Source organism: Shewanella yunxiaonensis (assembly GCF_018223345.1).
Classification (GTDB): Bacteria; Pseudomonadota; Gammaproteobacteria; order Enterobacterales; family Shewanellaceae; genus Shewanella; species Shewanella yunxiaonensis.
In genome coordinates, this window is record NZ_CP073587.1 from 3,484,383 (window position 1) to 3,530,000 (window position 45,618).

General features: G+C 49.4%; 38 protein-coding genes, 1 tRNA gene, 2 rRNA genes, 1 other RNA gene and 1 pseudogene (2 of these 43 running past the window's edge). 15 read left to right on the forward strand and 28 right to left on the reverse strand.

Annotated features, from left to right (window positions below; all coding sequences use genetic code 11):
- A protein-coding gene (locus tag KDN34_RS15905) for a hypothetical protein (RefSeq protein WP_212594676.1) crosses the window boundary here: on the forward strand, positions 1-365 show its 3' end. Its footprint begins 481 nt before the window's first position; only the last 365 of its 846 coding nucleotides appear in the window; its start codon lies off the left edge, out of view; it ends in the stop codon at positions 363-365.
- Positions 366-562: 197 nt separating this feature from the next.
- Entirely contained in the window at positions 563-1,141 is a 579-nt protein-coding gene (locus KDN34_RS15910) for a lipid-binding SYLF domain-containing protein (protein ID WP_212594677.1), read from the forward strand.
- 54 nt (positions 1,142-1,195) lie between these two features.
- Here the strand turns inward: KDN34_RS15910 and KDN34_RS15915 are convergent, their stop codons facing one another.
- Both KDN34_RS15915 and KDN34_RS15920 read right to left on the reverse strand, forming a co-directional pair.
- The gene (locus KDN34_RS15915; RefSeq protein ID WP_212594678.1) at positions 1,196-2,233 is read right to left on the reverse strand and encodes an acyltransferase family protein; all 1,038 of its coding nucleotides are present in this window, start codon (positions 2,231-2,233) and stop codon (positions 1,196-1,198) included.
- 207 nt (positions 2,234-2,440) lie between these two features.
- Positions 2,441-2,767 carry a YkvA family protein gene (locus KDN34_RS15920; RefSeq protein WP_212594679.1) on the reverse strand — a complete coding sequence of 109 codons (327 nt, stop codon included), beginning with the start codon at positions 2,765-2,767 and terminating at the stop codon, positions 2,441-2,443.
- Between the two features lie 227 nt (positions 2,768-2,994).
- Here KDN34_RS15920 and KDN34_RS15925 point away from each other — a divergent pair, with 227 nt between their 5' ends.
- On the forward strand, positions 2,995-3,510 hold the full coding sequence (locus KDN34_RS15925) for a GNAT family N-acetyltransferase (protein WP_212594680.1): 516 nt from the start codon (positions 2,995-2,997) through the stop codon (positions 3,508-3,510).
- A 214-nt stretch (positions 3,511-3,724) separates the two neighbouring features.
- Here KDN34_RS15925 and KDN34_RS15930 read toward each other — a convergent pair.
- Positions 3,725-5,977, reverse strand: a pseudogene (locus KDN34_RS15930) (YgiQ family radical SAM protein); the annotation flags it as partial.
- A 154-nt stretch (positions 5,978-6,131) separates the two neighbouring features.
- Positions 6,132-6,527 (reverse strand): MAPEG family protein, encoded by a 396-nt coding sequence (locus KDN34_RS15935; protein WP_212596693.1) that lies wholly within the window; start codon positions 6,525-6,527, stop codon positions 6,132-6,134.
- 166 nt (positions 6,528-6,693) lie between these two features.
- Here KDN34_RS15935 and KDN34_RS15940 point away from each other — a divergent pair, with 166 nt between their 5' ends.
- The 3 genes from KDN34_RS15940 (at position 6,694) to KDN34_RS15950 (ending at position 10,831) form a co-directional block, all read left to right on the forward strand.
- On the forward strand, positions 6,694-7,914 hold the full coding sequence (locus KDN34_RS15940; RefSeq protein ID WP_212594682.1) for a threonine/serine exporter family protein: 1,221 nt from the start codon (positions 6,694-6,696) through the stop codon (positions 7,912-7,914).
- A 101-nt stretch (positions 7,915-8,015) separates the two neighbouring features.
- Positions 8,016-9,629, forward strand: a complete 1,614-nt coding sequence (locus KDN34_RS15945) for a ShlB/FhaC/HecB family hemolysin secretion/activation protein (protein ID WP_228730369.1) — start codon at positions 8,016-8,018, stop codon at positions 9,627-9,629.
- A 104-nt stretch (positions 9,630-9,733) separates the two neighbouring features.
- Positions 9,734-10,831 carry an NADH:flavin oxidoreductase/NADH oxidase gene (locus tag KDN34_RS15950; RefSeq protein WP_212594683.1) on the forward strand — a complete coding sequence of 366 codons (1,098 nt, stop codon included), beginning with the start codon at positions 9,734-9,736 and terminating at the stop codon, positions 10,829-10,831.
- Between the two features lie 92 nt (positions 10,832-10,923).
- Here the strand turns inward: KDN34_RS15950 and rnpB are convergent.
- Together rnpB and rsmI are read right to left on the reverse strand one after the other, a co-directional pair.
- An RNA gene (rnpB, locus tag KDN34_RS15955) (RNase P RNA component class A) lies at positions 10,924-11,284 on the reverse strand.
- 44 nt (positions 11,285-11,328) lie between these two features.
- On the reverse strand, positions 11,329-12,174 hold the full coding sequence (rsmI, locus tag KDN34_RS15960) for a 16S rRNA (cytidine(1402)-2'-O)-methyltransferase (RefSeq protein ID WP_212594684.1): 846 nt from the start codon (positions 12,172-12,174) through the stop codon (positions 11,329-11,331).
- A gap of 88 nt (positions 12,175-12,262) precedes the next feature.
- Between rsmI and KDN34_RS15965 the strand changes: the two genes are divergently transcribed.
- From KDN34_RS15965 to dolP, 4 genes are all read left to right on the forward strand, one after another.
- Positions 12,263-14,155 carry a penicillin-binding protein activator gene (locus tag KDN34_RS15965; protein ID WP_212594685.1) on the forward strand — a complete coding sequence of 631 codons (1,893 nt, stop codon included), beginning with the start codon at positions 12,263-12,265 and terminating at the stop codon, positions 14,153-14,155.
- 16 nt (positions 14,156-14,171) lie between these two features.
- Entirely contained in the window at positions 14,172-14,498 is a 327-nt protein-coding gene (locus KDN34_RS15970; protein WP_212594686.1) for a YraN family protein, read from the forward strand.
- A gap of 96 nt (positions 14,499-14,594) precedes the next feature.
- Positions 14,595-15,188, forward strand: coding sequence for a phosphoheptose isomerase (locus tag KDN34_RS15975; RefSeq protein ID WP_212594687.1), 594 nt, complete (start codon positions 14,595-14,597; stop codon positions 15,186-15,188).
- Positions 15,185-15,760 carry a division/outer membrane stress-associated lipid-binding lipoprotein gene (gene dolP, locus KDN34_RS15980; protein WP_212594688.1) on the forward strand — a complete coding sequence of 192 codons (576 nt, stop codon included), beginning with the start codon at positions 15,185-15,187 and terminating at the stop codon, positions 15,758-15,760. The genes KDN34_RS15975 and dolP overlap by 4 nt, the downstream gene beginning before the upstream one ends.
- 73 nt (positions 15,761-15,833) lie before the next feature.
- Here dolP and trpS read toward each other — a convergent pair whose 3' ends face one another.
- From trpS to rpe, 3 genes are read right to left on the reverse strand one after another with little or no spacing between them, the layout of a single operon-like run.
- On the reverse strand, positions 15,834-16,841 hold the full coding sequence (trpS, locus tag KDN34_RS15985; protein ID WP_212594689.1) for a tryptophan--tRNA ligase: 1,008 nt from the start codon (positions 16,839-16,841) through the stop codon (positions 15,834-15,836).
- Positions 16,842-16,860: 19 nt separating this feature from the next.
- Entirely contained in the window at positions 16,861-17,541 is a 681-nt protein-coding gene (locus KDN34_RS15990) for a phosphoglycolate phosphatase (RefSeq protein WP_212594690.1), read from the reverse strand.
- A gap of 2 nt (positions 17,542-17,543) precedes the next feature.
- Positions 17,544-18,212, reverse strand: coding sequence for a ribulose-phosphate 3-epimerase (gene rpe / locus KDN34_RS15995; protein ID WP_212594691.1), 669 nt, complete (start codon positions 18,210-18,212; stop codon positions 17,544-17,546).
- Between the two features lie 190 nt (positions 18,213-18,402).
- On the opposite strand from rpe, the gene KDN34_RS16000 reads away from it, so the two are divergent.
- Positions 18,403-18,759: a hypothetical protein gene (locus KDN34_RS16000; RefSeq protein WP_212594692.1), complete on the forward strand. Its 357-nt coding sequence runs from the start codon at positions 18,403-18,405 to the stop codon at positions 18,757-18,759.
- A gap of 28 nt (positions 18,760-18,787) precedes the next feature.
- Here KDN34_RS16000 and KDN34_RS16005 read toward each other — a convergent pair whose 3' ends face one another.
- From KDN34_RS16005 to KDN34_RS16045, 9 genes are all read right to left on the reverse strand, one after another.
- Positions 18,788-19,627 (reverse strand): Dam family site-specific DNA-(adenine-N6)-methyltransferase, encoded by an 840-nt coding sequence (locus tag KDN34_RS16005; protein ID WP_212594693.1) that lies wholly within the window; start codon positions 19,625-19,627, stop codon positions 18,788-18,790.
- Between the two features lie 68 nt (positions 19,628-19,695).
- The gene (locus KDN34_RS16010; RefSeq protein ID WP_212594694.1) at positions 19,696-21,141 is read right to left on the reverse strand and encodes an ATP-binding protein; all 1,446 of its coding nucleotides are present in this window, start codon (positions 21,139-21,141) and stop codon (positions 19,696-19,698) included.
- 16 nt (positions 21,142-21,157) lie between these two features.
- On the reverse strand, positions 21,158-22,237 hold the full coding sequence (gene aroB, locus KDN34_RS16015) for a 3-dehydroquinate synthase (RefSeq protein ID WP_212594695.1): 1,080 nt from the start codon (positions 22,235-22,237) through the stop codon (positions 21,158-21,160).
- Positions 22,238-22,245: 8 nt separating this feature from the next.
- Positions 22,246-22,761: a shikimate kinase AroK gene (gene aroK, locus KDN34_RS16020; RefSeq protein ID WP_212594696.1), complete on the reverse strand. Its 516-nt coding sequence runs from the start codon at positions 22,759-22,761 to the stop codon at positions 22,246-22,248.
- 212 nt (positions 22,762-22,973) lie between these two features.
- The gene (locus KDN34_RS16025) at positions 22,974-25,031 is read right to left on the reverse strand and encodes a type IV pilus secretin PilQ (RefSeq protein WP_212594697.1); all 2,058 of its coding nucleotides are present in this window, start codon (positions 25,029-25,031) and stop codon (positions 22,974-22,976) included.
- An 18-nt stretch (positions 25,032-25,049) separates the two neighbouring features.
- Positions 25,050-25,568: a pilus assembly protein PilP gene (locus KDN34_RS16030; protein ID WP_212594698.1), complete on the reverse strand. Its 519-nt coding sequence runs from the start codon at positions 25,566-25,568 to the stop codon at positions 25,050-25,052.
- A complete protein-coding gene (locus tag KDN34_RS16035; protein ID WP_212594699.1) occupies positions 25,565-26,191 on the reverse strand; it encodes a type IV pilus inner membrane component PilO in 627 nt (208 codons plus the stop codon). The genes KDN34_RS16030 and KDN34_RS16035 overlap by 4 nt, the downstream gene beginning before the upstream one ends.
- Positions 26,188-26,781: a PilN domain-containing protein gene (locus tag KDN34_RS16040; protein WP_212594700.1), complete on the reverse strand. Its 594-nt coding sequence runs from the start codon at positions 26,779-26,781 to the stop codon at positions 26,188-26,190. The genes KDN34_RS16035 and KDN34_RS16040 overlap by 4 nt, the downstream gene beginning before the upstream one ends.
- Positions 26,769-27,848, reverse strand: a complete 1,080-nt coding sequence (locus tag KDN34_RS16045; RefSeq protein WP_212594701.1) for a pilus assembly protein PilM — start codon at positions 27,846-27,848, stop codon at positions 26,769-26,771. Before KDN34_RS16045 ends, KDN34_RS16040 begins: the two co-directional genes overlap by 13 nt.
- A 182-nt stretch (positions 27,849-28,030) precedes the next feature.
- Between KDN34_RS16045 and KDN34_RS16050 the strand changes: the two genes are divergently transcribed.
- On the forward strand, positions 28,031-30,604 hold the full coding sequence (locus KDN34_RS16050) for a penicillin-binding protein 1A (protein ID WP_212594702.1): 2,574 nt from the start codon (positions 28,031-28,033) through the stop codon (positions 30,602-30,604).
- 60 nt (positions 30,605-30,664) lie between these two features.
- On the opposite strand, the gene argH is transcribed toward KDN34_RS16050, so the two are convergent.
- The 5 genes from argH to argC form a co-directional block, all read right to left on the reverse strand.
- On the reverse strand, positions 30,665-32,029 hold the full coding sequence (gene argH, locus KDN34_RS16055; RefSeq protein WP_212594703.1) for an argininosuccinate lyase: 1,365 nt from the start codon (positions 32,027-32,029) through the stop codon (positions 30,665-30,667).
- Positions 32,030-32,092: 63 nt separating this feature from the next.
- Positions 32,093-33,319, reverse strand: a complete 1,227-nt coding sequence (locus KDN34_RS16060; RefSeq protein ID WP_212594704.1) for an argininosuccinate synthase — start codon at positions 33,317-33,319, stop codon at positions 32,093-32,095.
- A gap of 33 nt (positions 33,320-33,352) precedes the next feature.
- Complete coding sequence (locus KDN34_RS16065; RefSeq protein ID WP_212594705.1) at positions 33,353-34,258, reverse strand: ornithine carbamoyltransferase; 906 nt, start codon at positions 34,256-34,258, stop codon at positions 33,353-33,355.
- Positions 34,259-34,271: 13 nt separating this feature from the next.
- Positions 34,272-35,054, reverse strand: a complete 783-nt coding sequence (gene argB, locus KDN34_RS16070; protein WP_212594706.1) for an acetylglutamate kinase — start codon at positions 35,052-35,054, stop codon at positions 34,272-34,274.
- A 38-nt stretch (positions 35,055-35,092) separates the two neighbouring features.
- A complete protein-coding gene (gene argC / locus KDN34_RS16075) occupies positions 35,093-36,073 on the reverse strand; it encodes an N-acetyl-gamma-glutamyl-phosphate reductase (RefSeq protein WP_212594707.1) in 981 nt (326 codons plus the stop codon).
- Between the two features lie 255 nt (positions 36,074-36,328).
- Here argC and argE point away from each other — a divergent pair, with 255 nt between their 5' ends.
- From argE to KDN34_RS16090, 3 genes are all read left to right on the forward strand, one after another.
- Positions 36,329-37,480, forward strand: a complete 1,152-nt coding sequence (gene argE, locus KDN34_RS16080) for an acetylornithine deacetylase (RefSeq protein ID WP_212594708.1) — start codon at positions 36,329-36,331, stop codon at positions 37,478-37,480.
- Positions 37,481-37,589: 109 nt separating this feature from the next.
- A complete protein-coding gene (gene ppc, locus KDN34_RS16085) occupies positions 37,590-40,235 on the forward strand; it encodes a phosphoenolpyruvate carboxylase (protein WP_212594709.1) in 2,646 nt (881 codons plus the stop codon).
- The gene (locus tag KDN34_RS16090) at positions 40,235-40,765 is read left to right on the forward strand and encodes a DUF1439 domain-containing protein (protein ID WP_212594710.1); all 531 of its coding nucleotides are present in this window, start codon (positions 40,235-40,237) and stop codon (positions 40,763-40,765) included. Before ppc ends, KDN34_RS16090 begins: the two co-directional genes overlap by 1 nt.
- Before the next feature lie 40 nt (positions 40,766-40,805).
- Here KDN34_RS16090 and KDN34_RS16095 read toward each other — a convergent pair whose 3' ends face one another.
- The 5 genes from KDN34_RS16095 to KDN34_RS16115 all read right to left on the reverse strand — a co-directional run.
- Positions 40,806-42,080 (reverse strand): CinA family nicotinamide mononucleotide deamidase-related protein, encoded by a 1,275-nt coding sequence (locus KDN34_RS16095; protein WP_212594711.1) that lies wholly within the window; start codon positions 42,078-42,080, stop codon positions 40,806-40,808.
- A 150-nt stretch (positions 42,081-42,230) separates the two neighbouring features.
- Positions 42,231-44,204, reverse strand: a complete 1,974-nt coding sequence (aegA, locus tag KDN34_RS16100; RefSeq protein WP_228730493.1) for a formate-dependent uric acid utilization protein AegA — start codon at positions 44,202-44,204, stop codon at positions 42,231-42,233.
- Positions 44,205-44,592: 388 nt separating this feature from the next.
- A tRNA-Asp gene (locus tag KDN34_RS16105) sits at positions 44,593-44,669 on the reverse strand.
- A gap of 55 nt (positions 44,670-44,724) precedes the next feature.
- Positions 44,725-44,840, reverse strand: a 5S ribosomal RNA gene (gene rrf / locus KDN34_RS16110).
- A gap of 140 nt (positions 44,841-44,980) precedes the next feature.
- A 23S ribosomal RNA gene (locus KDN34_RS16115) occupies positions 44,981-45,618 on the reverse strand (it continues 2,251 nt past the right edge of the window).

A 45,618-nucleotide genomic window follows, 5' to 3' on the forward strand; every position in this document is an offset into this window, starting at 1 on the left:
TTTTGCGCTTACTATTGCGTCATCAAACACAAGTCACCCTTAGCCAAGATCCGCAACTACAACTGCGATTTCGTTGGCTGTTAATCCTGACAATCGCCTTAATGATTAATTGGCTGGTGCGCACTGTGGCGTTTGCCTTATTACTGTTATTTGGCGATCAAATATCGCCTATCACCCAAACTGTGCCTCATGTTGTACTGCTGCTAACAATCTATGCTCTAGCACTTTATGGTTTAAAACAACTGACTCATCTAGCCTATTTGCGCGGGCGAGCGGCCCGCCAAAAGCTAGGGCGTGACAATGTACTCACTGAAGAGGAGCGACAGTTTATTCGTCAGCTTATGCGCTCTGGTAAGCACCACTAATAACTGCCAAAGAAACATTAACTAAGCTCACAATTTTGACGTTTCAGCACGCTTTTTTACTGAACCTAAGCTGACAAGTAGCCAAAAAGAAACGCTTTTTTCTGCTGCCACACTGTTTTTTTGGATACTGGAAGGTAAGCTAGTGCCCAAACAACGGGAACACCTGCCGTTAAAACTCAAATGGATGGAGGTTCGAAATGAAAACCTTTAACAGTATTTTGCTAGCCACCATTGCGCTAGTTGCCAGTATTAGTTTTGTCGGTCGAGCGCATGCCGAGGATAGCTACAGTGATGCGCTGACAACATTCCAAAAGGCCACTGAAACCCATAAATTTTTTAATACTGCTTACGGCTATGCCATATTCCCTACCGTTGGCAAAGGAGGTATCGGGATTGGTGCAGCCTATGGTAAAGGTCGGGTATACCGTGGTGGCGTATACACTGGCGATTCATCGCTGACTCAGGTATCCATAGGTTTCCAGCTCGGTGGCCAAGCATACAGTGAAATCATCTTCTTTAAGGATGCCAAGGCTTATAACGATTTTACCAGTGGCAGTTTCGAGTTCGGTGCCCAAGCCTCCGCAGTTGCTATCAACGTGGGAGCCAATGCCCAGGCAGGCACTATCGGTAACTCTGCGGGAGCCGGTCAGCATGGCGGCAGTCAAACCGCAACCGCATCTTACATCAATGGCATGGCAGTATTTACTTCAGCTAAAGGCGGCTTGATGTTTGAAGCGGCACTGGCAGGGCAATCATTTACCTTTGATCAAAAATAGACTAGCCATAACCGCATCATCAATAAAACAGGCGACATTAGGTCGCCTTTTTTATTACCAGCCAATCCATTGCCGAGAGCGATCCCCCAGCCCTTTTTTAATACCCATGGCTGACCACATGCTGAAGAACAGTAACATCAGGAAAATGCCAATCGACAAAGCTACCGAAGTCAGAGCTGACCCTGGGGCGAGTTTAAAATGCAGCAACTGACAGGCATCACCAAATAACATGGAAAAGATCGGATGCAGGAAGAAAATGGCAAAACTCATATCTGCCACCCGTTCCAGCCATGGAAACTCGCCTATTCTAGTCAGCAATTCACAGCCTTTTAGCACCAGAATGCACAGACAGAATTTCTGCACGAATTGCCAATCTATGCCTCCGTATACCCACGCATCTTTATGATAGTTACCAACGTGCCCATCAATATTCGTCTGCACCCATAAGCTGAGGATTAATCCCAGCCAGGCTAATACATTCAGCGGGACTGACAACCGTTTTACCACTACCTCTTCTTGTGAATACAGTATTCCCAACAGATAGAATGGCGTGAAATACACTAGCGACTGTAGAACGTTAACATTGCCAATCGGCCGATGTAACAACATCGCTGTCACCATCAATAACAGTAACAATCCCGTACGCCACGAGCGAGCGAGCCGAATATAAGCGATAAATACCGGAGAAATGGCAAATACCGCCATGATGAAAGGTACATACCAATGAGGAAACAACACATAACCATTGCGCACGGTGTACCAGCAGTCCAACAATATCGCTTGTGGCGAATGCCCTTTTAACCAATACCATTCGGCTATCAACAACAACAGGCCAGCCAACGACACCCATAAAAATGGCAATGCCACGTTACGAATTTTATTACTCATAAACCCACGGTATTCAAATCGGGGATAAAACACCCGGTGAAAAAAATACCCCGAGATAAATACAAATAATGCGGTACCGCCTCGTACCAGGTTTTCCAGCATCGCGGGAAATCCCTCGCCCGAGTTATAAACACTATGGCCAGCGACAATCAGCAAAATAGCCATGCCACGCATATAGGTAAATTCTGTTTGTTTCTGGCGCATAAGGGCCTCACATGACTAACAAGAAGGAACGGGAGAAACGACATGTCCAGCGGCAGAAATGACCGGACCATACAATAGAAATGAATGTCTGGATGGAGAATCGCCGCCAGAATAGCGGCAATTACAGCAAAGCGGAATAGGTCTGCAAAAATATTTTTTACGCGTCTGGATAAACCAAAAATATCGATATTATTTATATAGTTATCGCTAATCTCCGAACCACCGCTTCAGCGTGGAACTCGCTTCTTCACGAACAGAATCATCAATGTACATACTGACCATGGCCATCGCCGCAGCAAGCGCACCGAGGTCATCACTAAAACCGACGATAGGCGTCAGATCCGGAATGGCATCGAGCGGTGAAATGAAGTAAGCCAAGGCACCAAAAATCGCCGTTTTAGCCCACTTCGGAGTGTCGTTACGTTGTGCGGCGTAATAAAGCAATAACGCATTTTCAACGACTTCCCGGCCAGCTTTAACAGCGAATCCCTTAAGCTTGTCCCAAAATCCCTGTTCACTGTATTGCTGCTGCATTGATTCCTCCGAGATACCTATGCTCAGCGCTATGTAGCCACATATCTCTAGCATTAAAGCATGGTGATATGCTTTTTCTTAGGACTGCACCGGCTTTAGCATAATATCGCAAAGATCAATTTGAATTGGTATTTCTTAGCTATCTTCAACGAATTTCAGGTATAAACATCACCTATAACAGATCAACCGTGTGATTGTTTAACAACTGAGAGTTAAGCGATTCAATCATGAAAATAAGAGCCGTCACTCACAAAGATGCACAAGCGTTATCCGATTATTTTATTCGTAATCAACAACATTTTGCGCGCTGGGAACCGTTACCCCCAAAGGGTCATCACGCGCTGAGCAACTGGCAACACAGATTGGATGCACTGTTTGCAGCACCGATTAATGAATATTGGTTTGTGCTGGATAGCGGCCTGCAAATCGTTGGACATTGCACCCTAAGTAACATTATTCGTGGGCCCTTGCAGGCATGTTATATGGGCTATGGCATTGATAGTACGTTACAGGGAAAGGGGCAAATGCTCCCCTTGTGCCAGGCAGCGCTTAACTTTGCCTTTGACGAACTGCGGTTGAACCGGGTAATGGCGAACTATATGCCGACCAATCAACGCTCGGGGAAGTTGCTGGAACGTCTGGGCTTTGAGCGTGAAGGCTTGGCCAAACGATACCTTAAAATCAATGGCCGTTGGGAAGATCATATTTTGACCGCTAAACTCGCACCCCATGCGGCAGATTAACGCGGATAGAAAAAGAGCTAACCTACGCCAAATCTAGGCACTCTCGGCGACATCGAACTATTCGGCTTACAGCGTGCTCGACCTAAAACCCAACACAGATAAAATCGACATTAGATGTTGATTTGCAATAGGTTAATCGCGCCAACTAACATGTTATGAAGACTAAAAATCCGGCTATTGGCCGGACTTTTGGTCGATAAGCGTCGGAGAGTTATCTGGCTTTATGCTGGACTGGTTTGTTACGGCCACGCGGCGAGTTGGGCTTAGCCGTTTCTGCCTGAGCTCGTGGCGCAGATGTTGCTGCGGGTTTTGCCTGTTTACCTTCACTCTTGCTGACATTGTTGGCAAACTGATTACTGCTAAAACGGGTCAGCCCCTGTTTGCCCTTTGCCGCAGGTTTGTTGCTCTGTTTACGCGCAAATTGCTCAGCGCGACCAGCTGGTGGCACCAAATGTTGTGGACCAGTACCGATCAAATCTTCGCGTTTCATGCTGATCAGCGCTTCGCGGATCAACGGCCAGCCTTCCGGATCATGATAACGCAGCAGCGCTTTATGCAATCGGCGCTGACGCCCTTTTTTCGGAATAAACACCGCTTCACTGTCATGCTTGACGTTACGCAGTGAATTCAACCCGGTGTGATACATAGTGGTAGCGTTAGCCATGGGTGAAGGGTAGAAATTCTGCACCTGATCCAATTTGAATTTACGCGCTTTCAACCACAATGCCAGATTGAGCATATCCTCGTCAGTGGTGCCGGGATGCGCTGAAATAAAGTAGGGGATTAAGAACTGTTCTTTACCGGCCTCTTTTGAATACTGGTCGAACATCTCTTTGAACTTGTCATAGGTGCCCATGCCGGGCTTCATCATCTTCGACAGCGGCCCATCTTCCGTATGCTCCGGCGCAATTTTCAGATACCCGCCCACATGATGCTTTACCAGCTCTTTTACATAACGCGGATCTTCAATCGCCAGGTCATAACGCACCCCGGAGGCGATCAGTACCTTTTTGATACCCGGGACATCACGGGCTGCCCGATACAGGTCTATTGTATGTTGATGATCCGTGTCCAGATGGCCACAGATTGCCGGATAAACACAGGACAAGCGGCGGCAGGTTTTCTCCGCTTTTTCACTTTTACAGCCGAGCCGGTACATATTGGCTGTCGGGCCGCCAAGATCGGAGATCACCCCGGTAAAGCCCGGCACCTTCTGCTGGATATCTTTGATTTCGCGGATAATCGAATCCTGCGAACGGCTCTGGATAATGCGTCCTTCATGCTCAGTGATGGAGCAGAATGAACAGCCACCAAAACACCCTCGCATGATGTTGATCGAGGTTTTGATCATGTCATACGCCGGGATCTTCTGCTGGCCATACGCGGGATGCTGTACCCGCTGATATGGCAGGTCGAACACCGCGTCCATCTCATCAGTATTGAGCGGAAACGCTGGCGGATTGACCCAGACACCGCGATCGCCGTGCATTTGAAACAGCGCGCGGGCACAACCGGGATTAGTTTCCTGATGCAACACCCGTGAAGCATGAGCATACAGAAAACGATCATCACTCACCCGCTCAAATGCTGGCAACAGTACATAGGTTTTCTCCCAGGGCTTAGGACGGGGCGGCTGCACAGTGATGGCTTGTGGCGCGTCATTATCAAACACTTTCACATCACTGGGGCCAGAGAGATTCTGGCAACCCACATCATCGGCGCCATAGGGATTGGGAATAGGATCGATTTTATGTAGCTGGTCGATTTTACGGGAGTCGACACCTTTCCATTCCGGCAATGCGGTTTTACGCAGCACCGCCGTACCGCGAATATCCTGCATATCACCAATGTCATCGCCTTTTGCCAGACGATGTGCCACTTCGGCCAAAGGCCGTTCGGCGTTGCCGTAAATCAGCAGGTCGGCTTTACTGTCAAACAGTACACTGCGGCGCACTTTATCTTGCCAGTAATCATAATGGGCGATGCGGCGCAGACTGGCCTCGATGCCGCCGATAATCACCGGCACCTCTTTATAAGCTTCTTTGCAGCGCTGGGTGTAAACCGTTACCGCCCGATCGGGTCGCTTACCGCCCACATTACCCGGCGTATAAGCATCGTCGGTGCGCAATCGGCGATCGGCAGTGTAACGGTTGATCATTGAGTCCATATTGCCAGCGGTGACGCCAAAGAACAGATTGGGGCGACCGAGGCGCATAAAATCGTCTTTGCTCTGCCAGTCTGGCTGATCGATGATCCCGACACGGAACCCTTGCGCTTCCAGCATGCGGCCAATCACCGCCATACCGAAGCTAGGATGATCCACATAGGCATCGCCGGTCACCACGATCACATCACAACTGTCCCAGCCAAGCTGTTCCATCTCTTTACGAGACATTGGCAGAAACGGCGCAGGTTTCAGATCGGCGCGATAACGAGGATAACGAAATAAACTGGACTCAACGTGCATGTGTATCCAACCAACTGGCTTAAACAAACTCTGGCAACACGGCCTTCAGGGGCGCGGAGTATAACAGGGCACCCTGATTAAGTGTGAACAATTTTTCAGCAATAAGTGCCTTTTTCTGCACTCTTTCGTAATACCCTTAAGTAGCTTGCGGGCTTTAAGCTTCAAGGAACATCACAATATCAACGACAGCCAATGCCACCATCACCCCCCAGGTTCCCAACATGCCCAACATACGGCCCATGTGCGGACCACCTTTCCCCTGCGTCAACCCGATGGCATGTAGCAAGCGAGACACCAGCATCACCGTACCAAACAGATGTAACCATCCTGCATGCAAGCCATCTAACTCAGCGATTGCCAGCAGTAGCAACCCCAACGGCGCATTTTCCAGCAGATTCCCGTGCGCCCGCCGTGCGAGATAAATCTCAGGATGTTCGCCATTGCCTACCCCGACTTTAAAACGCACTCGAAGTTGCACGACTCGGGCACTCAAAAACAGCGCCAAGAAGGTTGTTAACGCGCAATAAAAACCAGAAACATACAGTGTCATCATTTTCTCCGCTGACAGCGTTTATCACTGCCGATATGGTTAAATAACCTTAGGAAATTTAATTTTTTATGTCATTATTCCCTTGAGATAAAATTCCTTTAAAATGCGCGCAAAATTGGCATGTTGCCTTGCCGGCCACCTTGATACACAAGTACGAGGCTCCCCAGTGGACAATCAGGAATTTCTGGAAAAACGCCGCTTTATAATAAAGCTGGGCAAGGCTTTGCACAAATTTGGTACACCAGCTTATCGTCTGGAAACCCATCTGCAAACTGTCGCCAAAACGCTGGGGCTGGACGGTTACTTTCTGATCTCCCCAACGTCCATGACCTTCGTGTTACAGCACGATACCGATCAGGAATACAACCACGTTGCCCGAGTAAAACCTGGAGAGCTGGATTTGGGCGCGCTGGCACGCACTGATGCGCTGGTGGAAGAACTGCGCAGTGGACAGCGCACCTTGTCAGAGGCGTTGCAACGTCTTGATCAAATTGCTGAAATGCCCAATCCATACGGACCGCTACTAACCCTCTGCGCGTATGGTTGTGCTGGTGCCGCGTTTGCCATGCTGATGGCCACCAGCTGGAATGACGTGTTCTGGTCTGGCATTGTCGGGCTGATAGTGTACGGGTTGGTGTTCGCTGCTGAGCACTCCAAACGTATGGCCGAATTGCTGGAGCCACTAGCAGCCACGGTCGCCGGAATCGTCAGTTGTGGCTTTGCCTTGCTGGACCCATCCATCAATATCCCGGTAGTGATCCTCTCCGGCATCATTGTGTTTATTCCCGGCTTGGGACTGACCCTCGGGCTGGCAGAATTGTCTGCCCGCGATCTGATGTCTGGCACCATGCGCATCATGGATGCCGTCATGGTATTGTTCAAACTCTATTTTGGCGCAGTGCTTGGAGTTGCTATTGGCAGCGCGATATTTGGTCAGGATCTGTTTATTGAGCCAACATCATTACCGCGCTGGGCCAGTTGGCTGGCAGTCCCATTATTATCTTCAGCACTAGTATTCATTTTCAAAGCCCGCCTGAAAGATGCACCTTGGGGAATCTTTGCCGGAGTCTTGGCGTTTGTCGCGGCGATGTTCGGCGGTATCTATCTTGGCGATTCCATCGGTATATTCTTTGGCGCGCTGGCAGTAGGCATCTATGCCAATCTGTTTTCTCGCTGGACCAGAGCCCCGGCCTCTATCGCGTTATTACAGGGCATCGTGATCCTGGTTCCCGGCAGCAAGACCTATCTTGGGCTCAATGCATTCGTGTCCGGAGATACCATGCTGGCACAGCCACATTTGGGGGCGCAGCTGTTCCTGATTTTTATGTCACTGGTCGCTGGGCTAATCTTTTCCAATGTTGTAATCACCCCGCGCTCCACGCTGTAACAGGATCGTCAAAAACCGTCGTGACATTCCGCCACATTTCCAAAAAACGACTATGATTCAAATAGTCCGGTTCAACACTGTGTTGTTTTGGGGAGCGCTGAATGCATTATCACCAGGTACTGTGGTTACTGGCGACGGCCGCTGTCAGTATATCGGGATATGCGACACCTGTAGCCAAACCAGCCGCTGACGACAATAGTTTCGTCGTCGGCCATATTCAGGTGATGACCAACCCTATCTTTGATGAATCAGCCGATAACGCCATTTTTTTGCACCGCTGGGCCAATGCCGTTCACATCAATACCCGAGATTCAGTTGTACTGGAGCGCCTGAGTTTTAAAGAAGGGGATGTTATCACCCAGAAACAGTTAGAAGAGGCACAGCGTATCCTCAGAAAAGAACCTTACCTGCGCGATGCCAAAATTCTTAAAGTTCCCGCCAGCAAAAGCAGCCCGAATCAGCCAGTAAATCTATTGGTAGAGACGTGGGATCAGTGGTCATTATTGCCGACGGTGGATTGGGGCCGCAGCGGCGGTAAAAATCGCTACTCATTTGGCATTAAGGACGACAATATTCTCGGCTTGGGGATGCAAACCCAACTGGAATATCAATCAGATGAAAACCGCACTGGCTACAAATTTGATTTCGAAACTCCGCTCACGATTATCAAAAATGCCCGGGTAGCGGCCAGCTTTGCCGATAATGATGATGGCAAATCCACGTGGCTAAAGTTCGACAAGCCGTTTTACACACTGATGGATACCCGAGCTTATGGGGGAGAATACTTAAGTGTCGATCGCATCAACACTTTTCGGCAGAACGGTGAAGATCTGCAAGAATACAAGGAGGGGATGGATTTCGCAGAATTTTACTGGGGGAAGCTGCTCAGCAGTGATGGCGCCGTTCGCCAACGACTACGCTTTGGTATCACACGTGACCGCCACGCATTTGCGCCGGTGCCGGGCCAACCACTACTGCCGCTGCCACAGGATCGCGATTTCATTTACCCATGGACAGAATGGGAATATCTGCAAGATGATTATCGGGTCATGACCAATGTGCATCTGATTAATTTTAATGAGGATATTAACCTTGGCTGGCACCACAAACTGCGTTTGGGCCTAGAAACCAATGATGGCGATCACCTCGGTTACCACCTTAATTGGCGGATGAATCGCGGCTATGCCGACGATAACGAGTTGTTATTACTGGCAATGAATGCCGAAGGCGTTTTTGCGACAGCCCAGCCGGACTATTACCGGGTAAGTGCTACCGCCGAATACTTTTACCGTTTCAATCAAAAGTGGTCAGCCTACTCACGTGTGCGGATGACAACTTCTCGCCACAATTTTCGGGATTTGCCATTAACGCTTGGGGATGAAACCGGCATGCGAGGCTACCCTAACGAGTTTCAATATGGAGACCAGCTGTGGCTGCTCACCACCGAACTACGTAACTATCCCAATATCAATCTGTACCAACTCGCAGAATTAGGTTGGGCGGCATTCATCGACGTGGGGCAGGCGTTTGGTGGCCCGTTATCGGACGATAACGAAATCTCACATCCCATCGGCGCCATCGGTGTTGGCGCACGTATCTATTCATCCCGCTCCAGTTATGGCAACGTGGTACACATTGACTTCAGCTTGCCGATGAGTAACGGGGAAAACGTCAACGGCTGGGAATGGCGCTTTGAAGTAAAAAGTCATTTCTGATCCACGCCCACTTGCCAACCACAGCCCATCAAAGCATACAATGGTCTCCTAGTGTCGTGCTTTTAACTGCCACGGCAACAAAAGTCTTGCAAAGGAGGCATCTCGTGGCAAAGCTGTTCAGTCCCCTGACCGTGGGGTCACTCACGCTGAAAAATCGCATTATCATCGCCCCTATGTGTATGTATTCCGCCGACAACGGTGTCATACAGCCGTGGCATTGGCAACATTATGGCAATCTGGCGCAGTCTGCAGCTGGGATGTTGATCGTTGAAGCCTCGGCCGTAGCGCCGGAGGGCCGAATTTCTTACGCCGATGTGGGGTTATGGAACGATCAATGTCAGCATGCCTTACAGCAGCTAGTACGCGATATTCGGCGGGATTCAGATATGCCTTTGTTGGTACAGCTAGGCCATGCCGGACGTAAAGCTTCTTGCCACAAACCGTGGGATGGCGGCCAGCAACTCCCTGAAACGGATGAGCGCAGTTGGCAAACCATCGCGCCAAGTGCGGTGCCGTTTACCGAAGGACAACGACTGCCACTGGCGATGACCGACGCCCAGATAGACGACTGCATCAACCAGTTTGTTGCCGCCGCAAAACGGGCGCACGCTGCGGGGATGAATGGCGTAGAACTGCATGCAGCTCATGGTTATCTGCTGCATCAATTTCTATCACCACTCAGCAATCAACGAAATGATGACTTTGGCGGTTCCCTCAGCAACCGCATGCGACTGCCACTGGCAGTATTTGATGCGGTTCGTGCTGCGCTGCCCCGCCATTTTGTGGTGGGCGTGCGCATCAGCGCTACCGATTGGGTGGATGGCGGCTGGGATCTGCCACAAAGTATTGCTTTTGCACGGGAATTGGATCATCGCGGTTGCGATTATATTCATGTCTCCAGCGGCGGCTTATCAGACCAACAACAAATTGCTATCGGCGCTGGCTACCAAGTGCCATTTGCCGCCGCGATTACCGCTCAGGTAAAGATGCCGGTGATTGCGGTAGGACTGATCACCGATGCGCAGCAGGCCGAAAAAATTCTACTGCAAGATCAGGCTGATGCCATCGCCCTGGCTCGCGGCATCCTTTATGACCCGCGCTGGCCTTGGCATGCGGCTGCCGCGCTTGGCGCTGAAGTGCAAGCAGCACCGCAGTATCTACGCTGCCAACCACATGGATTGAAGTCGCTGCTACATAAGTAGTCTTTCACTTTTCATGCGACCGCTCGAGAACGTCGTAAACTTGTTTGTCTACCAAAAGAAAAAGCCCAGCGAATCAGCTGGGCTTTATAAATTAGGTGAGTTGGCACTATATAAGCCGGGTTCTGTTCTCCCCGAAGGGAGCGGCAGCCATTCCTCTAGGCCTGCAATCGCTCGCAGGCTCAAGCAATCTACCCGGTTCCGACGCGAGCCACGCCATAAGGAACCCTATTTGATCTTGCTCCGGGTGGAGTTTACCGTGCCACGGACTGTTACCAGCCGCGCGGTGCGCTCTTACCGCACCCTTTCACCCTTACCGGCCCGAAGGCAGGCGGTCTACTCTCTGTTGCACTGGTCGTCGGCTCACGCCGCCCAGACGTTATCTGGCACCCTGCTCTGTGGAGCCCGGACTTTCCTCCCCGTTCTTGCGAACGCAGCGACTGCCTGGCCAACTCGGCGCGGATTATAGCCCAGCCAGCCCCACTGGCAAACTATTTCTGTTACCAGCCAAGTTCCAATCCCTGTTTATAAAGGGCATTTTTCTTCAGGCCGTAGATTTCAGCGGTAATTGCAGCTGCCTTTTTAAGTGGCAATTCGCCACATAGCAGTTTCAGTGTATCCAGCGCTTTTGCGGGTATCGCATCTTCATCGGCAGCACCGACATAACCGTGGCACATCAGTATCATTTCGCCCTTTTGCTGATTGGGGTCTGCCTCAACCCGGGCGCGAACCTCGCTGATACTCCCCACCAGAAAGGTTTCAAAGGTCTTGGTAAGTTCGCGCGCCATCACCATCGGCCGCTCGCTGCCGAATACCTGTTCCAGAGCCTCTAGGCTTGGCAGAATTCGGTGAGGCGATTCATAGAATATCAGCGTGCGACTATCTTCCTTGAGCGACGCCAATTTATCCAGACGTGCTTTATCTTTGGCCGGCAGGAAGCCCTCAAACGAGAAGCGATCGGACGGCAGTCCTGACGCCGACAGGGCTGTAATTGCGGCACAAGCCCCCGGTAACGGACTGACCTGAAATCCGGCGTCACGCACCTGTGACACCAAATGATAGCCGGGATCGGAAATCAACGGAGTCCCGGCGTCGCTGATCAATGCCACCGACTCCCCGGCCTGCAGCTTTTCGATAAACCATTGCGCCCTGGCGCGTTCATTGTGATCATGCAGTGCCATCGTACGAGTGGTAATATTAAAGTGACTCAGTAATTTACCGCTATGACGGGTATCTTCGCAGGCAATCAGGCTGACTGCAGACAACACCTCTACCGCCCGTGGGGTGAGGTCCCCTAGATTACCAATCGGAGTTGGAACAATATAAAGCGCAACGGGCATGGTCATAACCACCTCGGATAACAGATTGTCCGGTCTTTCGCTGGACAACATAGAAGGTTAAACTAAGGCCAGCATATTACCAGAGTACAGCCTTGTGTTGAAAAGCCAGAATTTGATCAAGCCTACAATTGCCATTGTGCTGTTGGCCAGCCTCTGGGGTTGTGGCAGCCGACCGCAACAACCAACAGAAAATATTCAAAGCCAGGTCATCTCGTTGGCAACGGCTAATGCCACACCTGCCAGCTATATAGCACAAGCCACTAAAGCGGCTGAACCAGCCACTCGCCAGCGCTTGTTGCTATTGGCGGCAAAGGGTTACCTGAACAGCAATCAGCCTGAGTCCGCGGCTGAAATTCTGACCGCGCTGAAAAAAAACCTGTTAGCTGATCCCGAATTGATGGCGGAATATCGCATTCTCAACGCCCGAGTGCTTGAACAACAAGGACATTTAGGTGATGCCTTGACGCAACTGCAGTTCCAATCCACCTGGCAACTCCCTCAGTGGCAATGGAACAATTATCACCAAATGCGGGTGCGTCTTTATGAAAAAACCAAGCAACCGGTATTACAAGCACGAGAGTTGAGCGACTGGAGCCAGCATTTACCTGCGGATGAAGCCAAACCGCTGTATCAGCAAATCTGGACACTACTCAAATCCGTACCTGAGGAAACGTTAGAAGCTCAGGCAAATAAAGGCGGCGATACTGCGTACCTTGGCTGGCTGCAATTAGCTTATCTGGCAAAACACTACGCGGTGGATCCGGCAAGTCTGGTCAGTCATCTGGATGGCTGGCAACGAGCGAATCCGTCGCATCCCGCCGCGTTACAATTACCCCAGGATTTGCAGCGGGCGTTAAATACCAAACCTTACCATCCGCAACATATTGCAGTGTTACTGCCATTGAGCGGGGAGCGCGCCAATATTGCTGAACCCATACGGCAGGGCATAGTCGCTGCCTATCTGGCAGAACCAGATGATTCGGTCAGCATTAATTTCTATGACACTGCCACCGGTGCGGCTAAAGCCTATCAGCAAGCGCTGCAGAACAACGCGGATTTTATCATCGGTCCATTGTTGCCTAATGAAGTCGAACAGATTCTCTCATTAGGGCAACAACCGTCAGCACCAATAGTGCCATCAACCACCACCGGGAGTGCACAACCGACCCCAGCACAAGCAGTGTCGCCACGCGCTGCACCACCAGAGTTGTTTTTGAACCATACAAGCAAGCTATTGGTTAATAAAGACAAATACTATTTCGCCTTGTCACCGACGCAGGAATCCGAGGATGCGGCTCAACGCATGTATCAGGATGGTATTGAACGTCCGCTGTTGCTGGCCAGCGACGATAATATTGGCCATCGCATGGCCGAAAGTTTTAATGTCAGCTGGCAAGCCTTAACCAATGAACCCGCTGAAATTCATTATTTTTCAGCGGATAAGATGCGGGATACGGTTCAGGATGCGCTTAATGTCAGCGACAGTCAGGACCGGATTAAGCAGATTAAGAGCATTCTTGGCAATCAGATTAAGGCAGATTTCCGTTCACGGCGAGATATTGATGCTATCTATATGATCTGTAGTAACCAGGCATTACCGCTGCTGAAACCGTACATTGACGTTAACTTCAGTGTTTTCGCGGAGCCGGTCCCCATTTATACCAGTAGTCGGGCCCGACAGGATGACAGCCGCCAAACGGTGCAAGAACTGAATAATATCACGCTCAGCGATATCCCCTGGCTGTTACAAAACAGCAGTGACAGTAATGTTTCGAGTTTATGGCCCTCGTGGGGCAATACTCAAAAACGGCTTTATGCGATGGGCTTTGACTCGCTGCAGTTGGTAAATAAGTTGGCGCAGATGCGTGCCTTCCCCGGCTACCAGTTCAACGGCCGCACCGGACTGTTATCGGTCGACAGTGATGGTGTACTGAACCGGCAGCTGAAGTGGGGGAAATACTGGCATGGGGTGCTGCGACCTCAATAATCGAGGATAGGGTTAGATGATGACAGGCAAGGATGCTGAACAGCTCGCCCGAAAATTTCTCGAACAACGGGGGCTGATATTTGTCGAACAGAATGTTCGATATCCCTTTGGAGAGCTGGATCTGGTCATGAAACAGCACTCTGAATGGGTTTTCGTAGAAGTAAAATATCGCGCCACCAACGGGTTTGGCGGCGCGTTGCAGGCGCTGACGGCCGCGCAACGGGAACGCATCCGCAAGGCGGCCAGTTTATATCTGCAGCAACATAACATCAGGGAAAGCTGCCGGTTTGATGTCATTGCCATCGACGGCAGCGAAGTGAACTGGCTAGCGGGAGCATTTTAGCAAGCCATTGATTAACGTATTTATTACACTTTCAATGCCTGAAATAACGCTGATATTGTGGCATGATAGTGACTCTGGTCAGTGAAGGATTAACGGATGTTAGAACGTATTAAAGACTGTTTTACCGAGTCGATTCAAACCAAAATCGACGCAGCAGAAGCCTTGCCTGACGACATCGAGAAGGCCGCTACCATGATGGTGAACTGCTTATTAGGCGGTCACAAAATTCTTGCCTGTGGTAATGGTGGCAGTGCCGGTGATGCCCAACATTTTTCTGCTGAGCTGTTGAACCGCTTTGAGATTGAACGGCCCCCTTTGCCAGCCATCGCACTGACAACTGACAGCTCCACCCTCACCGCTATTGCTAACGATTACAGTTATGACGAAGTGTTTTCTAAGCAGGTGCTGGCACTGGGGCAACCAGGTGATATTTTACTGGCCATTTCTACCAGCGGTAATTCACGTAATGTTATTAAAGCCATGGAAGCGGCATTGAGCCGTGACATGACCATTGTAGCAATGACCGGTAAAGATGGCGGTGCCATGGCCGGCTTACTGAGTGCCAATGATGTGGAAGTGCGAGTGCCATCCAATGTCACTGCGCGCATCCAAGAAGTGCACCTGCTAGTCATTCACTGCCTCTGCGACAGTATTGACCGGACGCTGTTTCCACAGGACGACAATCAATGAGATTCCTGCTCCTGCTGGGGATGACGGTGTGGATACTCACCGGCTGTGCTGGTGCCATGATGGCGGGCACGGTAGGTGGAGCCGTAGTGCTCAATGATGAACGACCGATCACTACCCAGTTGGATGATACCAATACGGAGTTTCGCATCACCAGCGTATTGTCTGGTGATGAAGAACTGAAATCTCAAGCCAATATCAGCGGCCTGAGTATGAATGGAAATGTACTGCTGATTGGGCAGGCACCCAATTCCCACCTGAGGGATAAAGCCGTGCAATTAGTGCAAGGACTCCAGCTCGGTGGCAAAATTCACAACCAGATCCGTATCGGCAACCCCGTCTCCTTTACAACTCGCAGCAATGACAGCTGGATCACCACTAAAGTGAAGGGCCGGATGTTGAATGATAAAAACTTGGATATGACCCGGATTAAGGTAGTGACTGAAAACGGGGAAGTGTTCTTACTTGGGGTTATCAGCCGTGAACAGGCGGATATAGCCACCGATATCGCCCGCAATACTTCCGGTGTTCGCAAAGTCATCCGAATGTTTGACTATATAGAACCAAAGCAATAAGCCCAGCGTATCACCCATGAACAAAAACGCCGACGTTGGAAATCCGCGTCGGCGTTTTTTGGTTAATTCGCGATTACAGTGGAAAGCCCACCTTTTCATAAGTCTTTTTAAGGGTAGCGGCTGCACGTGCACGTGCTTTTTCAGCCCCTTCATGCAGAACCTTATTCAAAAAACTAGTATCTTCACGATACTCACGATAACGCTGTTGTAACGGCTCCAGCATGGCCACAACAGCTTCACCCGCAGCAGTTTTAAGATGGCCATACATTTTCCCTTCAAACTGTGCTTCCAAAGTCTGTACACTTTCACCGGTCACACCAGACATCAGACTCAGCAGGTTTGACACCCCTGGCTTATTATCGATATCGAAGCGCACCACAGGCGGCTCTTCACTGTCAGTCATCGCCTTTTTCAGCTTTTTCATGACGGCTTTTGGATCTTCCAACAGACCAATCACGTTATTGCGGTTATCGTCCGACTTCGACATCTTCTTCGTCGGTTCCTGCAATGCCATCACCTTGGCACCGAGTTCTGGAATAAAGGGTTCTGGAACGGTAAAGGTATCGCCATAAGCATTATTAAAACGGATAGCGATATCGCGGGTCAGTTCCAAATGCTGCTTTTGGTCCTGTCCAACCGGTACCTGATTGGCCTGATACAACAAGATGTCCGCCGCCATCAGCACTGGATAGTCAAACAGGCCAACGTTCACGTTATTCGCATGGCGCTGCGCTTTGTCTTTAAACTGAGTCATACGGCTCAGTTCACCCATCTGGGTATAGCAATTGAGCACCCAGGCCAACTGGGTATGCTCTGGCACCTGAGACTGCACAAATACCGTACTCTTTTGTGGATCAACGCCACAGGCCAGATACAAGGCCAGGGTGTCAAGACATGCCTTACGTAACTGTTCTGGTTCCTGACGCACCGTTATCGCATGTAAATCCACCACACAGTAAATGCAATCATGACTATCCTGCATGTTCACCCACTGCCGCAGTGCTCCTATGTAGTTACCGATGGTTAATTCACCGGAAGGCTGGGCACCGCTGAATACAATAGGTTTACTGTTACTGCTCATGATGTTTCATACGCTCCGTTTATTTAGACGCCAATAACGCCAGAATTTGCTCAAAATGTTCACAGACAGCATCCGGGCCGCTGAGACTGATATCTTCACCGTAGTTATAACCATAGGTCAAGCCGATGCTCGCAATTGCTGCGGCTTTCGCAGCACGAATATCATTACGGGAATCACCAACCATCAACAATTCGTCATTCGACAATTGCCATTGCTGCATCACGTGCTGTAATGGCAATGGATCGGGTTTCATTTTATCCAGGCTATCACCGCCAAGGATCAACGAAAATAGCGGGGCGATCCCAAATGATTGCAACAGCGGCACCGTAAAACGATAGGGCTTATTGGTCACCACAGCTAAACGATAGCCTTGTTGATGGAATTGCTGTAAAACAGCAGCGACGCCAGGATATAACTGACTGAACTTTTCAAGACACGCTTCATAATGCTTGAAAAATAACGGCATTATTTCATCCATTTGCGCATCAGTCGGCTCTTGCCCCAGGCTGTTTTGCAATGCGCGGCGCATCAGCATAGTCGTACCATTACCGACCCAATTACGCACTTCTGCATCAGTGCAACCGCTCAGCGACCAATCGCGTAATGTCGCGCGACAAGCCTCAGCCAAATCCGGCACGCTGTCCACCAGTGTACCATCCAAATCAAACGCAATACCTTTGATATTTCTAAAATCTGTCATCCTTACAATCCCGCCAGTGCTTGCCGCATCCTATCGATTACTGCCTTATAATCCGCTTGGCCAAAGATAGCGGAACCAGCAACAAACATATCGGCGCCAGCACACGCAATCTCAGCAATATTGTCCTCCTTGACGCCGCCGTCGACTTCAAGGCGAATGTCGTAGCCACTGTCATCGATCAACTTACGTACTTGCGCCAATTTAGTCATGGTGGTCGGGATAAAAGACTGACCGCCAAAACCTGGGTTGACCGACATCAACATAATGACATCCAGTTTATCCATCACGTAATCAAGATAGCTCAGTGGCGTTGCCGGATTAAATACCAACCCGGCTTTACAGCCGTGGTCACGGATCAGTTGCAGTGAACGATCCACGTGGTCAGTAGCTTCCGGATGGAAAGTAATAATCGACGCCCCCGCCTTGGCAAAATCAGGAATCAGGCTGTCGACAGGCTTGACCATTAAATGCACATCGATATCGGCGGTCACACCATATTTACGCAATGCCTTACAAATCATGGGCCCGAAAGTAAGGTTAGGCACATAGTGATTGTCCATGACATCAAAGTGGATAACATCAGCACCGGCAGCCAGCACTGCGTCAACCTCTTCACCAAGCCGGGCAAAATCGGCAGATAATATTGAGGGGGCAATCAAAAAAGGTCGCATAATGTACTCACGGGATGTTTAAGAAGTCGCCTATTTTACCCGCCAGGGCCATTAGTCTCTATAGACTCAGGGATTTTTCTGCCAGTTATGGGCAATAAAAAAGGGATTTCCCCGCCTTTCTAAAAAGCTGTTTAAATTAACAGCGCTTTTGTTATACTCCTAACGTCATACAGTATCGAGTGACGGGAAAATGGCCTTCAAGAATGAGCATTGTGCTTCCAGCTTAAAATCTGCTGCGATACTGGCGAGTGTTGCCGGTACTGTAGGGATTGCTGCGCTGGTATTTCAGTCGCTCACCGCCGCCGATGATAGTTTGGCGCAGAACTGCGCACAGGTAACAGAATACAATTCCAATCTCCCGAGTAGCCATCCCAATAACCGCTGCGCTGTACAGGATGATGATCTGAGCTGGACCAGTTGGTTAAGTGGAAAAAGCCGTTCAGGGCAGTTCCACTTTATTGATCTGCTGGAACTACTGCATGGTCATGAACGTAAACCATTAGATGATATGACACCGACCAATACTGGACGCTCTTCTGTTTTTTAACACCTATTTGAGTGTTATGAGCATTGGGTTAATCGGGTTGGCACTCACAGGTGTGATCATAAAGCGCGATTAATTCATCGACCTTATTCCTGGCGCTGCCTTTCTGACTGATATTACGTTGTACGCTAACCCTTTCCTTCTTGGCTCCACGATATAACTCCTGAGTTAACGCAATATCGTGATTACTTATTACCACCGGGATCCCTTTTTCCAAAGCTGTTTGGCGGGAACAACGAGCGAGAATCGCTTGGTCATCCAGACTGAAACCCGCCCCAACATAAGTAGTAAAACTAGCGGTGGTTGATAACGGTGCATATGGCGGGTCGCAATACACGACATCGCCAGCCTTCAATAGCGCAAATGCCTGCTCATAACCAATACACATGAATTCTGCACGGGAGGATTTAGCGGCAAATGCGCGGATCTCCCGCTCTGGGAAATAGGGCTTTTTATAAGAGCCAAATGGCACATTGAACGCTCCGCGCCGATTATAGCGACATAAGCCATTAAAGCCGTGGCGATTGAGATATAAAAAACTAACGGCGCGGTCAAAGGCATTACGACTACGATTAAACCGGTCTCGTACGTCATAGAATGCGTCACTATCGTTCATCGACGGAACAAACAATTCTGCGGCCGCGCCTATGTATCGCTCTGGCTCCCGCTGGATAATCTGGTACAGGTCGATAAGATCCTGATTAATATCGCACAGAAGGTAACTCGGGAAATCTGTATTCAGAAATACCGAACCCGCCCCAACAAACGGTTCAACCAGTCGTTGACCTGGAGGCAGATGACGAGTAATAGCATCAACCAGCTTGAATTTACCGCCAGCCCATTTAAGAAAGGCGCGTTGTTTTTTATTCATTTATTATGATTGATGCCAACTTCATACAAAGGCCTGGATTGTAACCTGTTTGCCAATAAATATCACGGCTATGGCTGTGCTTGTGGTTGGTAATTCTGAATATCTTTCCACGCCCGGATCCAAGGAGCGGCACCATGTTGATGCTGCCATTTTGCCGCTGCTTGTTGTGCTTGTTTATAGGTAGAGAAATGTCCCAATAACACCACCCACCATTGACCAGAACGACATAGCCAGAATGGCTCATTTTTGGGTAGCACTGACAACTGCCCAGCGACTGATTGTTGTTGCTTCATACTGGTGATCTGCAGTGTATAACCGTCCGTGGGTAAAGTGAGCACTAAGGCTGCCGCAATAGCGGCAGTTTCAATTTTTTGGGAAGGCACATTAGCAGCAATGACTGCAGAGGCTGCCGAAGACTCTGAGATAGGCGCGGCTGAATCAGAAGCAACATGGGCAACGCTTGTGACCTCTACAGTGGCGGCATCAGAAGTCACAACTTCGGCAGTGGTAACATCTGCCGTAGCAGCCGCATCCTGCAGTAATTCACTCACCGCTGCGGATGGAGTCTCATCGACGTTGACGCGGGTATTAACCTCAGCCAGCCAGGGCCATTGACCAACGGATGTTGCTGCAATTGTCGCTGCAGGTCTTAGTGTGGGTGGGAGCCAGTCTAGTAAAAATTCAGGCAACGACAACGTTGACGAAGCGGTTATCGCGAGAGACGGCAGCGCTTGCTTGGGAAGTGGCACCCTCATCTTCCCCATATACCACACACCCATTGCTAATATAGGTAAAACCACCAACGCAGTTTGTATTAACTTTCGCCAGGGGAATTCTTTTGGTGTTTCTGCTTCGCCATGTAACGCCAAATCTAGTAACTGCAACACCTCTGCTGGCGTACCGGATTGCTGTTCCAGTTGATTCACGACAATGCTTCTTGGGGTGAATGTTTTTTGCCGAGAGCGAGTTAACAGCGTCTGATATAACCCTTCCCGTTCTGCCATCGACAATGGCTCAATCCCCAATTGCAGCAACCACTGTCGCTGCTGTTGCGGTAATTGTTGCAGTAACTGCCCAACGAACTCAGGCTTGGCCGTCAGCGTCAGCGTCACCGCCGCCCCACCACAGATGACCTGAGTCAGCATCAGACATTCTGCCCAAACTGCCAAAGGAAGATTGTCGGCATCATCCAATAAGATATGGATCGGTTTTAACAATTTCGGGGTAAATCTTAGCAGGGTATCAACCAGTGAAGTGTCATCATCAAACAGCGGATCGGGTAACAACTGCATGACGATCTTACGGCGGATTTCTGCGGCAGAAGCATACTGAGGACAGGCGACTAACGCTAGATTATAGTCTTCCAACTCATTCGCTAAGGCCGTCAATATGACGGTCTTGCCAGCACCTTGAGAGCCTGCCAGCAACACCAATTGCTCGCCATAACAGGCAAGATGCTGTAATCGATGAAGAAGCGCTTCCTGAGAAGGCAGTAGAAGTTGTTCGCCAGCCACCTGTACACCACAGTGATTAATGTTGGCGGATAACCTGCTCCAGCAGAGCGTCACTCACCTGGCCAAAAACGTCGGCGCGTCCCAACGCAGTGGGTAACACTAATCGAATTTGCCCTGCAAGAACCTTCTTATCACGCCGCATATGTTTGATAAAGCTTTCAAATCCCATGGATGCTGGAGCCTTTACCGGTAACTCGAAGGTTTCCAGTAACTGACGGATGCGACAAACAATTGACTCATCCAATAAATCCATAGCTTTGGCTGTTTCTGCAGCAAGGACTGTGCCAGCGGCGACGGCTTCACCATGTAACCAGTTACCGTACCCCATCTCAGCCTCGATCGCATGACCAAACGTATGGCCGAGATTAAGCAATGCTCTAACGCCATGCTCAGTCTCATCTTCAGCGACAACTTCTGCTTTAATTTCACAACAACGACGAATAGCGTATGACAACGCCGCTGGCTGCAATGCTTTTAACTCGGAGACATGTGCTTCAAGCCATGTAAAAAATTCAGCATCCCAAATGATGCCGTATTTAATGACTTCGGCCATTCCTGCCGCAAACTCCCTCGCGGGAAGAGTACGCAGACAATGTGTATCAATGACTACCGCTTTGGGCTGGTAAAATGCACCGATCATATTTTTGCCCAATGGATGATTCACGGCAGTTTTGCCCCCAACAGAGGAATCAACTTGAGCCAGTAATGTCGTCGGTAGCTGCACAAAATCGACACCACGTTGGTAACTTGCAGCAGCAAACCCGGCCATGTCACCAATAACACCACCGCCGAGCGCCACGATGATTACATCGCGACTGCAGTTATGTTCAAGTAATGCGGTATAAATATTATTCAGCTGTTCAAGCGTTTTGAATTGTTCACCATCAGGCAACACCACTGCATGCACTTGAGTGGCAATTGCAGATAACACGTCAGTCACCTGTTGCAAGTACAGGGGACCAACAGTGTCATTCGTAACAATAAACAACGTTTTATTGGTCAGTAAAGCCAATAATTTATCAGCCTGCTGTAACAGATCCTGGCCGATCAATATAGGATAACTACGATCTCCCAACGCTACCTGGATCTGTTCCATAACTGGCCTTAAAAACCTAACTGTTCAATGATTTGGTTTGCAACAACCTTGGCACTTTGCTCATCAGTCTTGACAACGATATCAGCAATTTCTTCGTAAAGTGGGTTACGAATCTCCGCCAAATTTTCCAATACTTCACGCGGATTATCCACTTGAAGTAATGGCCGACGTTTGTCACGCTGAGTACGGGCAACTTGTTTATCAATGGTTGTTTCCAGATATACGACGATACCTCTTGCGGAAAGAAAATTACGGATATCCTTGCTCTGAACCGAACCACCACCTGTGGCCAATACGATACCCTGCTTTTCGGTTAAATCGGCTATCACCTGCGCTTCACGACGACGAAACCCCTCTTCGCCTTCAACATCGAATACCCACGTTATATCAGCGCCGGTACGACTTTCAATTTCCTGATCTGAATCGTGAAACTCTAAGTGCAGCATTTGTGCTAAGTGACGGCCTATCGTGCTTTTACCAGCACCCATAGGGCCTACTAGAAATATATTACGTTTTTCAGCCATTTCTTATACGTCTGAATCTTATGAAAAGTTTGCCGAAAGTCGATTTAGGGTCAAACCGACATGATCATCTTACCTTGCTCTAAAGAGACTTGACCCGGGATTATCTCAGCTAAAGGCCGCTTTAGGCAAGCGTGCCACTTCATTAAAGCCAAAATTCTTCCCTGAAAGTAAAGCCAGTGACATGCACTGGCTTTATCTAATCAGCCGGAATGTTAGAACTTATCGGTAACGATCTTAGGTGTTACGAAGATCAATAACTCATGCCGTTCATTGGAATCAGAGGTGTTACGGAACAGCGCACCTAACACCGGGATATCACCCAGTACTGGCACTTTGTTGACACTGTTGATCAACTGCTGCTGATAAATACCACCAAGAACGATGGTTTCACCATTGTTAACCAACACCTGAGTACCCACTTTCTGAGTATTGATAGAAACGGCTTCACCTAACGGTGTTGTCACCACTTCGCCTTTAGAATCCTGAGTGATTTCCAGATCAAGAATCACTTTGTTATCCGGAGTGATCTGCGGGGTCACCCGTAGGGACAATACCGCCTTCTTAAATTTAACCGTTGCGGCACCACTAGATGCAGATTCTACGTAGGGAATTTCAACCCCCTGCTCAATATACGCCGCTTTCTGATTAGATGTGGTAATGCGCGGGCTGGCGATAATCTCACCTTTATTTTCCTGTTCCAACGCACTCAATTCCAAATCCAAAATGGTGCCATCTGCCAACTTGGCAACGTTGAAAGCGATACTCGCAGCACTTGTCGCTGAGGCAGGCAAATTGACGTTCAACCGATTATCGATTGAAGGTGTGCTCCCCGATACCAAATCAGAGACCCCTTCGAGAGTTCCTGACGTGCCATAATCTCCTTGAAGATCGGTAATCCCCCAACGAACCCCCAAGTCTTGAGCCACGGTGTCACTCACCGTCACCATACGTGATTCAATCAATACCTGCTTAATTGGGATATCAAGTACTTTGATCAGGCGATGCACGTTTTCTAACGAATCCGCAGTGTCTTTTACTAACAAAGTATTGGTACGTTCATCAACGGTGACCGAACCACGGTCAGTTAACAGGCTCGCTTGAGCTTCACCTTTTAGCAATTTGGCGATGTCGGTCGCTTTCGCGTAATTGACTTGCAGATATTCCGAGTACAAAGGCGCCAGCTTTTGTACTTCCTGCTTGTTTTTCAGATCCTGGCTCTCGCGAATCGCTATCTCTTCGGCTGGAGCCACCATCAGAATATTACCTTCAATCCGCTTATCGAGTCCCTTGGTCTTGAGGATCAGGTCCAACGCTTGATCCCAAGGCACATCTTCCAGTCGCAGCGTAATGCTGCCGTCGACGGTATCACTGGTCACCAAATTGAAATTATTATAATCGGCCAGAATCTGCAGCACGGTGCGTACTGAAATGTTCTGGAAATCCAAAGACAATTTTTTACCGGTATATTTTTTCTCAGGCTCAACAGCTGAAGTCGCTTTTTCATCCTGAGTCATGGTCAGATGGAAGGCGTTACCCTCTTCTTTATAGCTATATTTGTACGGGCCTTTAATATCGATCAGGAACCGCGTGGTCATATCGTCACGGAACGTTTCAAAACTACGCACTGGGGTCGAAAAGTCCTGAACATCCATTACATACAATTTATCATCTGGAATTTCTGTGTTGTAAAACTTCACTTCCAGTTTGGTGCCTTTTTGTTCAACGTTAGCGGCCACTGAAGCATTATTGAGGTTGACAACCAACTCCCCGCCTTTGTCACCAGCCCGATGAAAATCGATATTTTCGATCTTATTAACGAACGGGCTGGCAGCTTTATCGGCCGCACTCATCGCTTCATCATTAACGGTCAGTCGGTAAGTGTTGCCGATAGCCTTACCTTGATAAGGTCGTACTTTGTCAAGTTTCAAAGCAACTTGCAGTACACCATCTTGCTGTTCAGTTGTTAACTGCTCTACCCCGACCTGTTTGATCGGCAGCACGGCTTTTTCCAGTGTGGACGTTGCATCACTGAAATTCAGTTTAATACCTGCAGGCTCGGCACTGAGCTTCACTTCTGGATCGGCCACCGGACTATCAAAGACCAGTTCCAACTCCAACTGATGGTCAATGATGGTGTGATATTTCACATCGACAAGTTTGTTCGCAGCCAAAGCACAAGGAACAAGACTCACCATCAACACGCAGCCCAATGCAACTTGCCACCAGTTGCCTGCTGTCTCATGGGTTTTATGCACCAAAGAAAATCTCATTATTCCCTCTTCCTTTGCCTATTTTCCGCCGGTCAAATCCAGACTGCTGCTGCGCTCGGTCCAACAACCGGAACCGTCCGGAACCAATTCAGTAATTTCGATACTGTTCTGATTTATCTTTGTTATATGGCCGTTAAATAGACCAATGTAATTTCCAACACCAATTCGATAAACGTTGCTGTCAGGGGTCTCAATCAATGCCCAGATAACACCGTTGTTACTGAGCGTGCCGCGCATTCTTAGGTTATCCAGCGCGTATGTTTCCAAGCGTTCCTTGCGACGTTTCAGGTCGGGCTGTCGACAATCCTTGGTTGTATCTATCGCTTCAGCGGTCAGCTCTCGGGATGGTGGTACAAAAGGACTGCGAAGCAGATCTGCATCATACTGAAAATGCTCAAATTTAGGCGGTTCCTTTAACGGAGGAATATGCGCCACATGCGTTTTCTTCACACTCTCCACATATTGCTGTAAATCTTCGTGGTTGCCAATACAACCACTCAGCAGCACTATCAGCGGCAGGGGCAATATCCATCTCATTTGCTTTTCCCCTTAGCCTTTTTGGCATTTGCCGGTAACTCTGCACCTTCTTTAAAACGATAAGTTTTAGCTAAAATGTCCATCGACAAATTGCCATCAGCTTCTCGCTTAATCACAAAATCATGCAGACTGACAATCCGCGGTAATTTAGCGACACCACTGACCATGTGTCCCATTTGATGATAATCACCGGTTACAGACATCCGGATTGGGTATTCAATATAAAAATCACGTTGGACTTCTGCATCCCAATCAATGCTGTTGATACGCAAACCAGCGTCCGTCGCAACATAGGTCAAGTCATCCAGCAATCCGGGCATTTCGTTCTGAGATGGCAACATTTTCAGCAATTCTGCGAACTGCGCTTCCATCTGCTTTAATTGTTCTCGGTAGAGATCCAGATTAGCCGCTAATTGATATTTATTGCGAAAATCGTCGCGTAATTGCTGCTCTTTACCCTGCTCTACCTTGTAGATATCAATCGCATCAGAAACAAACAGAAAATAACCACCGACAAATACCAGAATGGCTAAAATCCCGGCAAAAACCGCTTTGACCTGGGTTGGCCAGCCACCGATATTTTCCATGTCCAGATCATTAAACTGGCTCAAATCAAACTTCATTTAGCGGTTCCCCCCTTAGCAGTCTGGACTGAGCCCGCAGGTGGTTGTTCCCCACCTTTGATAGTGACTTTAAGACTGAACCGCTGCAGTTCCCGGATATCATCTTTCTGAGATACGATGGATTGCATTGTCGGGTCTTGCAGCCACGCTGATGCCTTAATCTTGCGCATCATGTTGGCTACGTTGTTGTTAGATTCGCTACGACCTTCAATCCAGATAATACTGCCTTTCTTTTCTACGCTTGAAAGGTAAACGCCGGGAGGTATCACCCGTACCAGCTCATCCAATATATGCGTCGGCAGATTACGTGACTGCTGCAAATCCAGAATGATTTCAGTACGTTTTTCAATATCAGCTTTTCGTTGCTTAATCTTGGTGATCTCAGCAATCTGCTTATCAAGTTGCTGAATTTCATGCTGCAGATAAGCATTACGTTCTCGCTGATCATCCGTCATCCAGCCAATAAATTGCAGCGCCAGATAAACCAGCACCGCGGCACCGATAAATACAGCGGCCAGAATCCCGATATAGTCACGTTTCTGTTTTTCCCTCGCCTCTTCACGCCAGGGCAGCAGGTTTATGTTCGCCATTGCCCATAACTCCTTAATGCGAGACCGCAAGCAATCATGTATTTGCTGATATTTGGCGCCAGTTTTTGCTGAACACTGCCGTCAGCCTGCAAACACCCTTTAAAAGGATCCGCAGTGATCGTTGGTACCCCGAGTTCATTCGTCAGCAGGTTGGCCATTCCTTCCAGCTTCGAAGTTCCTCCACACAAGACCAGTTGATCAACCTTATCTTTACCGCTGGAAGTACAGTAAATTTGTAGTGTGCGCTTAATTTGCTGCAACAACTGATTCTGAAATGGCGATAACACTTCAAACATATAGTTACGTGGCAAGTCGCCTTCGACCTTGGCTTTTTCTGCCTGGTCATACGCCATTCCGTAGAAAGAGAGAATTGACTGGGTGAAGATTTCACCACCAAAGGCTTGCTCGCGGATAAATGTGGTTTCACCATTTTCCACCACGGCGAATGTGGTCATATTGGCACCGATATCGATCAGTACTACGACACCTTTCGCTGTCTCTGGCGGCAGTTGCGCGGCAATCAGTTCATAGGCTCGACCCAGCGCATAACCTTCTACATCAACAACTTTGGTCTCAAGGCCAATTTCATCTAAAACATCGACCCGGGAATCAATGTTTTCGGTACGACTTGCACTGAGCAGCACATCAACCTTGGAAGGATCAGCTTTGTTGACGTTAAGGGTTTCAAAATCGATGGACACTTCATCAAGGGAATACGGAATCAGGTTATCTGCTTCAATCTCGATCTGAGCTTCCATTTCAGCTTCCGTCAATGACGCATCCATATAAATCACTTTGGTCATGACTGCTGAGCCAGAAACCGCGACGGCTGCAAATTTGATAGATTTAGGCAATTGCCGTTTGATCTGGCGTAATGCCTCAATAACAGCGTCTTTATCCCTGATGTCATGGTCGCTCACTGCGCCCTTTTTTAAGGGAACCACCGCATGAGCCTGTATTTTATAACCTTCAGCTGTCTTACCCAACATAATAGCCTTGACTTCGTGTGAACCGATGTCAATTCCGACCATTTGAGGGGCTTGACGCTTCCATAGATTAGAAAGCATTGTCCCGGTGCCTTATTGTTATTGTTGAATCGAAGCGTAGCACAAACATAGTTTGATTGTGATCTTTATATAATATTCTATTAACATTTTTGCACTGTTTATTTTTATAATTGTAATTCACTTCACCCCAGCGATTGTGCCTTATATACTATTTACCCCTCAACAGGTTATGGAATAATCCGGTGAAGTGGTTTAAACGCATACTTATCGCTGTATTCAGTCTCGCGCTATTGGGAATCATTGCCATTATCTGCGCGTATTTTTACGTTTTGCCGGATCTGCCAGACGTCAATACATTGAAAACCGTCAAACTTCAGACGCCACTTAAAATATATTCAAGTGATGGCAAACTTATTTCTCAATTTGGGGAAAAGCGTCGTATTCCATTGCAATTGAGTGATGTTCCCAAACCTTTGTTACAAGCATTTATTGCTACCGAAGATTCACGCTTTTATGAGCACAACGGTGTCGATCCCATTGGGGTGCTGCGCGCGGCATTAGTGATGATTACTACCGGCCAAAAGCGCCAGGGTGCAAGTACCATTACCATGCAGGTAGCCCGTAACTTCTTTTTGACTCGAGATAAGAAGTTTATCCGAAAAATCAAAGAAATCTTTATTGCACTTCACATTGAACAGCTTTTAACTAAAGACGAGATTCTGGAACTATATGTCAACCGGATCTACCTCGGGCAACGCGCCTATGGCGTCGGGGCGGCAGCACAAGTGTATTACGGCAAGGATGTAAAAGACCTGACGCTTGCAGAAATGGCCGTGATTGCAGGGCTCCCCAAAGCGCCGTCAACCGTTAACCCCATCACCTCTCCGGAAAGAGCCAAGGCTCGTCGTAACGTAGTCCTGCGGCGAATGCTGGATGTGGGATACATCAATCAAAACGACTATCAAGTGGCTGCTGCTGCGCCGATCACCGCCAAGTACCATGGTGCGGAAATCGACCTATATGCACCTTATATCTCAGAGATGGCGAGAGATTATATGGTGCAGAAATACGGTGAAGAAGAAGCCTACACCGGTGGTTACAACGTCTACACCACTATCAATTCTGATCTGCAACAAAAAGCGCAAAAAGCGTTACGCAACAACGTCTATGCCTATGACGAACGTCATGGTTACCGGGGGCCGGTGTCAGTCTTATGGACAGATTCTGAGCCGGCGCCGGATAAGTTGGTTGAAACACTAAAACAGACAGCACCTGTGCAGGAGTTACAGCCAGCTGCCGTCATCAAAGTGGAAGACAAGCAGGCCGAAGTATTACTTGGAAATGGTCACACCGTAACCATTCCTTGGGAAGGTTTAAACTGGGCACGCAGCTTTATTAACGACAGACGCCAGGGGCCATCACCCAAATCAGCGGCGGATGTTGTCAAAGTTGGCGAACAGATCTGGGTCCGCCCGATGGGCGATAGTTGGCAATTATCGCAACTTCCACAAGTTGCCAGCGCGATGGTCTCTCTCGATCCTCATGACGGCGCCATCCGTACCTTGGTAGGTGGATTTAGCTTCACTCAAAGCCAATACAACCGGGTGGTGCAGGCCAAACGTCAGTTAGGCTCTAACATCAAGCCATTCCTGTATGCTACTGCATTGGAAAAAGGTTACACCCTGGCGACATTGATTAATAACGCCCCTATTAATAAGCCTGATTTAAGTCAGGGTACCGCCTGGCGCCCTAAAAATTCGCCTGATGTCTACGGCGGTCCAACTAGACTGCGCGTCGGATTGGCGCAATCCATCAACGTCATGGCGGTCAGAACACTGCGATATATTGGACTGGATGCGGCAATTGATAAACTCAGTCAGTTTGGATTTGATCCGGCCGATCTGAACCGTAACGAATCACTGGCATTAGGCTCTCCGTCAGTGACTCCCTTGCAGGTTGTTACCGCGTTCTCAAGTTTCGCGAATGGCGGTCAATTGTTGGAACCCTACTTCATTGCACGCGTCGATGATGCCTATGGCAGGACGATTGAGCGCGCTGATCCTGCACTGGCTTGCGATACAATGCCAGCAGCAACAGTAGCTAACGTGCAAACTACAGCAATGGCACCTGAATCGACCATTACCAGCTTAGACCGTCCAGAGGATAATCCCGTAGCGGTTACCGTTGCCGCCAGTGATCTGCCATATACCTGTGACAACCCTCAGGCACGTCATGCTAAACGAGTTATCTCCAAACAGATTGCGTTCCTGATAACCGATGCGCTTAAGAGCGTGATTTGGGGGGGTGGCGACTGGAATCATGGTACCGCATGGAACGGTACCGCTTGGCGTGCTGCTCGCGTGGTAAAACGGCATGATATTGCCGGTAAAACCGGTACCACCAATGAATCTAGAGATACCTGGTTCAGTGGGTTTAACCCGAGTCTGGTCACCACCGCCTGGGTAGGTTTTGATGATCATAGTCGCGAGTTAGGTCGTGTGGCCTGGAATCCTAACGGTGCAAAAGATCAGATTTCTGGAGCAGAATCCGGGGCTAAGACTGCCGGGCCGGCCTGGAACGAGTTTATGCACGATGCCTTAGAAGGCACGCCAGAAATCCCGATGACACCACCAGCGGGTATCGTCTCGGTAAGGATTGATTTAGCAACTGGCAAGTTATCCCGTAAGAACGACTATACCAGTGATTTTGAATACTTTATTCAAGGCACTGAGCCCAAGGAATACGCCAGCGATGCTACCGAGGACAGTAACTTGTTCCTTGATTCCGGCAAAACATCGGAAAACTTGTTTAACTAACTCAATGTTATTCAATAAAAAACGCGCCAGCTGGCGCGTTTTTTATCAGTGGCTCACTGATCAGTATTTCTTTGCGTCCAGTGCGGCTTGCACCTGCACTAATGCGGTGCCACCAAGCACATTACGCTTCTCAAGACATGCTTCAATGGTCAGATTTGGGTAAACATCTTCGGCAATGATCGCGGCATAAGTCTGTAAAGTGGCTAATGGCAACGCTTCAATCGGCTTACCTTCAGCAATTGCTTTTAACACCACTTCACCCACGACATGGTGCGCTTCACGAAATGGCATGCCTTTAGAAACCAAGTAATCGGCCAGTTCTGTCGCATTGGCATAGCCTTGCTGGGCAGCCTGCAAGGCTCGATTACGATTCACCTTCACGCCTTCCAATACCAAAGCGGCCATTTTAAGACACAGACTCCAGCTGTCCATCACATCGAACAGGCCTTCTTTGTCTTCCTGCATGTCCTTGTTATAGGCCAGCGGCAGTGCTTTCATCGTGGTCAGAATACCAGTCAAAGAACCATAAACCCGGCCAGTTTTACCGCGGATCAATTCCAGTGCATCTGGGTTTTTCTTCTGTGGCATCAACGATGAACCAGAAGTGACGTTATCAGCCAGTTCAATGAAATTGGCTTCACCAGAGTTGAAGAAAATCATATCTTCCGCCATGCGGCTAAGATGCATCATGCTGATGGCTGCGTCACTGCATAACTCCACCACATGGTCACGATCAGAGACACTATCAAGGCTGTTCAGTGTAGGAGCTGCAAACCCCAGGCTCAATGCCAACGCTTTACGATCCACCGGATAAGCAGTACCTGCCAGCGCACCACTGCCCAACGGACAGGTATTCAGACGGGTTACGGTATCTTGCAGACGGCTGAGGTCACGCTCAAACATTTCCACGTAAGCTAAGGCCCAATGCCCCATAGTCACTGGTTGAGCCCGTTGCAAATGAGTATATCCTGGCATCACCGCATCCAGCTCGCGCTCTGCCAGCGCTAACATCGCCTGCTTTAACTGCGTCAGCAAAGTCAGCAAGTGCTCAGCTTCTTCTTTACACCAAAGCTTAAGGTCAGTTGCCACCTGATCGTTACGCGAACGCCCGGTATGCAATTTTTTGCCAAGGTCACCGACTTTATCGATCAGTTTCTGTTCGACAAAACTGTGAATATCTTCAGCGCCAGAACTCAGGATCTGTTGTGGCTGATCTTTAACTTCAACGAGCAATTCCTGAAGTGCCTGTTGCAAAGACGCCAATTCTGCCTCAGTCAACACACCAGCTTTGGCAATTGCGGCAGCCCAGGCAACCGAGCCCTGAATGTCCTGTTCCACCAGCCGATAATCTACTGGCAACGAGTCATTGAAGAGTTGGAAAAGTTCGCTGCTCGGGCCACTGAAGCGGCCGCCCCATAATGCCATGTTGAAATTCCTCTGTTACGAATAAACAAAAAGGGGCGCCAGGGCGCCCCATAAATCACAGTCTTACTTGTTGCTATTGATGGCGCGGATACGGCTTGCCAGAGAATACAAACGGATAAAGCCTTCCGCATGTTTCTGGTCGTATACAGTATCTTCACCGAAGGTAGCAAATGCTTCAGAGTACAGGCTGTTAGGTGAACGTTTTTTCACTGGGGTCGCCTGACCTTTGTAAAGCTTGATCACCACTTCACCATTAACATCTTTGGCAAGCGCTTCAGACGCCGCAATCAAAGAGTTGCATAGCGGAGTGAACCAGCGACCGTCATACACCAGATGCGCCATCTGGGCAGCGACCTGTTCACGCCATGAGCGACTGGTTTTATCCAGCACCAGTTCTTCCACTGCACGCAGTGCAGCCATCATTACGGTGCCCCCAGGAGTTTCGTAACAGCCACGAGACTTCATCCCTACCAGACGGTTTTCGGTAATGTCTACGCGACCAACACCATGCGCCGCGGCGATTTCGTTGAGTTTCACCAACGCAGCATAAGGCTCCAGCTGTTCACCATTAACGGCAGTCACACGGCAATCTTTCACTTCTACAGTGACATACTCAGGAGCATCTGGTGCATCTTCTGGATCAACGGTCCAAGTCCAAACCGCTTTGCTGGGTTCGTTCCATGGGCTTTCCAACTCACCGCCTTCAGTAGAGATGTGCCAGGCATTGGCGTCACGGCTGTAAATTTTGGTTGCTGATGCTGTGGTCTTGATATGACGTTCAGCCAGGTAGGCCAGCAGATCTTCACGGCTCTGCATGGTCCATTCACGCCATGGCGCAATCACTTTCAGATCGGGCGCCAATGCAGCAAAACAGCCTTCAAAACGCACCTGGTCATTACCTTTACCAGTACAACCATGAGCCAAGGCATCAGCCCCGACTTTACGGGCCACTTCTACCTGAGCTTTGGCAATGATTGGGCGAGCCATTGAGGTACCCAACAGGTAAGTACCTTCATAAACTGCACCTGTCGCAATAGTCGGGTAGATGTAGTCTTTAACAAATTCTTCTTTCAAATCGACGATATGGCACTCAGAAGCACCAGAAGCCAAGGCTTTTTCAGTCAAGCCCACCAGCTCTGCTGGATCCTGACCGATATCCGCACAAAAGGCGACGATTTCGCAGTTGTTATAGTTTTCTTTCAGCCATGGGATGATGGCCGAGGTGTCCAAACCACCGGAGTAAGCCAGCACCACCTTTTTCACTTGTGTGTTTTTCTGTGCAATAGACATCTTATATTTCCTGGATTAAAAGGCCTTTGGCCATCAACTTAACAGAGTGACAAGTACCGCGTTTTGGGCGTGCATCCGGTTCTGCGCCTGCTGTAATATCAGCGAACCTTCACCGTCCATTACTTCATCCGTCACTTCTACCCCTCTGTGCGCGGGCAAGCAATGCATGAAATACTTGACCTTGTATTTTTCCATCAGTTCTTTTGAAACCTGATATTGAGCAAATTTAACGGCAATATCCGAAAGTTTGGTACTGTCTCCCATGGAAATCCATGTATCAGTGTAGACTGCATCCACACCTTCGAGCGCACTAACATCTGGAGTCAGTAGTAAACTACCGCCGTGAACTGCGGCTAACTGCTGCGCTTGAGTTACCGCAAAACCATCAGGGAAATGTCCCTCAGGGCAAATCACCGTCATTTGTGCCCCCAGAATGGCGGCACCAACCATCAGCGAGTTGGTAACGTTATTACCATCTCCGATATACGCAAGTTTCAGGCCTTTCAGACTTCCCAAGACTTCCTTCAAGGTCAGGAAATCAGCCAATGCCTGACAAGGATGGTAAAGATCCGACAATGCATTGATAACAGGGACGCTGCCGTATTCTGCCAAGCCTTCTACGGTGACATGGCTAAAGGTACGCGCCACAATGGCATCCGCCCACTGCGAAATATTACCGGCGAAATCGCGCACTGACTCTCGTTTGCCCAAAGCACCATTTTGCTGATCCATATAGACACAGTGACCACCGAGCTTATTGATACCTATATCAAAGCTCACTCGGGTACGCAATGAGGGCTTTTCGAACAGCATCACTACGCTCTTCCCATCGAGCGCATGACGATATTCGGCTGGGTTGGCTTTGATCTTGACCGCCAAGTCCAGCAATGCCAACAGTTGCGATTGGCTCAGGTCTTTAAGGGACAACAGGTGCTTCATAACTAATCCTTACTTACGGTTGAATTTGTGTTCCGATGTTCTCTCCCCGGGCAAGGGCAGCCAACTGGGCTGCATCCCGCCATGAGGCTACCTGTACTGGCTGCCCCATCTGCTCCGCCACATCCAGCGCAGCCTCTACTTTAACTTTCATGCCTTTTTCGATAACGCCCTGTTTCACCAGTTGCTGGATCTGGTCGCGGTTCAGTTGTGGGATCAACTGGCCTTTTCCATCCAGTACACCAGAAACATCTGACAGCAATACCAGCTTACCGCCAACCAATTTGGCGAGTACGGTGGCCGCTTCATCAGCATTGACATTCAGTAAGTCTCCATCGCTTGACACTGCAATGGAACTGACAATTGGCATCCAGCCCTGGGCTAACAGGAAATTAATGTAGGTACCATCTTTTGGAGTAACTTCACCCACAAAGCCCAGACGTTCATCTTTAATGCTGGCGTCGACGAGGTTACCGTCTGCCAGACTCATACCTACAGCAACAACGCCCGCTTTTACTGCGGCGGCCTGCAGGATTTTGTTAGAGGTACCAGCCAATGCCCCAACCACTATTGGCATCTGCTCGGCAGGTGTCACCCGCAAGCCTTCCAACTTAACGGTTTCCATGCCATTGACTTTCAACTGTTCATCAACCAGATAACCGCCGCCGTGCACCAGTACCACTTTCTGTCCCTGGGACAACATCTTGGCTGCCGTTTCCATCAATCGCGCCATGCCCATCTCACACTGCATTAATGCGCCACCGACTTTCAGAACCAACACACTGTCATTTGTGCTCATAAAGGAAACTCTCAAAAATGCCGCTAGGGCTGGTTAATTCAAAGATTAAAATGAATCTTTATGCATTGCAGTGCTTGACTGGCCGCACCTTTCATCAAATTGTCGATAGCGCTGGCTACCACCAGATAGCCACTGGCTTCATCAAACTTCCAACCGATATGGCAATTTGGCGTCAGCACCACATCATCCACTTTCGGAAAACGCTGCTGACTTACCTTCACCAAAGGTGAGTTATCATAAACGCTATAGGCTTCTGCAACCTGCGCAGTAGTCGTGCCCGACTTCAGTTGTGCGGTAATGGTTGCCAAAATACCACGCTTAAAGTTACCCAGATGCGGTGTAAAAATAACCTGCTGTCCCAGATGAGTGGCAATTTCTGGTTGGTGGCGATGTCCGAGCACGCCATAGGGCGTCAAACTGACTTCGCAAAAACTGGTATGCAGTTGTGCTTTTCGACCGGCACCGGTGACACCACTGACGGCATTAATCACTGGCAACGTTTCGGTAAGCAGCGGCTTAACTGGCTTAAGTGCTAACAATGAAGCGGTGGGATAACATCCTGGAACGGCAATCATGCGGGTTGCGGCAATCTTGTCAGCATTCCATTCAGCCAAGCCATAAATCGCCTGCGCTAGCACTTTTGGCTGTGTATGTTCAAAACCATACCATTTGGGATACTGTGCGGCATCGGCAAAACGATAAGCGCCGCTAAGATCGAACACTCGCAGTCCTTTTTCATAAAACCAGGCAGCGAGTTCCAGACTGACAACGTGTTCTGTGGCCAGCACTACGGCATCTGATTCTGCCGCAATGGTATCTTTGGCTTCAGCAGTTAATGGTTGCAATACATAAGGAACCTGTTGATATACAGGATAGAGGTCAGCGAGGGCTTTGCCTTTGTCGAGACTATTCTCAGACACATACAACCCCTGCACACTGAGCCCGGGTTCATTTTCAATCAACGCGGTTATCTGGGCTCCGGTGTAGCCACTGGCACCGATAATGGCAATATTTTTCATGATCTCAAATCTATATCTAGTCAAAAGGAAGGGCTAAAGTTGTGCCCGGGCAGAATGCCTGATGACAAGTTTAACGCTGCAGGGATTATATGCAGCTTTTATCTGTATTAAGCTCAATAATAAGCTCAAACAGGGTATTTTATGCAGGTGACAGCGTTTCGCTGATGACACCTGTCTCAGCTGTTTGCTAGACTACCATACAAGTTTATTTATGCAATATATGTGAATAGTTATTTTACTATTTTTGGCGGAATTATGACCAAATTGCCGGAACTCAAACACAGCTTCAGTGCGCTTATCGCTTCTCCCTCTATCAGCGCCATAGAAGCCGAACAGGATCAGACCAATAAAGGGGTGCTCGATCTTCTCAGTAACTGGTTCTCGGAACTGGGCTTTCATTGCCAGCAACAGCCAGTGAAGGACAGTCGCAATAAATATAATCTGTTGGCTTCGCTCGGCAGTGGTAAAGGTGGGTTGTTATTAGCCGGTCACACCGACACCGTACCGTTTGATGAAGGTCGTTGGCACCAAGATCCGTTTGTGCTGACAGAAAAGGACGACCGTTGGTATGGCCTTGGTACCTGCGATATGAAAGGCTTTTTTGCGCTGGTATTAGAAGCCGTGAAAGATATGCCACTGCAGCAATTCAAACGGCCGCTGTATATCCTTGCCAGCGCTGATGAAGAAACCACCATGAGTGGCGCGAAGACTTTTGCCGCCAACGCAGCTATCCGTCCGGAGTACGCCATCATTGGCGAACCCACGAGCCTGCGTCCGGTGTATATGCATAAAGGGCATCTGGCACAAGGGATCAGAATTACTGGCCGCAGCGGTCATTCGTCTGACCCAGCCAAGGGACTTAACGCCATCGATATCATGTATCAGGTGATTGGGCAGTTGCTGAAGTTAAAACAGCATCTGGCAGATAACTATCGAGAAAATGCCTTCAGTGTGCCATATCCTACGATGAACTTTGGTCATATTCATGGTGGTGATGCCGCTAACCGTATTTGTGGGTGTTGCGACTTGCATATGGACATCAGGCCCTTGCCCGGCATCGCCATTGCCGATCTGCAGTTGATGACGCAGCAATACCTGTTACCCATTTCTGAAAAATATCCGGGTGCCATCAGCATTAGCACCTTGTACCCAGGGGCAGAACCCTTTGCCGATACCGCAGATTCTGCCTGGAGCCAACTGGTGGCCAAATTGGCCGGGAACGCACCGGAGGTGGTGAATTATGCTACTGAAGCTCCATATATTCGCAGCATTGGTTGCCATACACTGGTACTCGGACCTGGCAGCATCGATCAGGCACATCAGCCAGATGAATTTATCGATTTGGCGCAGCTAAAGCCGACAATATCACTACTTAAGCAACTGATTTATCACGCTTGTATTGAATAGCATTAACGCAATGTCATCTACACTTCATTGACCTTAATGGCCTCGGCTAGGTATTGTGACGGGTAGGTGCTGAGGCACAGCAACACATTTTGGGGAAATGGGAGCCACAATGGAACAAACGACAGATATGTATGCCTCACTACGGGCGAACGTCAGTATGTTAGGGCAGATCCTCGGTGAGACGATGCGCGATCACTTAGGGGATTCATTTCTGGAAAAGGTGGAACAGATCCGCCAGTTAGCCAAAAGTTCGCGTAAAGGCGACAGTGCTGCACGTGAGCAGATGTTGCAGCTACTTAATGCATTACCAGATGACGAGTTAGTCCCCGTCGCTAAAGCGTTTAACCAGTTTCTCAATTTGGCGAACATTGCCGAGCAGTTCCATACCATCAGTCGCAATTGTGATGAGCTGGTGTGTGTCCCCGATCCCGTTGAGCTGTTGCTAAGCAGGATGCTCAATGGCCCGATAGATCAGCAGCAGATGCTGGACTGTTTGAAAACGATGGATATCGACCTGGTGCTGACCGCACATCCGACTGAGATATCGCGACGAACGTTAATCCAGAAATATGCTGCGGTAGTCGATTGCCTGGCAGCGTTGGAAAACGACAAACTCAGCCAACGCGAGACCAAGCAGCTGAATCTGCGGTTACGGCAATTGGTATCGCAGATTTGGCATACCAATGAAATTCGCAGTGAACGCCCGACCCCGGTTGACGAAGCGCGTTGGGGCCTCGCCACCATTGAAGCCTCACTGTGGCAGGCAGTGCCCGATTTTCTAAGACAGCTTAACGATCAGATTGAAGAACGTACGGGTCTGCAATTGCCTATTGATATTGCGCCGGTACGATTTTCCAGCTGGATGGGCGGTGACCGTGACGGCAACCCGTTTGTCACCGCTAAAGTGACCCAGGAAGTGCTCGATCGCAATCGTCACGCGGCGGCCAGATTGCACCTCAAAGATATCGTTGAGCTCCTGGCAGAGCTGTCAATGGAAGATGCCAATGAAGCACTGATGGCCTACACCAACAACAGTCGTGAACCCTACCGTGATGTGCTGCGAGATTTACGGCAAAAGTTGCGAAACACCATCGACTTTCTTAATGCCCGGATTGAAGGACATCAGCCAGAGGTCGATTACAGCACCATTATCTGGCACGAAGACGATTTAAAAACGCCGTTGATGTTGCTGTATCACAGTCTGTGCGATTGCGGTATGCGCCTCATTGCCAACGGTTTACTGTTAAATATGCTGCGGCGGCTCGCCTGTTTCGGGATTCACATGGTGCGTCTGGATATCCGTCAGGATGCCGCCAGACACGCGGAAGTGTTGGCAGAACTCACCCGTTATCTCGGTATAGGCGATTATGCGCATTGGGGGGAATCAGAGAAGCAAGCGTTTCTCCTGAAAGAACTGACTAACCGCCGACCTCTGCTTCCTGGCACCTGGCAACCCTCAGACAATGTTGCCGAAGTGCTTGCCACTTGTCGCTTGATTGCCAAACAACCGGCAAGAGCGTTGGGGTCTTATGTGATCTCGATGGCAGGTAAGCCATCCGATGTGCTGGCTGTGTTATTACTGTTGAAAGAAACCGGCTGTCCGCACCCGATGCGGGTAGTGCCACTGTTTGAAACCCTAGAAGACCTTAACAATGCTGCCAGCTGTATGACCGCACTGCTCAATCTTGACTGGTACCGAGGCTACACTAAGGGCACCCAAGAGGTGATGATTGGTTACTCGGACTCCGCCAAAGACGCCGGTGTGATGGCCGCGGCCTGGGCGCAGTATCGGGCACAAGAACAGTTAGTCGCGGTATGCCGTAATGCTGGCGTAAAACTTATTCTGTTTCATGGTCGCGGCGGCACCGTTGGCCGCGGTGGTGCACCAGCGCACGATGCCATTCTGTCACAACCGCCAGGTTCCGTTGATGGCCGAATCCGGGTGACGGAACAAGGCGAGATGATCCGTTTCAAATTCGGCCTGCCGAAACAGGCAATACAATCGCTGGCGTTATATACCTCGGCAGTGATGGAAGCGACCTTACTGCCACCGCCGGAGCCCAAACCGGAGTGGCGCGAATGTATGGAGCACATTGCCTCGGATTCGGTCACCGCCTATCGTAAAGTTGTGCGCGAAGAGCCTGATTTTGTGCCATATTTCCGCGCGGCAACGCCAGAAATAGAGTTGGGGAAACTGCCCCTTGGTAGCCGTCCGGCCAAGCGACGCGTGGATGGTGGTATTGAGAGCTTACGAGCGATCCCATGGATCTTCGCCTGGTCGCAAAACCGCCTAATGTTGCCTGCATGGCTGGGCGCCGGAGAATCATTGCAAGCCGCCATAGATCGAGGTGAAAAAGTGCTACTACAAGAAATGGAGCAGCACTGGCCATTTTTCCGCACCCGCATTTCCATGATGGAGATGGTCTATGCCAAAGCCGAACCAAATCTGGCACGCTATTATGAAACCTGCCTGGTACCGGTCGAACTGCATCATCTTGGCGACGAGCTGATAGCCAGACTGCAACTGGGGATGAAGGTGGTGTTGGAACTCACCGATAGCGATACGCTAATGGCGCATACTCCATGGAATCGTGAGTCGATTAAATTGCGCAATCCATATATTGACCCGCTTAACTTCCTACAGGCTGAACTATTGAGGCGTACCCGTCGGGAACAGCAAGCATCGGAAACACTGGAATTAGCATTGATGTTAACTATCGCCGGTGTCGCTGCTGGTATGAGGAACACCGGTTGATGAAATTCATCTTTTTGCTGCTGGCGATGCTGTATTTGGGTGGTTGTGTCAGCCAATACAGCATTAGTGAACAGCAGGTAACAAATTACCTAAATGACAAGCTTGCCAAGCAGCATCAAGCTAAGGACTCATCGGCATTATCCATGGGATTTCGCAGTGTCACTGTAACATTGGGGAGTAAACCAGGCGTAATGGCGGTGACCGCGGCGGCGGAAATAAAGGTGGCGACACCCATTTTGCCGCTACGCGCCGATCTGCAAGCCGAATTCGAGGCGAAACCTGTTTACGACAAATCGAGTCACAGCATTTTTCTGCGGGATTTGCAGTTAGTCCAATTCAAAGCGACGCCCGCGAAATTGCAAAAACTGTTGGGCAACGTATCACCGCAGTTGGTTGACCTGGCCAGAACACTGCTTGAGAACCAACCAGTGTATGAGTTAAACACCCACAACAGCGTGCAGGCGAAGCTGGCAGAAATGACCCGAGCTATTAAGGTGGAACCTGGAAAGCTGGTATTGGAATTTGAGTAGCCACTATTACGCTAACGAGTAGTGACTACTCACTTTGATATTACTTCGGATAGCGCTGAATGAAGGAGTAATCAACAACGACGCCTTCGTTCAGCAACTCTCGGCGTAACATGTCATAAGCTACCGCCGCACTGATACTGCGTACCAATTCGCGTGAACGGCCAGAGAGCAGGATCATCTGGCTGTACACCGCGTTACGGGTAGCCAGCGCTATGGCGACAGTTCCTACGGGCTTTTCCGGCGTACCACCATCGGGTCCGGCAATGCCACTGGTCGCCAAGGCAAAATCACTGTCTAATAGTTCACGGGCTCCACGTGCCATCGCTTCCACCACGGGAATTGAAACCGCACCATAGTCGTCAAGTGTCTGAGGTTTTACGCCTAACACTCGCACCTTGCTCTCATTGGAGTAAGTCACCAGCCCCTGATGCAGATAGGAAGAACTACCCGGGAAAGCCACTAGTTGACTGGTGATCATGCCGCCAGTGCAGGACTCCGCAACGCTGAGACTGAGACCTGACTTAAACAGCCGATGGTGGATCTCTTCTGCCAACGAGGTACGATTTTCCGCAACGACAGCGGTCCCCAGCGCAGCCTTCACTTTTGCAGTCACTTCAGCAAGCTGTGCAATCGCCGATGCGCCACGTGCAAAAATCTTGATCTCAATATGCGGCATATATGAACGGTAACCCAGAGTGATACCGTCTGGCATCGCCAGTGGCTCAAGCTTTTCGGCTAAAGAGGATTCTCCGTGACCTATGGTTAGCAATTTTTCGACCGCCACCTCAGAGTGAATATCAAACTCTTGGCGGATAAACGGTAAAAACTGTTCCCGCACCATATGTTTCAATTCAAAAGGTACGCCCGGCGTAAAAAACAGCCATGCTCGATTGAGTTTTACCCGAAAGCCGCAAGCCGTTCCTACCGGATTGTCAACCATGACAGCTGAGGCCGGTAACAGTGCTTGCTTGAGATTGTTGGCAGGCATTGGCCGGTTATTACGAGCAAACCAGTCAGTGATATGCTCGCGCCACACCGGATTTTCCACCAACGGTTCTGCTTTCGCTTTGGCCATCGCTTCAGCCGATAAATCATCGGAAGTGGGACCTAAACCGCCATTGACCAGAATCACGTCAGCATGCAGGCTCCGTTCACGAAACACTGCCACAAGATCTTCTATCCGATCTCCCACCGTGACCCGTCGTTGTACTTCAATGCCATTTTCCATCATCAGATTAGCAAACCAGGCGGCATTGGTGTCCACTATCTGTCCGGAAAGCACCTCTTCACCGGTACAAATCATCTCGAGCTTCATTAAAAACACCCGTTTGTTTTAATGTTGATCCAACGCACACCAGATTACGCTAATTCACTGAAGATGGGTATGCAGAACGAGGATTTGGCGGTGAGTCGTCGCCTATTGAAAGCAAAACGACCCGCATTGGCGGGCCGTTCTTAACCAAACTTACTGTATTTCGGGTGCTGGCTGAGGCTCAAGCCCCAGCGAAGCAATAATACCCAACGCCGCCTTACGACCATCAGACATTGCGGTCACCACCAGATCTGCACCGCGCACAATATCGCCACCGGCGAAGATCTTTGGATGACTGGTTTGACACGGGAAACGATTGTTACGAGGAGCTTCAATCAATCCCCAGCGATTACATTTTACTTGTGCCTTTTCCAGCCATGGCATCTGATGAGCACTGAAACCGAAAGCGATGATAAGGGCATCGGCGTCTAAGACAAATTCAGAGCCGGCGACCGCCTGCGGTCGCCGCCGACCGCTGCTATCCGCTTCACCGAGTTCGGTGCGGATCAAGCCAATCCCGGTCAGCCGCCCTTTTTTGTCGAGCTGGATAAATTGCGGCTGCACATTAAACTGGAATTCAGCCCCTTCTTCCCGCGAGTTTTTCACCTCTTTCTTAGAGCCCGGCATATTTGCTTCATCGCGACGATAAGCACAGGTGACTTTGGCAGCACCTTGACGCAAAGATGTCCGCAGACAATCCATCGCCGTATCGCCACCACCTAAGACCACGACTTTTTTACCCGCAAGATTCACATAAGGCTCGTCTGCGAGTTCAGGTAATCCCATTTCATGTTTAGTGTTTGCAATTAAAAACGGTAACGCTTCATACACGCCTGGAGCATCTTCATGCTCTAAGCCAGCCTTCATCGACTGGTAAGTACCCGTGCCCACAAACACGGCATCGAACTCATCCAGCAGCTGTTGCAGTGAAATATCGCGACCGATTTCGGTATTCAGCCGAAATTCGATGCCCATCCCGCTAAACAGCTCCCGACGATTGATCAGAACATTTTTGTCCAACTTAAACGCAGGGATACCAAAGGTCAGCATACCGCCGATTTCCGGGTGTCGATCAAACACCACGGCTTGCACCCCATTACGGCTGAGGATATCTGCACAGCCTAATCCGGCGGGGCCAGCGCCAATAATGGCAACACGTTTACCGGTAGCGACGACATGGCTAAGATTTGGCTTCCAGCCTTTAGACAACGCAGTGTCGGTAATATAACGCTCAACATTACCAATAGTAACTGAACCATATTTATCTTTGAGAGTGCAGGAGCCTTCGCACAGGCGGTCTTGTGGGCATACCCGGCCACAGACTTCCGGTAACGAACTGGTCTTATGCGACAGCTCAACCGCTTCATCTATACGGCCTTGTTTAGCCAGTTCGAGCAGTTTGGGGATGTTGTTATGCAGTGGACAGGTCCATTCACATACGGAACGGTCACTACAACTTAGGCATCGTTCTGCTTGTGCTTTGGTTTGTTCCGCAGAGAAAGGCTGATAAGTTTCAACAAAGGTGGTTTTACGCAACTCCAAAGGCGCTTTAATCGCATCCCGGCGCGGACGTTCTGGTAGCGACGCCAATATCGGTGTTAGGCGATGAATATGTGGCAGTCTCAGATCGTAATCAACGCCAGCACTGCGTAATTGCTTTTGACGGCGAAGATTGATTAACGCTGATTCATCAAGAAATTGCAGCGCCTTGGTCGGACAGGCCTGAACACAAGCCGGCCCCTGCTCATTTTCATGGCACAAATCACACTTATGGGCATAGGCTTTGGCTTCGTTGTGGTCGGCAGATTCGTACACCATATTAATCGCGCCGAATGGACAGGCTAAAACACAACTCTTACACCCAATACATTTATCTTGCTGTAACTGCACACTGTTATGATCACGAGTAATAGCGCGTACAGGGCACGCGTTAGCACAAGGTGCATCTTCACAATGACGGCATACCGCAGCAGATATCCGCGATTCCCCACGGACCACTTTTATGCGTGGATTAAATGAGTCAGCACTATCAGGATAACGCCCATTATTGTGCGACAACACACAGGCGACTTCACACGCCCGACAACCAATACAATCCTTGGCACTCGCAATCACAAACCGATTCATCACGCCCCCAACTCAAGCCGATTCCAGCAAATGAAATTCTGCTCCCCAACAAAATTTCAGATGAAATAAGACTACGCGTAGTTTCACATTTGAATATTCTAACCTGCTAAATTGAAGTGAAAACTTGATGCCGGACAGAAACTATGCAGTTTTTAGTGCTGTGAATAGGAGAAAAGTCACTCATCCGATGACAGAAAATCATTTAAAAAGGCTTAGAAGCAGCATAATTGTAATTAAATTACAGATTTATTATAAAATCCGGAATCTTGACTCGTTTAGTGAAAAAATTAAACAAGGCGACAACGCTTAGATAGAACAAATAATGAAGATAAAACGCAAGAGAGGAAAAAGCAAAAGGCCTCGTCGTGAGACGAGGCCTTGCTATTAGTGGCGGGATGGACGGGACTCGAACCCGCGACCCCCGGCGTGACAGGCCGGTATTCTAACCAACTGAACTACCACCCCACTGGGCCGAAGCCCAATTCTTACTGCCAGACGCTGCGCATCTGACTAAATAGGCGCTTGGCGATGACCTACTCTCACATGGGGAGACCCCACACTACCATCGGCGCGATTGTGTTTCACTTCTGAGTTCGGAATGGAGTCAGGTGGGACCACAATGCTATTGTCACCAAGCAAATTCGGTCAATTCGGAAAGCTGCTTCGTTCTCTACTTCAACCAAGTATTCATATTCATTCAAGGTTAACGACCTCCAGGGATGGAGGAAGTGCTAGAAAACATCTGGAATGTTTTCAGTAAAACCCATCTGGGTTGTATGGTTAAGCCTCTCGAGTCATTAGTACAGGTTAGCTAAACGCCTCACAACGCTTACACACCCTGCCTATCTACGTCCTGGTCTCGAACGGCTCTTCAGTGGACTCAAGGTCCAAGGGAAGACTCATCTTGGGGCTCGCTTCACGCTTAGATGCTTTCAGCGTTTATCAATTCCGAACATAGCTACCGGGCAATGCCATTGGCATGACAACCCGAACACCAGCGGTTCGTTCACTCCGGTCCTCTCGTACTAGGAGCAACCCCCCTCAATCTTCCAACGCCCACGGCAGATAGGGACCGAACTGTCTCACGACGTTCTGAACCCAGCTCGCGTACCACTTTAAATGGCGAACAGCCATACCCTTGGGACCGACTTCAGCCCCAGGATGTGATGAGCCGACATCGAGGTGCCAAACACCGCCGTCGATATGAACTCTTGGGCGGTATCAGCCTGTTATCCCCGGAGTACCTTTTATCCGTTGAGCGATGGCCCTTCCATTCAGAACCACCGGATCACTATGACCTGCTTTCGCACCTGCTCGACGTGTCTGTCTCGCAGTTAAGCTGGCTTGTGCCATTACACTAACCGTACGATGTCCGACCGTACTTAGCCAACCTTCGTGCTCCTCCGTTACTCTT

Excerpts from the sequence above, each read along its gene's own strand:
- trpS (WP_212594689.1), bottom strand. The coding sequence starts at position 16,841 with ATGAGCAGTAACAGTAAACCTATTGTATTCAGCGGTGCCCAGCCTTCC.
- aegA (WP_228730493.1), bottom strand. The coding sequence starts at position 44,204 with ATGAATCGGTTTGTGATTGCGAGTGCCAAGGATTGTATTGGTTGTCGG.
- argE (WP_212594708.1), top strand. The coding sequence starts at position 36,329 with ATGACCAAATTGCCGGAACTCAAACACAGCTTCAGTGCGCTTATCGCT.
- argH (WP_212594703.1), bottom strand. The coding sequence starts at position 32,029 with ATGGCATTATGGGGCGGCCGCTTCAGTGGCCCGAGCAGCGAACTTTTC.
- KDN34_RS16045 (WP_212594701.1), bottom strand. The coding sequence starts at position 27,848 with ATGCTTTCTAATCTATGGAAGCGTCAAGCCCCTCAAATGGTCGGAATT.
- argB (WP_212594706.1), bottom strand. The coding sequence starts at position 35,054 with ATGAGCACAAATGACAGTGTGTTGGTTCTGAAAGTCGGTGGCGCATTA.
- KDN34_RS16030 (WP_212594698.1), bottom strand. The coding sequence starts at position 25,568 with ATGAGATGGATATTGCCCCTGCCGCTGATAGTGCTGCTGAGTGGTTGT.
- KDN34_RS15920 (WP_212594679.1), bottom strand. The coding sequence starts at position 2,767 with ATGCAGCAGCAATACAGTGAACAGGGATTTTGGGACAAGCTTAAGGGA.
- KDN34_RS16060 (WP_212594704.1), bottom strand. The coding sequence starts at position 33,319 with ATGTCTATTGCACAGAAAAACACACAAGTGAAAAAGGTGGTGCTGGCT.
- KDN34_RS15945 (WP_228730369.1), top strand. The coding sequence starts at position 8,016 with ATGCATTATCACCAGGTACTGTGGTTACTGGCGACGGCCGCTGTCAGT.
- aroB (WP_212594695.1), bottom strand. The coding sequence starts at position 22,237 with ATGGAACAGATCCAGGTAGCGTTGGGAGATCGTAGTTATCCTATATTG.
- KDN34_RS15935 (WP_212596693.1), bottom strand. The coding sequence starts at position 6,527 with ATGACACTGTATGTTTCTGGTTTTTATTGCGCGTTAACAACCTTCTTG.
- KDN34_RS16000 (WP_212594692.1), top strand. The coding sequence starts at position 18,403 with ATGGCCTTCAAGAATGAGCATTGTGCTTCCAGCTTAAAATCTGCTGCG.
- rsmI (WP_212594684.1), bottom strand. The coding sequence starts at position 12,174 with ATGACCATGCCCGTTGCGCTTTATATTGTTCCAACTCCGATTGGTAAT.
- KDN34_RS15925 (WP_212594680.1), top strand. The coding sequence starts at position 2,995 with ATGAAAATAAGAGCCGTCACTCACAAAGATGCACAAGCGTTATCCGAT.
- KDN34_RS15910 (WP_212594677.1), top strand. The coding sequence starts at position 563 with ATGAAAACCTTTAACAGTATTTTGCTAGCCACCATTGCGCTAGTTGCC.
- argC (WP_212594707.1), bottom strand. The coding sequence starts at position 36,073 with ATGAAAAATATTGCCATTATCGGTGCCAGTGGCTACACCGGAGCCCAG.
- KDN34_RS15975 (WP_212594687.1), top strand. The coding sequence starts at position 14,595 with ATGTTAGAACGTATTAAAGACTGTTTTACCGAGTCGATTCAAACCAAA.
- rpe (WP_212594691.1), bottom strand. The coding sequence starts at position 18,212 with ATGCGACCTTTTTTGATTGCCCCCTCAATATTATCTGCCGATTTTGCC.
- KDN34_RS15970 (WP_212594686.1), top strand. The coding sequence starts at position 14,172 with ATGATGACAGGCAAGGATGCTGAACAGCTCGCCCGAAAATTTCTCGAA.
- dolP (WP_212594688.1), top strand. The coding sequence starts at position 15,185 with ATGAGATTCCTGCTCCTGCTGGGGATGACGGTGTGGATACTCACCGGC.
- KDN34_RS16025 (WP_212594697.1), bottom strand. The coding sequence starts at position 25,031 with ATGAGATTTTCTTTGGTGCATAAAACCCATGAGACAGCAGGCAACTGG.
- KDN34_RS15990 (WP_212594690.1), bottom strand. The coding sequence starts at position 17,541 with ATGACAGATTTTAGAAATATCAAAGGTATTGCGTTTGATTTGGATGGT.
- aroK (WP_212594696.1), bottom strand. The coding sequence starts at position 22,761 with ATGGCTGAAAAACGTAATATATTTCTAGTAGGCCCTATGGGTGCTGGT.
- KDN34_RS16065 (WP_212594705.1), bottom strand. The coding sequence starts at position 34,258 with ATGAAGCACCTGTTGTCCCTTAAAGACCTGAGCCAATCGCAACTGTTG.
- KDN34_RS16035 (WP_212594699.1), bottom strand. The coding sequence starts at position 26,191 with ATGAAGTTTGATTTGAGCCAGTTTAATGATCTGGACATGGAAAATATC.
- KDN34_RS16095 (WP_212594711.1), bottom strand. The coding sequence starts at position 42,080 with ATGAAGCTCGAGATGATTTGTACCGGTGAAGAGGTGCTTTCCGGACAG.
- KDN34_RS16090 (WP_212594710.1), top strand. The coding sequence starts at position 40,235 with ATGAAATTCATCTTTTTGCTGCTGGCGATGCTGTATTTGGGTGGTTGT.
- KDN34_RS16005 (WP_212594693.1), bottom strand. The coding sequence starts at position 19,627 with ATGAATAAAAAACAACGCGCCTTTCTTAAATGGGCTGGCGGTAAATTC.
- KDN34_RS15915 (WP_212594678.1), bottom strand. The coding sequence starts at position 2,233 with ATGCGCCAGAAACAAACAGAATTTACCTATATGCGTGGCATGGCTATT.
- KDN34_RS16040 (WP_212594700.1), bottom strand. The coding sequence starts at position 26,781 with ATGGCGAACATAAACCTGCTGCCCTGGCGTGAAGAGGCGAGGGAAAAA.
- ppc (WP_212594709.1), top strand. The coding sequence starts at position 37,590 with ATGGAACAAACGACAGATATGTATGCCTCACTACGGGCGAACGTCAGT.